Origin of the sequence: Tardiphaga sp. 768_D3_N2_1, assembly GCF_052076105.1 — a bacterium.
In the GTDB taxonomy this organism is placed as follows: Bacteria; Pseudomonadota; Alphaproteobacteria; order Rhizobiales; family Xanthobacteraceae; genus Tardiphaga.
The window spans coordinates 1,766,205-1,823,016 of sequence record NZ_CP197245.1 but is presented as its reverse complement, the minus strand read 5'-3'; the positions used below and the strand labels follow the sequence as shown (position 1 = coordinate 1,823,016).

General features: G+C 61.3%; 54 protein-coding genes and 1 tRNA gene (1 of these 55 running past the window's edge). 20 read left to right on the top strand and 35 right to left on the bottom strand.

The features are described from left to right. Positions 1-105 precede the first annotated feature (105 nt). Positions 106-972 (top strand): AraC family transcriptional regulator, encoded by an 867-nt coding sequence (locus AB8A27_RS08275; RefSeq protein WP_441241501.1) that lies wholly within the window; start codon positions 106-108, stop codon positions 970-972. A 41-nt stretch (positions 973-1,013) separates the two neighbouring features. Here AB8A27_RS08275 and AB8A27_RS08270 read toward each other — a convergent pair whose 3' ends face one another. Continuing rightward, positions 1,014-3,080: a UGSC family (seleno)protein gene (locus tag AB8A27_RS08270; RefSeq protein ID WP_441241500.1), complete on the bottom strand. Its 2,067-nt coding sequence runs from the start codon at positions 3,078-3,080 to the stop codon at positions 1,014-1,016. Here AB8A27_RS08270 and AB8A27_RS08265 point away from each other — a divergent pair. After that, positions 3,040-4,236 (top strand): MFS transporter, encoded by a 1,197-nt coding sequence (locus AB8A27_RS08265; protein WP_441241499.1) that lies wholly within the window; start codon positions 3,040-3,042, stop codon positions 4,234-4,236. The two genes, AB8A27_RS08270 and AB8A27_RS08265, sit on opposite strands and share 41 nt — an antisense overlap. Before the next feature lie 42 nt (positions 4,237-4,278). On the opposite strand, the gene AB8A27_RS08260 is transcribed toward AB8A27_RS08265, so the two are convergent. Next, positions 4,279-4,755: a MarR family winged helix-turn-helix transcriptional regulator gene (locus AB8A27_RS08260; protein WP_441241498.1), complete on the bottom strand. Its 477-nt coding sequence runs from the start codon at positions 4,753-4,755 to the stop codon at positions 4,279-4,281. Positions 4,756-4,943: 188 nt separating this feature from the next. Between AB8A27_RS08260 and AB8A27_RS08255 the strand changes: the two genes are divergently transcribed. The 4 genes from AB8A27_RS08255 (at position 4,944) to AB8A27_RS08240 (ending at position 9,026) form a co-directional block, all read left to right on the top strand. Next, positions 4,944-6,881 carry an FAD-binding monooxygenase gene (locus AB8A27_RS08255; RefSeq protein WP_441241497.1) on the top strand — a complete coding sequence of 646 codons (1,938 nt, stop codon included), beginning with the start codon at positions 4,944-4,946 and terminating at the stop codon, positions 6,879-6,881. Between the two features lie 106 nt (positions 6,882-6,987). After that, entirely contained in the window at positions 6,988-7,110 is a 123-nt protein-coding gene (locus AB8A27_RS08250; protein WP_441241496.1) for a hypothetical protein, read from the top strand. Positions 7,111-7,365: 255 nt separating this feature from the next. Continuing rightward, the gene (locus tag AB8A27_RS08245) at positions 7,366-8,445 is read left to right on the top strand and encodes a phosphatase PAP2 family protein (RefSeq protein WP_441241495.1); all 1,080 of its coding nucleotides are present in this window, start codon (positions 7,366-7,368) and stop codon (positions 8,443-8,445) included. Between the two features lie 221 nt (positions 8,446-8,666). Continuing rightward, positions 8,667-9,026, top strand: coding sequence for a hypothetical protein (locus AB8A27_RS08240; protein WP_441241494.1), 360 nt, complete (start codon positions 8,667-8,669; stop codon positions 9,024-9,026). Between the two features lie 313 nt (positions 9,027-9,339). Here AB8A27_RS08240 and AB8A27_RS08235 read toward each other — a convergent pair. Both AB8A27_RS08235 and AB8A27_RS08230 read right to left on the bottom strand, forming a co-directional pair. Beyond that, positions 9,340-9,424: transfer RNA gene (locus AB8A27_RS08235), tRNA-Leu, on the bottom strand. 103 nt (positions 9,425-9,527) lie between these two features. Further along, positions 9,528-9,770 carry a FliM/FliN family flagellar motor switch protein gene (locus AB8A27_RS08230; RefSeq protein WP_068730739.1) on the bottom strand — a complete coding sequence of 81 codons (243 nt, stop codon included), beginning with the start codon at positions 9,768-9,770 and terminating at the stop codon, positions 9,528-9,530. 80 nt (positions 9,771-9,850) lie between these two features. On the opposite strand from AB8A27_RS08230, the gene lipB reads away from it, so the two are divergent. The 3 genes from lipB (at position 9,851) to AB8A27_RS08215 (ending at position 11,644) form a co-directional block, all read left to right on the top strand. After that, complete coding sequence (gene lipB / locus AB8A27_RS08225) at positions 9,851-10,579, top strand: lipoyl(octanoyl) transferase LipB (protein ID WP_441241493.1); 729 nt, start codon at positions 9,851-9,853, stop codon at positions 10,577-10,579. A gap of 116 nt (positions 10,580-10,695) precedes the next feature. Next, positions 10,696-11,310 carry a phosphotransferase gene (locus tag AB8A27_RS08220; protein ID WP_441241492.1) on the top strand — a complete coding sequence of 205 codons (615 nt, stop codon included), beginning with the start codon at positions 10,696-10,698 and terminating at the stop codon, positions 11,308-11,310. Beyond that, positions 11,192-11,644 (top strand): phosphotransferase family protein, encoded by a 453-nt coding sequence (locus AB8A27_RS08215; protein WP_441244856.1) that lies wholly within the window; start codon positions 11,192-11,194, stop codon positions 11,642-11,644. Before AB8A27_RS08220 ends, AB8A27_RS08215 begins: the two co-directional genes overlap by 119 nt. 61 nt (positions 11,645-11,705) lie before the next feature. On the opposite strand, the gene AB8A27_RS08210 is transcribed toward AB8A27_RS08215, so the two are convergent. The 5 genes from AB8A27_RS08210 to AB8A27_RS08190 all read right to left on the bottom strand — a co-directional run bounded on the left by AB8A27_RS08210 (position 11,706) and on the right by AB8A27_RS08190 (position 16,189). After that, entirely contained in the window at positions 11,706-11,918 is a 213-nt protein-coding gene (locus AB8A27_RS08210; protein WP_441244855.1) for an acylphosphatase, read from the bottom strand. 45 nt (positions 11,919-11,963) lie between these two features. After that, positions 11,964-12,707: an outer membrane protein gene (locus AB8A27_RS08205; protein ID WP_441241491.1), complete on the bottom strand. Its 744-nt coding sequence runs from the start codon at positions 12,705-12,707 to the stop codon at positions 11,964-11,966. 283 nt (positions 12,708-12,990) lie between these two features. Beyond that, a complete protein-coding gene (locus tag AB8A27_RS08200) occupies positions 12,991-13,290 on the bottom strand; it encodes an acylphosphatase (RefSeq protein ID WP_092151284.1) in 300 nt (99 codons plus the stop codon). A gap of 2 nt (positions 13,291-13,292) precedes the next feature. After that, a complete protein-coding gene (locus AB8A27_RS08195; RefSeq protein ID WP_441244854.1) occupies positions 13,293-14,114 on the bottom strand; it encodes an isocitrate lyase/PEP mutase family protein in 822 nt (273 codons plus the stop codon). A gap of 56 nt (positions 14,115-14,170) precedes the next feature. After that, positions 14,171-16,189 carry an acetyl-CoA carboxylase biotin carboxylase subunit gene (locus AB8A27_RS08190; protein WP_441241490.1) on the bottom strand — a complete coding sequence of 673 codons (2,019 nt, stop codon included), beginning with the start codon at positions 16,187-16,189 and terminating at the stop codon, positions 14,171-14,173. 156 nt (positions 16,190-16,345) lie between these two features. Here AB8A27_RS08190 and AB8A27_RS08185 point away from each other — a divergent pair, with 156 nt between their 5' ends. Beyond that, positions 16,346-18,175, top strand: coding sequence for an alkaline phosphatase family protein (locus AB8A27_RS08185; RefSeq protein ID WP_441241489.1), 1,830 nt, complete (start codon positions 16,346-16,348; stop codon positions 18,173-18,175). 70 nt (positions 18,176-18,245) lie between these two features. Here the strand turns inward: AB8A27_RS08185 and AB8A27_RS08180 are convergent, their stop codons facing one another. After that, positions 18,246-18,812: a hypothetical protein gene (locus AB8A27_RS08180; protein ID WP_441241488.1), complete on the bottom strand. Its 567-nt coding sequence runs from the start codon at positions 18,810-18,812 to the stop codon at positions 18,246-18,248. Positions 18,813-18,912: 100 nt separating this feature from the next. After that, the gene (locus tag AB8A27_RS08175) at positions 18,913-19,128 is read right to left on the bottom strand and encodes a hypothetical protein (RefSeq protein WP_441241487.1); all 216 of its coding nucleotides are present in this window, start codon (positions 19,126-19,128) and stop codon (positions 18,913-18,915) included. Between the two features lie 68 nt (positions 19,129-19,196). Between AB8A27_RS08175 and AB8A27_RS08170 the strand changes: the two genes are divergently transcribed. The 3 genes from AB8A27_RS08170 to AB8A27_RS08160 all read left to right on the top strand — a co-directional run bounded on the left by AB8A27_RS08170 (position 19,197) and on the right by AB8A27_RS08160 (position 22,082). Continuing rightward, on the top strand, positions 19,197-19,856 hold the full coding sequence (locus AB8A27_RS08170; protein ID WP_089267220.1) for a peroxiredoxin: 660 nt from the start codon (positions 19,197-19,199) through the stop codon (positions 19,854-19,856). 289 nt (positions 19,857-20,145) lie between these two features. After that, a complete protein-coding gene (locus tag AB8A27_RS08165) occupies positions 20,146-21,642 on the top strand; it encodes a cryptochrome/photolyase family protein (protein WP_441241486.1) in 1,497 nt (498 codons plus the stop codon). A gap of 74 nt (positions 21,643-21,716) precedes the next feature. After that, a complete protein-coding gene (locus AB8A27_RS08160) occupies positions 21,717-22,082 on the top strand; it encodes a hypothetical protein (RefSeq protein WP_441241485.1) in 366 nt (121 codons plus the stop codon). A 245-nt stretch (positions 22,083-22,327) separates the two neighbouring features. On the opposite strand, the gene AB8A27_RS08155 is transcribed toward AB8A27_RS08160, so the two are convergent. Then, complete coding sequence (locus AB8A27_RS08155; RefSeq protein WP_441241484.1) at positions 22,328-23,215, bottom strand: DMT family transporter; 888 nt, start codon at positions 23,213-23,215, stop codon at positions 22,328-22,330. Positions 23,216-23,317: 102 nt separating this feature from the next. Here AB8A27_RS08155 and AB8A27_RS08150 point away from each other — a divergent pair, with 102 nt between their 5' ends. Continuing rightward, entirely contained in the window at positions 23,318-24,445 is a 1,128-nt protein-coding gene (locus AB8A27_RS08150; protein ID WP_092151296.1) for an S-(hydroxymethyl)glutathione dehydrogenase/class III alcohol dehydrogenase, read from the top strand. Between the two features lie 95 nt (positions 24,446-24,540). Here AB8A27_RS08150 and AB8A27_RS08145 read toward each other — a convergent pair whose 3' ends face one another. The 13 genes from AB8A27_RS08145 to AB8A27_RS08085 all read right to left on the bottom strand — a co-directional run bounded on the left by AB8A27_RS08145 (position 24,541) and on the right by AB8A27_RS08085 (position 39,292). After that, positions 24,541-24,909: a Zn-ribbon domain-containing OB-fold protein gene (locus AB8A27_RS08145; RefSeq protein WP_441241483.1), complete on the bottom strand. Its 369-nt coding sequence runs from the start codon at positions 24,907-24,909 to the stop codon at positions 24,541-24,543. Continuing rightward, positions 24,906-26,042, bottom strand: a complete 1,137-nt coding sequence (locus AB8A27_RS08140; RefSeq protein ID WP_441241482.1) for a thiolase family protein — start codon at positions 26,040-26,042, stop codon at positions 24,906-24,908. Before AB8A27_RS08140 ends, AB8A27_RS08145 begins: the two co-directional genes overlap by 4 nt. A gap of 166 nt (positions 26,043-26,208) precedes the next feature. Then, positions 26,209-27,375: an acyl-CoA dehydrogenase family protein gene (locus AB8A27_RS08135; RefSeq protein ID WP_441241481.1), complete on the bottom strand. Its 1,167-nt coding sequence runs from the start codon at positions 27,373-27,375 to the stop codon at positions 26,209-26,211. 3 nt (positions 27,376-27,378) lie between these two features. Further along, positions 27,379-28,602 carry a CaiB/BaiF CoA transferase family protein gene (locus tag AB8A27_RS08130; protein WP_441241480.1) on the bottom strand — a complete coding sequence of 408 codons (1,224 nt, stop codon included), beginning with the start codon at positions 28,600-28,602 and terminating at the stop codon, positions 27,379-27,381. A 251-nt stretch (positions 28,603-28,853) separates the two neighbouring features. Continuing rightward, positions 28,854-30,392 carry an AMP-binding protein gene (locus AB8A27_RS08125; RefSeq protein WP_441241479.1) on the bottom strand — a complete coding sequence of 513 codons (1,539 nt, stop codon included), beginning with the start codon at positions 30,390-30,392 and terminating at the stop codon, positions 28,854-28,856. Between the two features lie 15 nt (positions 30,393-30,407). Next, the gene (locus AB8A27_RS08120; protein ID WP_441241478.1) at positions 30,408-31,577 is read right to left on the bottom strand and encodes an acetyl-CoA acetyltransferase; all 1,170 of its coding nucleotides are present in this window, start codon (positions 31,575-31,577) and stop codon (positions 30,408-30,410) included. A 195-nt stretch (positions 31,578-31,772) separates the two neighbouring features. Next, a complete protein-coding gene (locus AB8A27_RS08115; protein WP_441241477.1) occupies positions 31,773-32,996 on the bottom strand; it encodes a CaiB/BaiF CoA transferase family protein in 1,224 nt (407 codons plus the stop codon). A 218-nt stretch (positions 32,997-33,214) separates the two neighbouring features. Beyond that, complete coding sequence (denD, locus tag AB8A27_RS08110; protein ID WP_441241476.1) at positions 33,215-34,201, bottom strand: D-erythronate dehydrogenase; 987 nt, start codon at positions 34,199-34,201, stop codon at positions 33,215-33,217. A 173-nt stretch (positions 34,202-34,374) separates the two neighbouring features. Further along, complete coding sequence (locus tag AB8A27_RS08105) at positions 34,375-35,292, bottom strand: carbohydrate ABC transporter permease (protein ID WP_092151314.1); 918 nt, start codon at positions 35,290-35,292, stop codon at positions 34,375-34,377. Further along, on the bottom strand, positions 35,285-36,244 hold the full coding sequence (locus AB8A27_RS08100) for a carbohydrate ABC transporter permease (RefSeq protein ID WP_441241475.1): 960 nt from the start codon (positions 36,242-36,244) through the stop codon (positions 35,285-35,287). The genes AB8A27_RS08105 and AB8A27_RS08100 overlap by 8 nt, the downstream gene beginning before the upstream one ends. Before the next feature lie 70 nt (positions 36,245-36,314). Next, complete coding sequence (locus AB8A27_RS08095; RefSeq protein WP_441241474.1) at positions 36,315-36,728, bottom strand: RidA family protein; 414 nt, start codon at positions 36,726-36,728, stop codon at positions 36,315-36,317. A gap of 98 nt (positions 36,729-36,826) precedes the next feature. Continuing rightward, on the bottom strand, positions 36,827-38,152 hold the full coding sequence (locus AB8A27_RS08090; protein WP_441241473.1) for an ABC transporter substrate-binding protein: 1,326 nt from the start codon (positions 38,150-38,152) through the stop codon (positions 36,827-36,829). A gap of 72 nt (positions 38,153-38,224) precedes the next feature. Beyond that, positions 38,225-39,292, bottom strand: coding sequence for an ABC transporter ATP-binding protein (locus AB8A27_RS08085; RefSeq protein WP_092151322.1), 1,068 nt, complete (start codon positions 39,290-39,292; stop codon positions 38,225-38,227). Between the two features lie 231 nt (positions 39,293-39,523). Between AB8A27_RS08085 and AB8A27_RS08080 the strand changes: the two genes are divergently transcribed. The 3 genes from AB8A27_RS08080 to AB8A27_RS08070 all read left to right on the top strand — a co-directional run bounded on the left by AB8A27_RS08080 (position 39,524) and on the right by AB8A27_RS08070 (position 43,033). Then, the gene (locus AB8A27_RS08080; protein WP_441241472.1) at positions 39,524-41,365 is read left to right on the top strand and encodes an IlvD/Edd family dehydratase; all 1,842 of its coding nucleotides are present in this window, start codon (positions 39,524-39,526) and stop codon (positions 41,363-41,365) included. 170 nt (positions 41,366-41,535) lie between these two features. Beyond that, positions 41,536-42,270 (top strand): SDR family oxidoreductase, encoded by a 735-nt coding sequence (locus AB8A27_RS08075; protein ID WP_441241471.1) that lies wholly within the window; start codon positions 41,536-41,538, stop codon positions 42,268-42,270. Positions 42,271-42,286: 16 nt separating this feature from the next. Further along, entirely contained in the window at positions 42,287-43,033 is a 747-nt protein-coding gene (locus tag AB8A27_RS08070) for an SDR family NAD(P)-dependent oxidoreductase (RefSeq protein WP_441241470.1), read from the top strand. Between the two features lie 13 nt (positions 43,034-43,046). Here the strand turns inward: AB8A27_RS08070 and AB8A27_RS08065 are convergent, their stop codons facing one another. From AB8A27_RS08065 to AB8A27_RS08040, 6 genes are all read right to left on the bottom strand, one after another. Beyond that, positions 43,047-43,835, bottom strand: coding sequence for an energy transducer TonB family protein (locus AB8A27_RS08065; RefSeq protein WP_092151330.1), 789 nt, complete (start codon positions 43,833-43,835; stop codon positions 43,047-43,049). A gap of 15 nt (positions 43,836-43,850) precedes the next feature. Then, positions 43,851-44,333: a TonB system transport protein ExbD gene (exbD, locus tag AB8A27_RS08060; RefSeq protein WP_441241469.1), complete on the bottom strand. Its 483-nt coding sequence runs from the start codon at positions 44,331-44,333 to the stop codon at positions 43,851-43,853. A gap of 2 nt (positions 44,334-44,335) precedes the next feature. Continuing rightward, positions 44,336-45,265: a tonB-system energizer ExbB gene (gene exbB / locus AB8A27_RS08055; RefSeq protein WP_441241468.1), complete on the bottom strand. Its 930-nt coding sequence runs from the start codon at positions 45,263-45,265 to the stop codon at positions 44,336-44,338. Between the two features lie 2 nt (positions 45,266-45,267). After that, the gene (locus tag AB8A27_RS08050) at positions 45,268-45,957 is read right to left on the bottom strand and encodes a Fe2+-dependent dioxygenase (RefSeq protein ID WP_441241467.1); all 690 of its coding nucleotides are present in this window, start codon (positions 45,955-45,957) and stop codon (positions 45,268-45,270) included. A gap of 12 nt (positions 45,958-45,969) precedes the next feature. Beyond that, the gene (locus AB8A27_RS08045) at positions 45,970-48,348 is read right to left on the bottom strand and encodes a TonB-dependent receptor (RefSeq protein ID WP_441241466.1); all 2,379 of its coding nucleotides are present in this window, start codon (positions 48,346-48,348) and stop codon (positions 45,970-45,972) included. A 233-nt stretch (positions 48,349-48,581) separates the two neighbouring features. Beyond that, positions 48,582-48,821, bottom strand: a complete 240-nt coding sequence (locus AB8A27_RS08040; protein ID WP_092151341.1) for a hypothetical protein — start codon at positions 48,819-48,821, stop codon at positions 48,582-48,584. Between the two features lie 338 nt (positions 48,822-49,159). Here AB8A27_RS08040 and AB8A27_RS08035 point away from each other — a divergent pair, with 338 nt between their 5' ends. Both AB8A27_RS08035 and AB8A27_RS08030 read left to right on the top strand, forming a co-directional pair. Beyond that, entirely contained in the window at positions 49,160-50,326 is a 1,167-nt protein-coding gene (locus AB8A27_RS08035; protein ID WP_441241465.1) for an efflux RND transporter periplasmic adaptor subunit, read from the top strand. Positions 50,327-50,328: 2 nt separating this feature from the next. Next, the gene (locus tag AB8A27_RS08030; RefSeq protein ID WP_441241464.1) at positions 50,329-53,472 is read left to right on the top strand and encodes a multidrug efflux RND transporter permease subunit; all 3,144 of its coding nucleotides are present in this window, start codon (positions 50,329-50,331) and stop codon (positions 53,470-53,472) included. Positions 53,473-53,484: 12 nt separating this feature from the next. On the opposite strand, the gene AB8A27_RS08025 is transcribed toward AB8A27_RS08030, so the two are convergent. Next, positions 53,485-54,210, bottom strand: a complete 726-nt coding sequence (locus tag AB8A27_RS08025) for a spermidine synthase (RefSeq protein WP_441241463.1) — start codon at positions 54,208-54,210, stop codon at positions 53,485-53,487. Positions 54,211-54,464: 254 nt separating this feature from the next. Here AB8A27_RS08025 and AB8A27_RS08020 point away from each other — a divergent pair, with 254 nt between their 5' ends. Then, positions 54,465-54,593, top strand: a complete 129-nt coding sequence (locus tag AB8A27_RS08020) for a hypothetical protein (protein ID WP_441241462.1) — start codon at positions 54,465-54,467, stop codon at positions 54,591-54,593. Here AB8A27_RS08020 and AB8A27_RS08015 read toward each other — a convergent pair. The 3 genes from AB8A27_RS08015 to AB8A27_RS08005 all read right to left on the bottom strand — a co-directional run. Beyond that, positions 54,569-54,895 carry a PilZ domain-containing protein gene (locus AB8A27_RS08015; RefSeq protein ID WP_441241461.1) on the bottom strand — a complete coding sequence of 109 codons (327 nt, stop codon included), beginning with the start codon at positions 54,893-54,895 and terminating at the stop codon, positions 54,569-54,571. The two genes, AB8A27_RS08020 and AB8A27_RS08015, sit on opposite strands and share 25 nt — an antisense overlap. A gap of 8 nt (positions 54,896-54,903) precedes the next feature. After that, positions 54,904-55,785 (bottom strand): CheR family methyltransferase, encoded by an 882-nt coding sequence (locus tag AB8A27_RS08010; RefSeq protein WP_441241460.1) that lies wholly within the window; start codon positions 55,783-55,785, stop codon positions 54,904-54,906. A gap of 312 nt (positions 55,786-56,097) precedes the next feature. Continuing rightward, a protein-coding gene (locus tag AB8A27_RS08005) for a methyl-accepting chemotaxis protein (protein WP_441241459.1) crosses the window boundary here: on the bottom strand, positions 56,098-56,812 show its 3' portion. Its footprint extends 977 nt past the window's final position; only the last 715 of its 1,692 coding nucleotides appear in the window; its start codon lies off the right edge, out of view; its stop codon occupies positions 56,098-56,100.

The window sequence follows — 56,812 nt, the reverse complement described above, 5'->3', positions numbered from 1 at the left end:
AGAGGCAGAGCGTGAAAGCTTGAACGTTATTGGATATTTCGCACGCGTAGGCCGGCGCAGCGCAAAGCGCTTGCGTCCCGCCGCGCCGCCCTCCTAAGCTCAAGCATGGCAATTGAAGAGTCTCTTCCCCGTGGCCTGAAACTGCACAATCTGGGTGGGATAGAGGTCGTCGCAGGACGATATCGCGACCATGTCCTGCCCCGGCACAGCCACGACGGATTGATGCTGTCGCTCTTGAGCGACGGCGTACAGGCGCTGCATTGCCGGGGCGTGACTCATTTCGCCGATGCGGGGAAAATTCTGGCGGTGCCTCCGCATGAAGTGCATGCAGCCGAACCCGGCGTCGAAGGTGGATGGTACTATCACACGATCACCATTCCATCGGACGTGCTCGAACGGCATCACCCTCAGGGCGCACGCTTTCTCTGCGAGACCGCAATATGCGATGATGAAATGAAGCGCGCTCTGCAGACGCTGTTCCGCAGCTTCAATGGAGCGCCCGTACTTCAGCAGGAAGAAGCGTTACTTGATGTGCTGGAGCATTTTCTGACCCGGCACACCCGCCTTCCGCAGAGGGCATCTCACAAGCCGATCGAACTGCGGGCGGTCGAGACCTGCAAAGCATATCTGGCCGCCTATCTGCACCGGAACGTCACGCTCACCGAGCTTGCGCAACTTGCGCGGATCGACCGCTTTCTGCTGGTCAGGTGCTTCACGGCTATCGTCGGAATACCCCCGCATGCCTGGCACATGCAGCAGCGCCTTCACAAGAGTTTCGAAATGCTGTCCAAGGGGCAAAGCGTGGCAGACGTCGCCGCTGCAACGGGGTTTGCGGATCAGGCCCATTTGACACGCGCCTTCAAGCGGGTGACCGGGATCACGCCCGGCCGGCTCAGGAAGGACCATCTCGCCTTTCAGTCGCAGCCGGCGACCAGCCGTCCGCGCATCACATGGCCGCTTCCCGGCCTGTAACGAGTGACGCGGTCGCAGAGGAAGGACCGCCCGGCCACCGGTCACGCAAGCCGTATTTCCCGGCTGGTCGGAAAGCCGTGCAGTCCGTTGCTGCCGAAGACCATCGCGTTGGAGCGGTACGGATCGCCCGACACGACGATCAGGATATGGTCCGCGCGCTCGACCACGGGCACCAGCCGGTTCGGATCGTCGCTTTCCGCGAAATGCGCGGCAGCAAGCCCGTCTGCGTGAAGTCGCCACAACGTTCGGCGTCCCGGAACGCAGTTGGAGTATTTGCCGATATAAGCTTCGAACTTCCAGGCGGGAATCCGGGCATGGCGATAAAGCCGCTCGCGCAGATCTTCGATATTGCTTCCGGCCTTCGCCAGCGTCTTGGCGACCATCGGACTGATCGCCACGAGCGGGCGGAGGGTGCCCGGCGCAAGGCCGGCCGTGAAACATAGCTCCCAACAGCTTTGACGGATCAAACCGTCAGCAAGATAGATCGCGATGTCTTCGGGATCGCGGCCGTAGATGGAGCCGACAACGGTGTCACCCGTGAATCTTCCGACCGTTACAACACTGGAGCCCTTTGCGAAGCCCTGGCGCCCTGCGAATGTCGTCCAGCCCAGCTTTGCGACTGCCGGCTCGTGCTCCGCGAGAACCACGCGGGCGGAATGGCCGAACGTGCATTTGTCACCCTCTCCCGGCCGCAGCCCGACAACATTGCGCAGGAAGAGACGCAGGAAGCGTCCCACCGTGGTGTTGGCCCTGTTCCCTTCACGCATCGCGCCGTTTTCGCAATTGAACCCGAGCGCTTCAATGACCGGACCACTGAGCACGATCAGCGGATCGCCGCCCGTCGTGTCGCCGCTGTGCTCGACCCCGTAGGCAGGGCTGGCCATGATCTCGGCGATGGCGACCAGGACCGGCATATAGTCTGGCGCACACCCAGCCATGACGCCATTGACCGCCACATTCCAGATCGTCACGCCGGATCCGGATGGCTGAACGCAGCCAATCAGCCTGTCCGGCGGATAGGGCGTAAACTTCAAGAACTCTGCCACCGCCTCACGTGTCGGCGGAACGACCGGCAAGCCGTCAGACCAGCCTTCGACCCGATAGATTTCGTTGATCTCGTTGAAGTCGCCCGTCGCCACAATCTCGGTCGGCGAATAGATCCTGGCCGCTTTTCCCTGCGGCGCCGGATGTGTCGTCAGACACTTCACTACGGCATGCGCCGTATGGGACAACACCATGTCGCGCAATTCGGCATTGCTCAGGCTGTCGACATATCCTGGCATCTCCACCACGGGCAGCCAGGCGCAACCAAGACCCGGAGAGACTGCACGGGCCTGTCCGGCAAAACCCTCGCACACCAGAGAGGCCGTTGGAATGCCGGCCTTCTCGATCGCGGCACTGGCGCGCATGACCGCCGGCGTGCAGGCGCCGCAGCAGCCGATGCCGGAAATCACCACATCCACGCCGTGTTCAGCGAGCTTGCCCGGCAGTTCGGCGAGCACCTTGCGATCATTGCCACCAAGTGTATTTCCGAACTTCTCGTAGCTCACGAAGGTTGCGTCCGGAAAGGCTTCGCCCAGAGCTTCCTCCAGAAGCGCAAAGATCTCGTCGCCGCGAAAGAGATAGTCCCAGACGAAAGCAATCCGGCGGCCTGCAAGGGTCGCGGGGCGGTTCGCCGGATAAAATATCTCGATCGAAGGCGCCCCTTCCGGCGAGACCGTTCGATAAGGCGTCGCTGTCATCATCCGATGCTTCCCTGCACTGACCTGTTGCAAGGACTCTGCTCGGAGCGGGCGCGCGAAGATTGAATGATGTTGGATAAGTTTCGTGATCCTGCGGGACCGTGACGCGCTTCGATGCGCGGCCTGACGGAGATCGGACCCGCGTCCAGGTACAAATCCGTTGGCGCGGCACGGCCGGCCGGTGCATCGCGACCTTGACAGCGGAACCAGGTTCGACGTAACCAGCCGCTTGCAGGGCATCTCCCAGCCGTAAGCGTTAACGTCACTCAACGTGCTCAGCTCCGGACAGCCCCAACATGGCTGGCCGCCCCGAAAGCACGTCGACATGAACCAGAACGCTCCCCTCAAATCCAAAACTGCGTCCAAGCCCGCGCCTCTCAGCCGCGACGACCGCAAGAGCCTGATCAAGCAGGTCGCGATCGTCTTCTTCGGATTCCTCTCGGTCGGCCTGCCGCTGCCGCCGATCTCGCTCTACATGCACGACCAGCTCGGTTTCTCGGCCGGCGTGATCGGCTTCGCCATCGGCATCCAGTCGGTGGTGACGGTGCTCACCCGGCACCGCGCCGGCACCATGAGCGATCACCACGGCGCGCGCTACGTGATCCGGCTTGGCTTGCCGCTGGCGGCGCTGGCCGGCCTGTTCTATCTGCTCGCGGCCGTTGCGCCGTTGCCAAGCGAAGGCAAGCTTGCGCTGCTGCTGATTGGCCGCGTCGCGCTCGGCTTCGGCGAGAGCCTGTTCATCACCGGCGCCATGAGCTGGTGCATCGGCCGGCTTGGCCCGCATCGCACCGGCTTCATCATGTCGTGGCAGGGCATCGCGATGTATTCGGCGATCGGATTGGGCGCGCCGATCGGCCTTGCCGTCTACGCCTCCATCGGCTTCGCCGGCGTCGGCGTGCTGGCCGCCATCTCGCCGCTGATCGCATTGGCGGTCGCCTATTCGATCCCGGACGTGCCGGTGTCCGGCAATACCGAACGCACGCCGTTCTACAAGGTGATCGGACTGATCTGGCGCTCCGGCACGGTCCTGTTTCTGGCCACCATTCCCTTCGCGGGGATCACCGGCTTTCTCGCGCTAACCTATGTCGAACGCGGCTGGTCCGGCGCAGGCATCGCGCTCGCCGCCTTCTCGACCGGCTTCATTGTCGTGCGCCTGGTCGGCAGTCATTTGCCCGACCGGTTCGGCGGCGCGCGCGTCGCGATGGCATCGCTGGCCATCGAGGCGCTGGGTCAGGCGCTGATCTGGCTATCCACGAGCCCGATGCTCGCGCTGCTCGGCGCACTCGTCACCGGCATCGGCTTCTCGCTGATCTTCCCCTCGATGGGCGTCGAGGCCACGCGCCGCGTGCCGATCGAACAGCGCGGCCGCGCGGTGGCGAATTTCATCGCCTTCTTCGATCTGGCGATCGGGCTGACAGCACCGGCAGTTGGATATGCGGCGGGCGTGTTCGGCTATGGCGCGACATTCGTGATCGGTGCTGTCGCGGCGATCTGCGCGCTGGTGCTTGCGGCGAGCGGGTGAGCCAAGCACGCCACGCACCTCACTCGTGTTTTGTTGTGACTGTTACTTCGCAGCGGCGGACACTGCCTCGCGCAACGGCGCCCGGCTCAATTCGTTGCCAGCCTTGATAACTTTATGCAGAAGCCGCAGGAATTCAGCGGACTCCTTGCTTGTCAGGCCTCGCATCATGATCCGTTGCGCTGCCTCAACCACGGGCTCGATACCGCCGAGAATCCGCCGCCCCTCGTCGGTGACGAGCAATTCTCGCACCCGCCTGTCCCGGTCATTGGCCCGACGCTGAAGCAAGCCCTTCTGCACCAGCCTGTCGACCACGCCCGTGATGGTCGTTCGGTCATAGGCAATCAGCCCGGCAAGCGTCACTTGATCAATGGCAGGGTGCGCTTCGACAACCGTGAGCGCCGCATATTGAACGGGCGTTAAATCGTAGCCGGCCGCTTCGACCTCTGCATGAAAGATCGCCACGGCGATCTGCTGGAAACGGCGCGCGAGATGCCCCGGCTTTTCGTTGTTGTCCGCCACCCGATCCTCCTCGCGTTACACCTGCTTGACTAGCATACTGATCATCAGCATACTGATCAAGTACTGCGAGCCCACCGTACGGATCGGGCGCACGACCGCACAAGCCCTGATAGCGCGCGACGGGGGTAACGAGGTTCGCCTTGGCGATGATTGGCCAGGAACGGAGCCCGCCAAGACAAGGAGACGTCATGCAGTTCCATCTGAATGGCTTTGCGCCCGGCGATCCCGAGATTGCCGATCCAACGATGCGTCATCCGGCGCCTGGCGCTTCGGGAGCGCTGCCAGATCAAGTCGACGTCCTCATCATCGGTTGCGGGCCAGCAGGCCTGACACTGGCTGCGCAGTTGTCTGCTTTCCCCGACATCAAGACTTGCATCATTGACCAGAAGCCCGGCCCACTTCTGCGCGGTCAGGCAGACGGCATCGCCTGCCGAACGATGGAAATGTTCGAAGCCTTTGGCTTCAGTGAGCGCGTGCTCAAGGAAGCCTGCTGGATCAACGAGACGACGTTCTGGACGCCCGACGAGAAGCTGCCCGCCAATATCGTCCGGAGCGGCCGCGTCCAGGACACCGAAGACGGGTTGTCGGAATTCCCCCACGTCGTCCTGAACCAGGCACGCGTGCATGACTTCTATCTCGACGTCATGCGGAAGTCTCCCGCGGCATTGGAGCCACACTATGCGCGGCGCCTCCTGGGTCTCGACATCGCGCCGTCGGTTGCGCGCGATGACGCTCATCCACATCGCGTGACAGCCAGGATCGAGCGACTTGACCCCACTCACGGAAATCAGATCGAAACCATCAAGGCCCGCTATGTCGTTGGCTGCGATGGGGCACGCAGTACGGTGCGCAGCTCCATCGGGCGCACGCTTGTCGGCGACTCCGCCAATCACGCCTGGGGCGTCATGGACGTGCTGGCCGTCACCGATTTCCCGGATATCCGCTTCAAGTCCTTGATCCGCTCCGCCACCGGCGGCAGCATGATTATTATCCCGCGCGAGGGTGGATACCTCTTTCGCCTCTACATCGAGATGGACAAACTCGACGTCGGAGAGCGCGTCGCCAATCGCAATATCACGCCCGACCATCTCGTTGCGGCGGCTCAGCGGATTTTCAATCCGTACAGATTCGACGTGAAGGAGATTTCATGGTGGTCGGTCTACGAGATCGGCCAGCGCCTTTGCGACAAGTTCGACGATGTTCAGGAGTTGGATACAAGGAGCGAGCCATGCGTCTTCATCGCCGGGGACGCTTGCCACACCCACAGTCCGAAAGCGGGCCAGGGCATGAACGTCTCCATGCAGGATGGCTTCAATCTGGGCTGGAAGTTGGCCTCCGTCCTGCGCAAGACATGCGCGCCCGCGCTCTTGCATAGCTATTCAGCCGAACGTCAGGCAATCGCGAAAGAACTGATCGATTTCGACCGCGAGTGGGCTCAGGTCCTGAGCTCGGCTTCAAAATCGACCGCAAACGGAAGCACTCCCAAAAACGATCAGGCCGAGACGCAGGATTACTTCGTCAAGCATGGACGCTATACGGCAGGAACGGCAGTTCTCTATCGGCCATCGCCGATCACCGGTGAGAGCACCTATCAGCACCTCGCCGCTGGCCTGACGATCGGCATGCGGTTTCATTCTGCACCTGTCATTCGCGTGACGGATGCAAAGCCGCTACATCTTGGCCACACAATCAAGGCGGATGGGCGCTGGCGACTTTTCGCCTTCGCGGGATCGCAAGATCCGGCCTCACCCAAGTCCGGCATTCACTCTCTCTGCGAATTTCTGACTGAGGCTGAGCAATCGCCGATCAGGAAATATACTTCGGCCGACGACGATATCGACTCCGTGATCGACGTCCGCGCCATTTTCCAGCAAAGCCATGATGAGCTGGCCATCAATGTGATGCCACCCCTGCTTCTTCCGAAAAAGGGACGCTTCGGACTTGTCGATTATGAAAAGATATTCTGCTCCGATACGCGGAGCGACATATTCACCTTGCGTAATATCGATCGCAAACACGGATGCGTGGTGATCGTCAGGCCCGATCAATATGTCGCGCACGTCCTTCCACTGGACGGTTACAAATCGCTCGCGGCATTCTTTGATGGTTTTTTGATACAGCGGTAGGCGCGTAACCGACGTCGCTGAACGCCAGCGTGTAGAGCCGACAACCTCGTTTTCCGAGAAGGCCAAATAAGTCCGCGCGCTGCTGGAAAGCTGGCTTTGCAGCGGCGTGGCGGTCGGGCTGACAGCACCGGCAGTTGGATATGCCGCGGGCGTGTTCGGCTATGGCGCGACATTCGTGATCGGTGCTGTCGCGGCGATCTGCGCGCTGGTGCTGGCGGCGAGCGGCTGAAACCAGGCGCGCCTCCGCCTCGCTCAAATGATGCCTGCGCCGCCGCACGGTTCATCGGAACATGATCCAACGGCCGGCCACTGCCTAGATCGGTTCGGGCGCCATCAACTCGATCAAATTGAAGCTAATTTTCTCGCTCATTTGAAACCCTGAGGGCCAAAAGGCGAGCCGCGTTGCGCAAAATAATACCACCTATAAGCGAGCGACTGTTACTTCGAATGTTCAGTGTTGCTGAATGTTTCGGAGACAGATGCGGTGAACGCACGCGGTGCTCATAGCCTTAACTCGTCGCTTCGCTTCCTGATCACCATCACCGCTCACGTCGCAATTCTGGCGCGAGGCGGAGCAACGGCCAGCTGCTACATGAAGCTGGCGTGGTCCGTCATCTGCAGCTTGGCGATCGTCGATCTGGTATGGATCGCCATAACGGACCTTCGGTTGGCTCCGTCCAGTTGGATAGCACTCGTGCGGGTGATCTCATTCAGCCTGTTTGCCGCACTCCTGTGCGAACTGATTTCCCAAAGACTCCAAGGCAAAAACGATCCGATCGGGCGACTGCTCAAGCTCGTCGCAGATTGCCTGGGGACGGTCACCGTGGCGATGGTCGCCTTCGCGCTATTGGCCGCCGCCGTCATCATCTTCTGCTGCCTCGCAACTAGCGCTGCGTTACCGTTGCAAGATCTGCGGCTCGCCGCCCTGGATGCAAGTCTCGGCTTTGATTGGAGGTCATTCCTCACTTTGACCAACAGAAGCGACTTGATCAGTAGCGTCCTTCTCGTCGCCTATCAAAATACAGGCGGTGTCGTGTTCGCCACTATGCTTTGGCTCTGCCTTTCAAAGCGCCTGGAAAGACTCGCGGAATTCCTCGCCATGCTGTGCCTGACGGCTATCGGCACCGCTGCGGGAATGTTGATCTTGCCGGCCGCGGGTGCCTACTCCCTGCACCAACCGGCACTGGACACATTCGGCAATTTCGGCACCGATGCCGGCATGTGGCATCATGAGCTGCTCATGCAATTCCGATCCGCGCATCCGCCTCTGATCGATTTCGACACTCCCAACGTCAACTGCCTGGTGACCTTTCCTTCTGGTCACACAATTCTCGGCCTAGTCACGACTTACGCCCTGCGAGACCGACTCTATACTTTTTTGCCCGCCCTGCTGATCAACGGCGTCATGATCATTTCGACATTGCCGGTGGGAGGACACTATCTGGCAGACCTGATCGCAAGCGGTGCCGTGACCGCCTTGTCGATCACGCTCATCCGTTCGATGAAGAGGGTTCATTCCGGAACGTCTCGATCTGGCGATACCGCGCTAGCTGGCGCGATCTAGCGCCTGTCGGAGCGAAGTCGGGGTTCGCGGCTGACCGCCGCCCGCAGTTTGCCGCGAGATACGCGGCGGCGATGCGGCACGATCAGGATGGTCCGAAAATGACCCACAAGACGAGCGTGACGAAGCCTGCGAGCGTCGCCGCGACAACGGCCGCCAGCATCTCATTGTCGAACGCTTTCTGGTTCCACTTTGGCATGCGCATCCGCCAATCCGAGGCCGGAATGATCGTTCCCAATGCCGTCATTTGCGAGGAACAATATTCTTTGGCTTCTGTTCTCCGTGCGCACTGCAATGACAGAGAGGAAATTCCAGTGAAGAAGATCTTGATCGCAGCCGCAGTCGCCGGTTTCACCGCAACCTCCGCCTTTGCGCAGTCAGGCGCAAACCCGAGCGCGCCGCAGCCGGGTTCGACAGGTGCAGGCGTGAATCAGCCGGGAACCACCAGCACCGGCACCGCCGTAGATCGTCCCGACACCATGAGAAAAGATGGCATGTCCGGCACATCAGGCATGAGCACCACCAAGATGAAGAAGGACGGCATGGCCAAGGATGGAATGGCCAAGGACCACATGAAGAAATAGGCTGTCGGATATCAGGGCGCCGCGTTGCTGACAGCAGTGCGGCGTTTTCTGTTGGTGCGGATCACAACTGAAATGTGGATCCGTGCCAGCGCTGGCCGCTGGCAAGTTTTGCGGGCGATTCCGCTGGAATGCCCCCTCACCCGATTGCCGTTGAGACAGGCGGGGTGCTCCCGGGTCAGGCCGATAAACGCATCGACCGAGTCGAATCGACACCACGAGTGCAGGCGCGAAGCCGGCAGGCATCGTTCGCTCCCTCACACAGCACCAGCGTGAGGAAAACCGCGAATAATCCAGCAATTTCAAGGATGAGGTGTGGTGCGCTCGGAGGGACTCGAACCCCCACCCTGTTACGGACTGCCACCTCAAGGCAGCGCGTCTACCAATTCCGCCACGAGCGCTAAAGAAATCCGGCGAAGGGCAAATCGCCCGGCCGGATCAACCGGCGCCGATGTAACAAACCAATGATGGGGAGACAAGGCCTCTTGGCCTCTTCCGGACAACCTATCTGTGGTCAGGCGACCGGGGCAGCATCTGCTTGACCTCGACCGCGATCCGGTTGCGATCGACCATCACCACACCACTGGCCACGGGCAGGTTATTGGCGAGGATTTTGACCTCGTCCTGCTCTGTGGCATCCAGTTCGATGATGGCGCCGCGGCTCAGCCGCATCACCTGATGGACGGGCATCGACGTCGTGCCGAGGACCACCATGATATCGACGGTAATTTTATCGAGGGTTGGCACGTCGGCCCCAAATTCCCAGATGCAGGATCGCACAGATGCAAGATTGCAGTGCTGCGAGATCAACATGTTATGGTTAGCCAATGGTTAATGACCGCCAAACCCTCGATTTGACAGTGTTTTCCCAGTCCAAACCGGGACCGGCTGTGGAATGGCGGGTGTCCGATGCCCCGATTCCCTATCCCGAGGCCGTGGCCGAGATGGAGGCCCGGGCGGCGGCCATTGCCAATGGCACCGCACCAGAACTGGTCTGGCTGCTGGAACACCCTCCGCTCTACACCTCCGGCACGTCAGGCAAGGCAGATGACCTGCTGGATGCCCGATATCCGGTGTTCGAAACCGGCCGCGGCGGCCAGGTGACCTATCACGGCCCCGGCCAGCGGGTGGCCTATGTGATGCTCGACCTGAAGGCGCGCCGACCCGACGTGCGCGCCTATGTGGCGGCGCTGGAAGACCTGATCATCCGGACGCTGGCCGCTTTCAATGTGAGGGGTGAGCGGCGCGAGGACCGGGTTGGCGTCTGGGTGGCGCGGCCCGACAAGGGCACAGGGTACGAGGACAAGATCGCGGCCATCGGCGTGCGGCTGAAGCGCTGGGTCTCGTTCCACGGCATCGCCATCAATGTGGAACCGGATCTGGCGCATTTCGACGCCATCGTGCCCTGCGGCGTGGTCGATCCGCGCTATGGCGTCACCAGCCTGGTCGATCTCGGCCTGCCGGTGACCATGACGGATGTGGACGTGGCGTTGCGGCAGGCCTTTGGCGAGGTGTTCGGCGAGGCGCTCGACGCCGAGACTGCGGTCGCCATCTAGGACGGCTTCACCTCCACAACGATGACCATCGTGAAGGCGCAGCAAATGCCGCGAGGCTATTTGTCGATGAGCTTCCAAACGTGCCAACGTGGCGATCTCCGCACGGATGCTCGCCGATGAATATCAGACCCAAGCTGCAGATATCGCTGCCGACGGCGCAGTTGATCATGGACAAGGTGGCGCCGGGCCGGACCGTTGCGGCAGTCGTCCACCTGCATGGCGGGGAGATCGCCGCGGTCTACGAAATCGCTTTCGCCGACGCAGAACATCGGCCGATGGTGCTGAAGGTCTATCCCGACTCCCTGCACTGGAAGATGCAAAAGGAGGTGACCGTTGTCGGTCTCATCGCGGATCGGCTGAGCGTCACGGCACCACGTATTCTCTTCGCGGATGACACCAAACAACTGCTTGGTCTCAATTTTCTCGTCATGGCCAAGCTCGACGGTTCGATTCCTGGGCCCGCTGGAGAGCACCTTGAGTTCGGAGCAGCTGCATTCCGCCTACGTGCAGATTGGCCAGTTGCTGCGCGAGTTCCACCGCATTCCCATGGAAGCGTTCGGCTATATCGGGCCGAAAGGCATATGGACTGCCCATTCGACAAATCGCGTCTACCTGACCGGCCAATTCGAGCGGAAGCTCGCGCAATTCGCGGAAAGAGGCGGATCGGCGGACATTGCACAAAGGGTTGCAGGATACGCCGCAGACCGCGAACAACTACTCGCTGCCTGTAGCGGTGCGGTGCTTTGCCATAACGACCTTCATGCAGGAAATCTTCTTGTCACGATCGAAGAAGCCATGCGGCTCTCCGGCGTTCTGGATTTCGAGGGTGCTCTGGCGGGTGACCCGCTGATGGATGTCGCCAAGACGCTCTTCTATCTCGGCGATGACACGAGACGTGCTGTTCTGCAGGGCTACGGCAACATGGCGAGAGATTGCTGGTCCGAAACGCTCGAACTGTATCATCTGTATTTCGTGCTCGAGCTCTGGTGCTGGATGGCGGAGATTGGAAACACGCAACTGCTCGATAAACTCTCCGCTGATTTGGCACGATACAGCGCGTCATAGCGCACCGCCCGCTTCTCGAAGGCAGCCGACGACAGGCCCCTCACCTCTGACGCGCGCCCTGCTACAGGGTCGGCAGCGTCGCAAAGCCTGCAATATTCCCGCGTAATGCGAGCATGTCCGGGCCGGCATCGTTCACATCGACCGCATCCACACGCGACGAGATCGGCCCACGCCAGCATTCGGCGATCATCCGGTCGACGATCTCGGCAGATCCGGCGAACACGGCCTCGACGCTGCCATCGCGGCGATTGCGTAGCAATCCAGATAAATAAATAGCCCGGCCAAAGCCGGGCTTAGTCTTCTGAAGATAGTATGGGGATTAGTACACCCAACTGCCAAACTTATAATTCAAGCCGACGCGGACGCTATCGGCTCTGAGCGACTGCTCAAAGTTGTAGACCGTTGCGCCGCCGAGCCCCGAACTTGTGGCCCTTCCAAAATCGTAGTGAGCGTATTCGAAGCGAGCAGTCCAATTGTTGGTGAAGGCCCATTCTACGCCGGCACCGGCCGTCCAACCGTCACGACGACTGCTGGTAACGTTGGTCAGCACAAGGCCCGTAGGGTCCGTGTCGGTGTAAGTCGTTTTCACGTCGGTCGCCGCATAGCCGCCCTTGCCGTAAATGAGCCAGTTGCCGCCAACAACAACACCGACGCGCCCCGTTACTGCAACATAGGCACCTTCACCCACGCTGGCGACGCTATCAGCCGGTGTGCGGACGCCGACATAGGGCGGATATTGCCGAGATCCTTTCAAGCCGAGATAACCACCTTCGACCTCAAGGCCGAACACGTAGATGCTGCTCTGCCAATTATAGCCAATGTGGCCATTCCCGGTGAACCCGTCGGGGCCATAGCTAAAGTCTGGCGCGCCATTATACGAATTAACGTCGTGAACGTTGCTGCGGCCCCAGATGTATCCGACGTCACCGCCGACATAGAAACCAGACCAGCTAAACGGCGCGACGACGGGCACAGGTGCCTTTGTATAAACCGGCAGGTCGGCGGCTTGAGCCGATAGTGCGGCAAACACAATCGCGGAAGTGGCAAGTAAAATGCTCTTCATTGCAATTTCTCCCCAAGTTGCGAACCGCTGGAAAGTCTGCGCTCGAAGTACGAGAACGTCTGTAACTCGAGCGCAACACGCGCGACCATTCTGAGCTGCATCAACGCGACGACGCGCGTTCTTTTTTCATAATGAAATCTGAGAATAGGTATCTAGTTGTTGGTAGCGGTATATGCATCCGCACCACATCGTTCGCTCCTCACAGTCTGGCCGCTGCTCCGGGCTTTCTCGGACAGAACGGTGGTCGTCACCGAGTGATGTGCGGCAACCTTTTCATTGAGGATCAAAGCGTCGGTAACGTTGCGAAGCCCTTGCCTGCCCCGCGTAGCTTGAGCATGTCAGCGCTGGCATCGGTCACATCGACCGCATCCACACGCGACGAGATCGGCCCACGCCAACATTCGGCGATCATCCGGTCGACGATCTCGGCAGATCCAGCGAACACAGCCTCGACGCTGCCATCGCGGCGGTTACGTACCCAGCCCTGCAAGCCCAGCGAGGTTGCGGTGTGCTCCGTCCAGTAGCGATAGCCAACGCCCTGCACCCGGCCGAGGATCATCACGTGACGGATCACGTCGCTCATCGCTATTTCTTGAGCCCCGAATCTTTCAAACCAAGGAAATCGATGCCGCGCTGTTTTACCACGGCGCCGCGGGTGACGCTTTCCATCAACTCGCTTGAGGCAAGATTCTTCAGCTCCTTCGGCCCCGCACCTGCGCGCACTGCTTTGAGAGTCGCATGAACGGCGGCCGTCGCTGCGGAGATCGGCGCATGACCCTGAATGGCGATGCGCACACGCTGGGCGCTGAGGAAATCCCAATCCATGTCATCGGTGGGACTGCCCAGCACGATCGGTAACGTGGTCGCGGCTGACGCCGCCTGCAGCTCGGCGCGGCTCTTGAGACCGGTAAACATCAGCGCATCGACGCCAGCACCTTCATAGGATTTCGCACGCGCGATCGCATCGTCGACAGAGGTGATCGATGCCGCGCCGGTGCGCCCGACGATGACGAGCGCCGGATCCTGTCGCGCGCCAAGCGCGGCCTTGATCTTGCCGAGCCCCTCTTCCGGCGAGATCAACTGCGCTTTGGCTTCGCCGAAGGTTGCGGGCAGTAGCGTATCCTCAATCGTCAAGCCGGCAGCGCCGGCGGCTTCGAGCTCTTCCACCGTGCGGCGGACATTGAGCGCATTGCCATAGCCGTGATCGGCATCGACCAGCACCGGCAGCGAGCCGGCGCGCGACATCCGCCGCATCTGCTCGGTGAGTTCGGTGAGCGTGATCAGCGCGATGTCGGGATCGCCGAGAATGGCGAGCGATGCCGCGGAGCCGCCGAACATGCCGACCTCGAAGCCGAGGTCCTCGGCGATGCGTACTGAGATCGCGTCATAGACCGATCCCGGACGCATGCAGCGATCGCCGGACAGGATCGCCCGGAGGCCGTAACGGCGTTGCCGGAACGTCGTCACGCGAATTCAAGAATGAGCGCATCCACCGCCAGCGTTGCGCCGGCGGCGGCATGGATTTTCTTGACGGTGCCGTCGCGTTCGGCACGCAGCACGTTCTGCATCTTCATCGCCTCCACCACGGCAAGGGTCTCGCCGGCCTTGACGTCCTGACCTTCGGTCACGGCAATCGACACCACGAGGCCCGGCATCGGGCATAGCAGCTTCTTGCCGGTATCAGCCTTGACGCCAACCGGCATCAGGCGCGCCGCCGCAGCCTCGGTCTCGGTGAAGACATTGACCGCAACCTCAAAGCCCTGATGGGCGATGCGGATACCGGAGGCCTGAGGGCGCACCTGCATGGCGATGCTGTGACCATCGATGGTGCCTTCCCAGACCGGCACGCCGGGCTTCCAGGACGACGCGAGCTTATGCGGCGTACCGGTCTTGCCGTCGGCGCCGACGAAAGCCACGGTCACGACATCGCCGTCACGGGCGACATCGAGCGCGATCTCCTCGCGCTCAAGCCACACCGCACGGCGGCCGGCACGCGTCACCGCACGACCGATCAACTGGCCCGAAATCTGCCGCTTGCGCTCGCCGTAAACGGCATCGACGGCTGCACCCACGGCCGCGATACGGCGCGCCACTTCGCCTTCCGGCGTCCTCGCGGCGAAGCCGCCCGGAAACTCCTCGGCGATGAAGCCGGTGGAGAGATTGCCCTCGCGCCAGCGCGGATGGTTCATCAGCGCCGACAGGAACGGAATGTTGTGCCGGATGCCGTCGACATAAAACGCGTCGAGCGCCTGCGACTGCGCCTCGATGGCAGCGGCGCGCGACGGCGCGTGTGTGACGAGCTTGGCGATCATCGGATCGTAATAGATCGAGATCTCGCCGCCTTCCTCCACACCGGTGTCGTTACGCACGGTCACCCCGCCCTCGACATGGCTTTCCGCCGGTGGGCGATACTTCACGAGGCGGCCAATCGACGGCAGGAAGTTGCGGAACGGATCTTCCGCATAGACGCGGGATTCCACAGCCCAGCCGGTCAGCGTGACGTCCTTCTGCGCAAGCGCCAGCTTCTCGCCAGCGGCAACGCGGATCATCTGCTCGACGAGATCGACACCGGTGACGAGCTCGGTCACCGGATGCTCGACCTGCAGACGGGTGTTCATTTCCAGGAAGTAGAAGCTCTTGTCCTGGCCGGCGACGAATTCCACGGTGCCGGCAGAGTCGTAATTCACGGCCTTGGCGAGCGCCACGGCCTGCTCGCCCATCTTGCGGCGGGTGGTCTCGTCGAGCAGCGGGCTTGGGGCTTCCTCGATGACCTTCTGGTTGCGGCGCTGGATCGAGCATTCACGCTCGCCGAGATAGATCACGTTGCCATGCTTGTCCCCGAGCACCTGGATTTCGATGTGGCGGGGATCGACGATGAATTTCTCGATGAAGACGCGGTCGTCACCGAACGAGGCCTTTGCCTCGGCCTTGGCGAGGTTGAAGCCTTCGGCGACTTCCGCGGTCGAATGCGCGATGCGCATGCCCTTGCCGCCGCCACCGGCGGACGCCTTGATCATCACGGGATAGCCGATCTCGTCGGCGATCTTCACCGCATGCTTGTCGTCCTCGATGACGCCGAGATGGCCAGGCACTGTGGAAACTTTGGCTGCGGCTGCCGCCTTCTTGGATTCGATCTTGTCGCCCATGGCGGCGATGGCGCCGGGATTGGGGCCGATGAAGACGATGCCGGCAGCTTCCAGCGCGCGCGGAAACGCTTCGCGCTCGGACAGGAAACCGTAACCGGGATGCACAGCCTCGGCGCCGGTCTGTTTGCAGGCTTCGACGATCTTCTCGATCAGGAGATAGCTCTCGGCGGCGGCCGGAGGTCCGATGAACACGGCCTCATCGGCCATCTCGACATGGAGCGCGTCGCGATCCGCTTCGGAGTAAACGGCGACGGTCTTGATACCCATCTTGCGGGCGGACTTGATGACCCGGCAGGCGATCTCGCCGCGATTGGCGATCAGAATTTTTTTGAACATGAGCTGTCTTACTTGCAACCTTGAGGCGGGATCGGAAAGATGGGGTCGACGGTACAATGTGGCATGGCGCCGCAGTCGTAACAATTCTGTCGCGGACAAAAACTAGAGAAGACGTCTGGACCGGATCGGCCGAGTTCTTTCGAAGCGAGGTTTTTCATGCGCTGCGCCACCATCCTCTCCCTCAGTCTTACTCTTATATCCGCAACAACGGCTTTCGCCCAAAACAGCCCTCCCCGCAACCTCATTTTGTTCGTACCTGATGGGCTCCGGGCGCTGAAAGTGACGCCGGAAACGGCACCTGCGATGTCCGCAGTGCGGGATAAAGGCGTCAATTTCCAGAACTCGCATTCGCTGTTTCCGACCTTCACCATGGCCAATGCGTCGGGCATGGCCTCGGGCCATTATCTCGGCGATACCGGGGTATTCTCGAACTCGATCTATACCGGCCGCCCCACCCCGGTGCAGAACAACAGCCCGATCCCCTTCATCGAACATGATCAGGTGCTCGGCGATCTCGACGAGCAGTTCAATGGCGATTACCTCAATGAGGAAACGCTGCTGAAGGCCGCGCGCAAAGCGGGCTTTTCGACGGCCGCGATCGGCAAGGTCGGCCCGACCCTGATGTTCGATCACACCGAGCGCACCGGCAAGGAGACCATCACCATCGACGACCAGACCGGCGGCGTCGACAAGGCAGGCAAGCTGCTCGGCATTCCCCTGTCGGATGAGATTAAGGACGCTTTGGCGAAGGCTGGCCTCGCGGTGGAAACCCCGGGCCGCGGCGAGAACGGCAAGGCTGGCGACGCCAAGACGCCGGGAACGGTCGAGGCGAATATCAAGCAGCAGGCCTATATGGCCGACGTCGCGAGTAAAGTGGTTCTGCCGATGTTCAAGGCACGCAACAAGCCGTTCGTGCTGGTGTTCTGGTCGCGCGATCCCGATGGCACCCAGCACAACCAGGGCGACAGCCTCAACAAGGTGACGCCCGGTATCAATGGTCCCTCCTCGCTCGCCTCGATCAGGAATGCCGATGATAATCTGGCGCAGCTCCGCAAGGCGCTCGACGATCTCGGTCTCGCCGCTTCGACCAACATCATGATCTCGGCGGATCACGGCTTCTCGACCATCTCCAAGGAGAGCAAGACCTCGGCGACCATCAAGGGCAGCTATGCCGACACGCCGGAAGGTTTCCTGCCGCTGGGCTTCCTGGCCATCGATCTCGCCAAGTCGCTCGACCTGCCGCTGTTCGATCCCAATGACGGGTTCAAGACCGTCACCGACAACGCCTATCCGAAGGCCGGCAATGCGTTCATCGGCAAGGATAAAGACAAGCCCGAGCTGATCATCGCCACCAATGGCGGCTCCGACCTGATCTATCTGCCGACCGCCGACAAGGACCTCGCCGGCCGCACCGTGAAGGCGCTGCTGAAGCAGGATTACATCAGCGGCATCTTCGTCGACGATACGCTCGGCTCCTTCCCGGGCGCGCTGCCGCTGTCGGCGATCAACCTGTCGGGCAAGGCCGTCACACCGCATCCCGCCATCGTCGTTTCATTCCGCTCCTATTCGGAGGGCTGCGAAGAGCCGGCGGCGTGCCAGGTCGAGGTTGCCGACACCGTATTGCGGCAGGGCCAGGGCATGCATGGCTCGTTCGGGCGCGGCGATACCCACAACTTCATGGCGGCGATCGGACCGGACTTCAAAGCCGGCTTCGTCGATCCCCTGCCGGTCAGCAATGCCGATACCGGTATTACCGCCGCGCATCTGCTTGGCCTGAAGCGCGACGCCAAAGGCAGCCTGATCGGCCGCGTGATGAGTGAAGCGACGACGACGGGCGACACGCCGAACGCGATCTCCGAGGTGTTGCGCTCGGCGCCCGACGATCAGGGTCTGGTCACGGTGCTGCAACTGCAGAAGGTCGGCGAGCACAAGTATTTCGACGTCGCCGGTTTCCCGGGCCGGACTGTCGGCCTCGACGGGAAGTAAGCGACAGCCCCAACAAAAAACGGCGGAGCCACGCTCCGCCGTTGTCCTATTCTGACGATCTGCGACCGGCTTACATGCCGATGTCGAACACGTTCGGTAGCTGCAGCGTTGCAGCGCCGACTACGGTCGTGACCAGCGTCATGATGGTGGCGTTGCTGACGCGCTTGGCGCGCATCTGCGTGGCGATCCATTCGAGCACCTCGATATTCACACCGACGGCCTTGGTCGGAGCCCAGGTCTCGATGGCCACATCGGGCGACAGCGCCACGGTGCGCGACGGCACCGGCAGGCCCGACGCGGATGCCGCGTGATGCACGACTGCCTTGGCGAACAGGTCGTCGAAACGACCATCATCGCTGCGCTCGGCTGCGGCTTCGTTGATCGCAAACAGTGCCTCGGCCTCGTCGCGGCTGACCGGCTGGCTGGCCAGTGCCGACGCCCCAAGGATGCGCTCACACCAGGCGGCGTCATCGGCATCGAGTGCACGGGAGAAATGGATACGGCCGCGGGTGGTCGGACCTTCGCCGGTGATGACGCCGTCGCGCACGACGGCGAGGGCCTGCGCCGCAGCGCGATGATCGTGGATGGAGGAGGTTTCGATGGCGCCGATTACGTCGGCAGCGGCAGCGGATGACATTTCAAGCTCTTCTGTTTGCAGCATATTTCTCAACATAGCCCAGCAATTCCATGGGCGACTTAACACTCGGTTAAGAGATGGACAGGAGTTTTTCTTATCCCTAACCGTTGCAGTTCAGTCGCGCCGGAGCGTTGCTGGGTTCGATCTGATGTGGCGATGCGGTCAGGCGGGATTGCGCCGGACGGGAGGCAACATCACGGCATCCGATAACATCATGTTGCGTGGGTATTTTGCCGCAGCCGCCTTGCGTGAAACTGAATGCCAGCGCGCGCTGAATTTGAAGAAAGTTCTTGTCCTTTTTGCCGGACAGTTCCATTTACCAGCGTGCGCCTTTATAATTGGCCCACAAAATTCATCTGTAATCAGAATGACATGAGGTCCATCATGACGCTCCAGATCAACGCCGTCGCCCCCGATTTCGAGGCCGAAACAACGGCCGGCCGCATCAAGTTTCACGACTGGATCGGGGATAGCTGGGCTCTTTTGTTCTCGCACCCGAAGGACTTCACCCCCGTCTGCACCACCGAGCTCGGTGCGCTCGCCAAGCTGCAGCCGGAGTTCGACAAGCGCGGCGTCAAGCTGATCGGTCTCAGCGTCGACCCCGTGCACAAGCACGCGCTGTGGGTCGACGATATTAACGAAACCCAGGGCGCCCGCCCGACCTTCCCGATGATCGGCGACACCGACCTCAAGGTCTCGAAGCTCTACAACATGCTCCCGGCCGACGTGGCGGGCGATGCCGACAGCCGCACCGCGGCGGACAATGCCACCGTGCGCAACGTCTTCATCATCGGGCCGGACAAGAAGATCAAACTGGTGCTGGTCTATCCGATGACCACCGGCCGCAACTTCCAGGAAATCCTGCGCGTGATCGATTCACTGCAGATGACCGCCAAGCATCGCGTCGCCACCCCAGCCGACTGGAAGCATGGCGAGGACGTCATCATCGCCGGCTCCGTCACCAACGACGAAGCCAAGACGATCTATCCGAACGGCTGGAAAGAGCCGAAGCCCTATATCCGCATCGTGCCGCAGCCGAAGTAACGCTGCGACTGATTTGCAAGAACGAGAGAGGCGCCGCGAGAGATCGCGGCGCCTCTTCTGTTTTGCGGATGTGGGCAGCAACACGCAATCGCATCGGGTGAGCCACTGATCCAGCGACGGCATGACAACGAACGTCGTCGGGTAGCGAATCGCATATCGCTTCAAAATCGCTGCCAGTACCAATTCGGTAATAAATATCCTGATACTACGCGCGAATGTGCGCAAGGTTGCAAACCCTCGCGGTATTCGAGGCCGGATCGATCACCCGACATCCGCGTTGGATGAAGTGATGACCGATCAATCTTCGACCTCAACACCGGTGCAAGCACCTATCGTCGTCTGGTTTCGCGACGACCTGCGTCTGTCCGATCACCCTGCCCTTCATGCCGCAGCCAGGCGCAATGTGCCGGTGATCTGTCTCTACATCCTCGATGAGCAGAGCAAGGCACTGAGACCACCGCAGGCGCGGCCGATGGGCGGCGCGACGAGGTGGTGGCTGGCGCAGTCGCTGCGCGCGCTCAGCGCGAGCCTCGACGCCATCGGCGGCACACTGGTGCTGCGCAAGGGCGCTGCGGCCGACGTCATCGTCGATGTGGTGCGCACAGTCGATGCCAGCCACGTCTTCTGGAACGAGATCGCGCAGGCGCCGCATCTCGCCGTCGCCGATGGCGTCACCGAAGCGCTCGCCGATCTCGATATTGGCACGCAGAGCTTTCCGGGCGATCTCCTGGCGCATCCCGCGACAATCCGCGCCAAGGAGACCGCTACCCAGGAGAGCCGCGGCCTGCGTGTGTTCACACCGTTCTGGCGGCGCGTCCAGGCAATGGGCGGACCGGCGAAGCCTCAACCGGCGCCGAAGAAGCTACTGCCCGCGCCGAAGCTGAAGAGCGATAAGCTCGCCGACTGGGCGCTCGAACCGTCGAAGCCTGACTGGGCCGGCGGCCTGCGCGAGACGTGGACGCCTGGCGAAGCCGCCGCGCAGAAACATCTCAAGCGTTTCCTCAGGGAGATCGCGGGCTATAGCAGCGATCGTGATCGGCCCGACCGCGAGATCACATCGCGCCTCTCGCCGCATCTTCGCTTCGGCGAGATCAGTCCGCGTCAGATCTGGACCGCGGCGCATTTCGCAGCTGCAGAACATCCGAAACACAGCAGCGACATCGCAAAGTTCATGAGCGAAGTCGGCTGGCGCGAGTTCTGCCGCCATCTGCTGTTCGATGTTCCCGATTTGGCCACGCGCAATCTGCAATCATCCTTCGATGAGTTCCCGTGGAAGACCGATCGCAAGGCGTTGCACGCGTGGCAACGCGGTCTGACCGGCTATCCGATCGTCGATGCGGGCATGCGCGAGCTCTGGCACACCGGTGTGATGCACAATCGCGTACGCATGGTGGTCGCATCCTTCCTCGTCAAACATCTGCTCATCGACTGGCGCGAGGGCGAGAGGTGGTTCTGGGATACGCTTGTCGATGCCGATGCGGGCAGCAATCCCGCCAACTGGCAGTGGGTCGCAGGCTCCGGTGCGGATGCAGCACCCTACTTCCGCGTCTTCAATCCGATCCTGCAGGGCGAGAAGTTCGATCCCGGTGGTGTCTATGTCAGGCGCTGGGTGCCCGAACTGAGCGAACTATCCACAAAACAGATTCACCAGCCTTGGACGGCTTCACCGCTCGAACTCAAAAACGCGGGAATCACTTTAGGCAAAGACTATCCGTCGCCAATCGTCGATCATAAAGTCGGTCGCGAGCGCGCATTAAAGGCGTACACAACGATACGAAATAGTTGACTGTCGATAGCACACTCTTCAACACGCGCCCGAATCGGACTAACGTGAAAAAGTCGACAATGTTGGGGGATACTATGAACGACGACACTCCAGTCCTGGAGCAAGTGGCGGATGCGCTGAGCAGCGCAACCGACGCGACTAAGGAAGTCGCCACCTCGGTGGCGAAGAAGGTCAAGAAGGCCGCAAAGAAAGTCGCAAAGAAAGTGACCCCGGCTAAGAAGACGAAGAAGTCCACCAAGAAATCTTCTGCGAAGAAATCTTCAAAGAAGAAAACCCAGAAAGCGAGACCAATGGCTAAGAAAGCAACGAAGAAGACCGTCAAGAAAGCTGCCAAGAAGACCGTGAAGAAGGCAGCTGCCAAGAAGACCGTGAAGAAGGCCGCCAAGAAGGCCGCTCCGAAGAAGGCCAAGAAGGCCAAGAAGGCTGCCAAGAAGAAGTAAGCTTCTTCGCAGATGTGAAAGCCTCCGGGTCCAAGCCCGGAGGCTTTTTCATGTCTGGAGTTAGCGAAGGAAATGCATCAGCCTCGGCTGTCGTCCCCGCGCAGGCGGGGACCCATACACGCCGTCGAACAGGTCAAAGCGCTGTCGTTGTGGCTATGCCGTTCTAACTTCGCCGACCGTGGTTATGGGTCCCCGCCTGCGCGGGGACGACATGGGATGGTTCTGTGCTTGGCGCCAGTCAGCAATCACGCCCTGGCGCGGTTGACCAGCAACACCGCAGCGCCGCAGGCAATCATGCCGATGATGGCGACGGCATCGAGCTTCTCGCCGAACAGGACGAAGGCCATCAGCGCCGTCACGGCCGGCACCAGATAGAACAGGCTTGCCACCTGGCTCGAGGGCTGACGCCGCAGCAGCCAGTAGAGCAGCCCGACGGTACCGATCGACAGCACCACCGCGAGCCACACCACCGACAGCACAAACTCCGCCGACCAGTGGATCACATTGGTCTCGAACAGCCATGCGCCGATACCGAACAGCACCAAAGCTGCGAGTTGCTGAATGAAGCTGCCGGCGCGCCAGTCGATGCCGCCGCAATAGCGCTTCTGATAGAGCGTGCCGACGGTGATCGTGATCAGCGAAACGCCGGACGCAAACCATCCCCAGCCCGCCTCGCCCGTCATCGGGCGTCCGTACAGGATCAGCAACACGCCGGCGAGGCCAAGTCCTAGTCCGCCCCACTGCAGCGGCGTGACGCGCTCGCCGAGAAAGCGGCTCGCCAGAATGGAGGTGAGGATTGGCTGCAGGCCCGGGATCAGCGCCGACAGACCGACCGGGACCTTGTGCGCCACCGCAAACACCGTCCCGGCAAGATAAAGACCCTGCACCAGCAGCCCGGCGACGATGCTGTGGCCGATGCCCGCGCGATCCGGCCATGCCGGTCGCGCCCACGCAACGATCACCGCCATGATCGCAACGGCCAGCATCATCCGCACAGTGAGATAGGTCAGCGGCTCGGCGCCGTTCAGCACATATTTCGTGCCGATGAAGCCGGTGCACCACAGCAGCACGAAGACGACGGGCGCGGCACCGCCGATCAGGGTTTCAAGATCGCTTTTCTGAACCTGTTTCATGGGCTGCTCAGTGCCCGATCATGTGCTAAGCGGCAATGGCTGTTTGCGCGGGCCTGCCCGCCTGACATCACACCACCGAGACCATTATCGAAGGAATTTGCCATGGACGTTCGCGCCGCCGTTGCCATCAGTGCCGGCAAGCCGCTGGAGATCACCACCGTTCAGCTCGAAGGCCCGCGCGACGGCGAAGTGCTGATCGAGATCAAGGCCACCGGCATCTGCCACACCGACGAGTTCACTTTGTCCGGCGCCGATCCCGAAGGTCTGTTTCCGGCGATCCTCGGCCATGAAGGCGCCGGCGTTGTCGTCGATGTCGGCCGCGGCGTCACTTCCGTGAAGAAGGGTGACCATGTCATCCCGCTCTATACGCCGGAGTGCCGCCAGTGCCCGTCATGCCTGTCGCGCAAGACCAATCTCTGCACGTCCATTCGCGCGACGCAGGGCCAGGGCCTGATGCCTGACGGCACCTCGCGCTTCTCGCTCGAGGGCAAGCCCATCCATCATTATATGGGTACGTCGACCTTCGCCAATTACACGGTGCTCCCTGAGATCGCGGTCGCGAAGATCCGCGAGGACGCGCCGTTCGACAAGGTCTGCTATATCGGCTGCGGCGTCACCACCGGCATCGGCGCGGTATTCAACACCGCCAAGGTCGAGCAAGGCGCCAAGGCCATCGTGTTCGGTCTCGGCGGCATCGGCCTCAACGTGCTGCAGGGCCTGCGCCTCGCCGGTGCCGACATGATCATTGGCGTCGACATCAACAATGACCGCAAGGCCTGGGGCGAGCGCTTCGGCATGACGCATTTCGTCAATCCGAAGGAGCTGGGCAAGGATCTGGTCCCTCACCTCGTCGACATGACCAAGCAGGGTGCCGACCAGATCGGCGGCGCCGATTACACCTTCGATTGCACCGGCAATGTCACCGTGATGCGTCAGGCGCTGGAAGCCTGCCACCGCGGCTGGGGCCAGTCCATCGTGATCGGCGTAGCGCCGGCTGGCGCGGAAATCTCCACGCGTCCGTTCCAGCTCGTGACCGGCCGCGTCTGGAAGGGTTCCGCTTTCGGCGGCGCCCGCGGCCGTACCGACGTGCCGAAGATCGTCGACTGGTACATGCAGGGTAAGATCCAGATCGACCCGATGATCACCCACGTGATGCCGCTCGCGGACATCAACAAGGGGTTCGATCTGATGAAGCGTGGGGAGAGTATCCGCGGCGTGGTGACGTTCTAGGCTACAAGCGCCTAGGCCGTAGGATGGGTTTTGCGAAGACGCTCACCCCATCCTACGGCACGGCGTTTTGGGTCACTCCCCCTTGAACACCACGTTTATGTCGAAGACCTTTCGAAGAACGGCACGAGGCGGCCGGTGAATTGCCGGTAGCCGGCTTTTACCTTGTCGCCGATGACGAGATCGTTGGCGCCGTGGGCCATCATGCGAAAGCCTTCGTCGGTATCGATCAGAACGATATTATAGGGCACATGCTCGCGCGCTTCCGGCGTCCCGGCACGCAGCACGAGGGACGTCGCATAGACGGTGCCCTCACCGCTGGCAGTCTTGTCGTCGAGATCGGGCGACCCGCAGGCCGCGCAAAAACTGCGGCGGAAATACTGGATCGATTTGCAGGCACGGCAGGACTGATAGCTGATCGCCTCAGTCCCGGTGGTCCAGTCGGCGACAGGCTTGAGCTCGCTCATTTGACGCGCTCCAGGAACATGCTGACGTGAGAAGAAAGCACGCCGCCGTCGCCATGCAGCAGCGCGACGGAAGCATCCTTGACCTGACGGTTCCCGGCCCTGCCCGTCATCTGCAGATGCGCCTCGACCAGATGCGCCATCGCACCGCCGACGCCGCAATGGCCGTAAGAAAGCAGACCGCCATGGGTGTTGAGCGGCATCGCACCATGCTGGCCGAAATGGCCGGCGCGCACGCGTGCCGCTGCCTCGCCGCGGCCGGCAAGGCCGAGGTCTTCCAGCAGCATCGCCAGTGTGATGGTGAAGCTGTCATAGACCGCGGCGTAACGGACGTCGGAGATTTCAATACCCGTCGCCTTCTTGGCGCGCGCGATGGCGATTTCGGCGCCGAGTTCGGACAGCGCCGGTGCCGCGGTGATGTGCTGATGGGTGTGCGCCTGCGCAGCGCCGCGAACGCGAATCTTGGTCGGGCTGGTCGGCTCATAGCTGACGACGAAAGCCGCGCCGCCATCGGAAACCGGACAGCAATCGAGCAGTTTGAGCGGCGTCGCGATGGTCTTCGAGGCCATCACGTCGGCGACGGTGATCGGCTCGTGAAATTGCGCGCCGGGATGCGTCAGCGCATGCTGGCGCATCAGCACGGCGAATTCGGCGAGGTCTTCCTGCGTCACGCCATATTCGTGCATGTAGCGGTTGGCAACGAGGCCGTAATAGGCCGGGATGGTCGGCCCGAGCGGCACTTCATAGGTGGGATGGCCGACCTGCGCCAGCGCCTGGATCGAGGCGTCGCGGCTCTGGCCGGTGAGCCGGTTCTCACCGCCGACCACGAGGACGTTTTTGGCAACACCGCCCTCCACCAACTGATGCGCCAGCATCGCCATCGCCATGCCGGTGGCGCCGCCGACCTGGATGGCATGGGCGTAAGATGGCGTGATGCCGAAATGCTCGGCGAAGACGGTGGCGAGCATAATATGCGGCATGGTGGTGGAATAGCCGCAGAGGAAGCCATCGATATCACCGCGCTTGAGGCCGGCGTCCGCCAGCGCGAGCTCCGCTGCACGGGACATCAGATCGATGGTCGATGAGCCCTCGTGCTTGCCGTACGGGAGAAGACCGACGCCGGTGATGTAGCTCATGCGCGGCTCCAAACTCGATTGTCGTCCCCGCGAAGGCGGGGACCCATAGCCTTGGGAGGCGAAGTTAGAACCCGGCCGCAACCACAGCGCCTCACTACAAACTCGGAGGTTATGGGTCCCCGCCTTCGCGGGGACGACTGCCGGAGCGTGTTGGCGCGATCACGCATCAATACGACTTCGGCAGACCGAGCGCCTTCTCGGCGATGAAGCTCAGGATCAGCTCGCGGCTGATCGGGGCGATGCGCGGGATCAGCGATTCCCTGAGGTAGCGCTCGACGTGATATTCCTTGGCATAACCGAAGCCGCCATGGGTCATCACCGCCTGCTCGCAAGCGTGATAGCCGGCTTCGCCTGCGAGATACTTCGCCGAATTCGCAGCGGGGCCACAGGGCAGTCCCTGATCATATTGCCAGCCGGCCGACAGCACCATCAGCCAGGCGGCTTCGAGTTCCATCCAATTCTTGGCGAGCGGATGCTGGATCGCCTGGTTCTGGCCGATCGGGCGGTTGAACACGTTGCGCACCTTGGCGTAGTCGGCCGCGCGCTTCAGCGCGACCTTGCCGAGCCCCACTGCTTCCGCCGCGATCAGGATGCGTTCGGGATTCATGCCATGCAGGATATATTCGAAGCCGTGTCCCTCCTCGCCGATCCGGTCTTCGACGGGGATTTCGAAATCGGCAAAGAACAGCTCGTTGGAGTCCACCGCCTTGCGGCCGAGCTTCTCGATCTCATGCACGGTGATCTTCGAGCGATCGAAATCCGTATAGAACAGGCTCAGCCCGTGGGTCGGGCTCTTCACGTCGTCCAGCGGCGTGGTGCGCGCCAGCAGCAGGATCTTCTCGGCAACCTGCGCGGTGGAGATCCATACTTTCTGACCATTGACGATATAGCGATCGCCCTTGCGGACGGCGCGGGTCTTGAGCTGTGTGGTGTTGAGGCCGGTATTCGGCTCGGTCACCGCGAAGCAGGATTTCTCGGTGCCGTCCACGATCGGCGGCAGCATGCGCGCACACTGTTCGGGCGTGCCGAACACGACGACCGGGTTGAGGCCGAACACATTCATATGCACGGCCGAAGCACCGGACATGCCAGCGCCGGATTCCGAAATCGCCCGCATCATGATCGCGGCATCGGTGATGCCCAGGCCTGAACCGCCATATTCCTCGGGGATGCAGATGCCGAGATAGCCGGCATCGGCAATCGCCTTGTGGAATTCGATGGGGAAGCCGCCCTCCTTGTCCTTCTTCAGCCAATAGGCATCGTCGAAGCGCGAACAGATCTTCTCTATCGTGTCGCGGATGGATTCCTGGTTGGCGTCGAGGGCGAAATCCATGCGTTACAGCTCCGATGTATCGGGGATAGCAGCCTGTTTGAGCACGCCGTCCGTGTGCATTTTCTCGATCTGCTCGGCAGTGTAGCCGATCTCAGCCAGCACTTCGGCATTCTGCTCGCCGAGATGCGAGGCGAGACGCGACAGATCGACCGGCGTCTTCGACCAGGTCGCGGCGACCTTCATGTTGCGCACCGCGCCTTCGGTCGGATGTTCGACCTGCTGGAAGAAGTCCGTCGCCAGCATATGCGGATCCTGCATCATGCTTTCCAGCGTATGCATCGGCGTCGACGGCACGTCAGCCTCATCGAGCAGCTTGGCCCATTCCGCCGTCGTCTTCGTCTTGAAGATGCGCGACAGTTCGGCATTCACCGTGTCGATATGCTGGATGCGCTGCGGGAAGGTCGCAAAGCGCGGATCGTCGAACAGCTCCTCGCGGCCGACATGCTTCAGAAAGCTCTTCCACTGCTTGTCGTTATAGACCATGGCGCAGATATAGCCGTCGGAGGTCTGGTAGGGCCGACGGTCCGGCGACAGATGACGGCCATAGCCGCCCTTGTCGAGCGGAGGATCGAAGGTGAGCCCGCCCATGTGGTCGCCCATCATGAAGCCCGCCATGGTTTCGAACATCGGAATATCGACGCGCTGCCCCTCGCCGGTACGGTCACGATGCACCACACTGGCGAGGATGGCGCCCAGCGCATTCAGGCCGACGATGCGATCGACCAGCGCATTCGGCACATAGCGCGGCACGCCATCGGGGCTGATCCGCGCATTCAAGGCCGCCAGCGCGGTGGCGCCCTGGATCAGGTCGTCATAAGCGGGCTTGGCGGCATAGGGGCCGGCCTGGCTGAAACCGAACACGCCGGCATAGATCAGGCGCGGATTGATCTTCGACACCACGTCATAGCCGAGATTGAGCCGCACCATCGCCGCCGGGCGGACGTTGTAGACCAGCACGTCAGCCGTCGCGACCAGCTTCAGCAGCGCTTCGCGGCCCTCTTCCTTCTTCAGGTCGATACAGACGCAGCGCTTGTTGCGATTGGTGTTGAGGAAAATGGGCCCCATGCCGGGATTGCGCATCGGCCCGATCGCGCGGACCACGTCGCCATCGGGGGACTCCACCTTGATCACATCGGCGCCGTAGTCACCCAGCGTCTGGGTGCAGTAAGGCCCCATCATCACCGAAGTCATATCGATGATCCTGATCCCGTGAAGTGGTCCCGCCAAAGCCGTTTGCTCCCGAAAAGCGTGTGGTCAGGCGCCAGTAGCGCCCCTGTTGGCTTCGTCTTAGCGGGATGGGTTCGGCAGGCGCAAGGGCGCCAGACGCGGAGCCGTATGCGTGGGAAGCCGGTACGCGTCAAAGTGGTAATGTGTGGTGTCAGTAGGATGGGTAGAGCGTCTTCGCGAAACCCATCACCCGGATCACCGGGCGGTTGATGGGTTTCGCTTCGGCGCGGTGCGCCTGCGCTCTACCCATCCTACGACGAATGCTTCATCATCTCCCGCAGCTCGGTCTTCAGCACCTTGCCGTAATTGTTCTTCGGCAGCGCATCCAGATAGACGTAGCGTTTGGGGCGCTTGAAGCGGGCAATATTGGCGAGGCAATGCGCGTCGAGCGCGGCATCGTCAGCCGCGGCGCCCGGCTCCAGTACCACGCAGGCAACCACGACCTCGCCCCAGTCCGGCTCAGGCACGCCAATCGCCGAGACTTCCCGTACGGCGGGATGTGTCAGCAGCGCCTCCTCGACTTCCCGCGGATAGATATTGGTACCACCGGAAATGATGACGTCCTTGGAACGGTCGGACAGCGTGAGAAAGCCGTCCTCGTCGAGCCGGCCGACATCGCCGGTGCGCAGCCAGCCGCCCTTCAGCGTCTCGGCATTGGCCTTGTCGTTGTTCCAGTAGCCGAGCATCACTGCCGGCCCCTTGGCCTCGACCTCACCGGTTTCGCCAACCGGCAAAGGCTTGCCGTCGGCATCGGTGATCCGCACTTCCATGACGCTCTGCGCCGGCCCGACCGATGCCAACCGTTCGAGATAACGCGGGTGATCGACATCGGCATGGAAGGCGCGCGGCAGCGAGGTGATCGTCATCGGCGATTCACCCTGGCCATAGATCTGCACGAAGCGCTGCCCCATCGTGGCGATGGCGTCGCGAATATCGGCCAGATACATCGGCCCGCCGCCATAGACGATGGTGCGGATGCCCTCACCCGTCTCGCCGCGTTTCTTCGCCGCATCGACGAGCCGGCGCACCATGGTGGGTGCTGCAAACATCGCGACATCGCCGAGTTGCTTGCCGAGATCGAGCACTTCGTCGGGCTCGAAGCCCTGGCTCTCGGGCACGACGTGCCGCGCGGCCATGCGGACATGGATGAAATTATAGAGACCGGCGCCATGGGAGATCGGCGCAGCATAGAGGATGGCATCGCGCTGATGCACCTGATCGACATCGGCGAGATAGCACATGGACATGGCCACCAGATTGCCGTGGCTGAGCATCACGCCTTTCGGTCGACCGGTGGTGCCGGAGGTGTAGAACAGCCAGGCGAGATCGTTGTCTTCGCGCGGCAACGGCACCAGTGACGTCGGCTCGCCATGCTGCAATTCGCGATAGGTCTCGCTGTCGATCGAGAGCATCTGCATGCCGGTCGGCAGATCTTCCTCGACCTGAACGAGCGCGCTACGGCTGTCGTCGTCGACAAAGGCCAACCTCACGCCGGCATTGTCGCAAATCCATGCGGCCTCGCGGCCATGCAGCTTGGCATTGATCGGGATCGCGACAGCGCCGATCCACCACACCGCATAGATGCATTCGAGATATTCGGTGCAGTTTGACGCGAACAGCGCGACGCGGTCGCCAGGTTGAATGCCGTAATCGCGCATCAATCCCGCGCCGATCGCTGCGGCACGGCGCGCGAATGTAGCGTAATCAGCCTGGACCGCGGTGCCGGTCAGCAGCGCCGGCGCCTGCGGATGCAGACGCGCCGACGATGCCAACCATTGTGCAACATTCATGGCGCAGGGCCCGCGTTACTTCGCGGGCTCGAGGATCGAAACGTAATTCGCCACCGCCGCGCCACCCATATTGAAGATGCCGGCGAGTTTAGCATTCTTGATCTGCATGCCCTCGGGTGCCTGATCGAGCAATTGCATCGCGCTCAGCACATGCATGGACACGCCGGTGGCGCCGATGGGATGGCCCTTGGCCTTGAGGCCGCCGGATGGATTGACCGGCAGCTTGCCGTCCTTCTGGGTCCAGCCTTCCTTGATGGCGCGCGCACCCTGCCCGCGCGGCGTTAGGCCCATGGCTTCGTATTCGATCAGTTCAGCGACCGTGAAGCAGTCATGGGTCTCGACAAAAGAGAGATCGCCGAGCTCGACGCCGGCCGACTTCAGCGCCTTCTGCCACGCCACGGTGCAGCCTTCGAATTCGAGGATGTCGCGCTTGGACATCGGCAGGAAGTCCTGCGCATGACCGGTGGCCTTGATGTTGACCGCCTTGCCCATGGTCTTGGCGGTCTCGGAATCGGTCAGCACCAATGCCGCGGCGCCATCCGACACCAGCGAGCAGTCGGTACGCTTCAAGGGACCGGCGACGAACGGGTTCTTGTCGCTTTCGGAGCGACAGAATTCAAAGCCGACATCCTTGCGCATCTGCGCATAGGGATTGTGGACGCCGTTGGCGTGGTTCTTGGCGGCAATCATCGCGAGCGCGTCGGACTGGTCGCCATATTTCTGGAAGTATTTTTGCGCGATGCCGCCGAACACGCCGGCGAAGCCCGCAGGGGTCTCGCCGTCTTCCGGCAGATAGGACGCGCGGAGCAGGTTCTTGCCGATCTCCGGCCCTGGCGTTTTGGTCATCTGTTCTACACCGACGACGAGGACGATCTTGGCCGTGCCGGCCGCGATCGACTTGATGCCCTGATGCACGGCAGCGGAGCCGGTGGCGCAGGCATTCTCGACGCGGGTGGCGGGCTTGAAGCGCAGCGCGGGATCGGCCTGCAGCACCAGCGACGCGGTAAAGTCCTGCGGCGAGAAGCCGGCGTTGAAATGACCGAGCACGATTTCATCGACGTCCGATGCGGAGATGCCGGCATCGGCCATGGCCTCGGTCGCGACGCGAACCACCATGCTCTCGACGGTCTCCGCGTCGAATTTTCCGAAAGGCATATGCGCCCAACCAACGATGCTGGCAGTCATGGTCGTTCTCCCGGTTTCAATTTCGCAATTGCGATAGATATAGCGCGGCTTCAGCCCTGTGACAGGCTTTTCATCGTCCGCACGCACATGGCGGTTATGCCCGCCCAGTCCCCAGCCCGAACGGACGCCGCCGCCGGGCAGATCCAGGAACCGCCAACTGCGAGGACCATGGGGCTCGCTGGTGGCCTGACTGGTCTAGATGATGCCCATCTTCCTAAGCGCGTCGATCTTTCCGCCATCGTAGCCGATGGTGGACAGGATCTCGTCGGTGTTGGCGCCAAGAAGCGGCGGCGCGCGATAGTCGGTGATCGGCGTGCCTACGAAAGTCAGCGGATTTCGCACCAGCGACAGCGCCGCCTCGAACGGATGTTCCACCTTCACGCGCATGCCGCGAGCCTGAACATGCGGGTCCGAAAAAACCTGATCGAAATCGTTGATCGGGCCGGACGGCACGCCAACGGCCTCCAGACGTTCCAGCCAGTAGGCGACCGGCTGTTTCAGGAACAGACCGGCGTAGATGGCCATGATCTCCTTGCCATGGGCGACGCGATCATTGTTCTTCAGAAAGCGCGGATCTTTCGCGAGGTCCGGCTCGCCGAGCACTTCGCATGTCCGCTGAAACTGGCCGTCATTGCCATTGACGATCATGATCTCGCCATCGGTACAACGGAAGACGCCGGCAGGCATGCCGCCATTGCCCCAGGTGCCGCGGCGCGGCGGGACTTTGCCATGGATGAGATAGGGTTGAAGCCAGTGCGACAGCGAGGCGATCACCGTATCGAAGAGACAGGCATCGACATGCTGTCCTTCCCCGCCATTGGCATCGCGGTGATAGAGCGCCGAGATGACGCCGATGGAGGCGTTGAGGCCGGTCATATAGTCCACGATCGAGGGACCGACCTTCATCGGGCCCTCGCCCGGCTCGCCGTCGAGATGGCCGGTGACGCTCATGAGACCGCCCATCGCCTGCAGGATCGCATCGTAGCCGGCACGCGTGGCATAGGGACCTGTTTGTCCGAAGCCCGTCACGGAGCAATAGATGATGCGCGGGTTGATGGCTTTGATCGCATCGTAGTCGAGGCCATACCGCTTAAGGTCGCCTACTTTGTAGTTTTCCAACAACACGTCGGCCGTCTTGACGAGTTCGCGAATGATCTCCTGGCCTTCAGGCTTGGCCACATTGACCGTGACTGACTTCTTGTTCCGATTGGCGCAGAGATAGAACCCATTGTCGTGCCGGCCACCGTCCGGATCGTTCAGATAAGGAGGGCCGAAAGCGCGGGAATCGTCGCCGGTTCCAGGGCGTTCGATCTTGATGACCTCAGCGCCGAGATCCCCGAGCATCTGACCGGCGATCGGGCCGGCGAGCACCCGCGTCATATCGATAACCTTGATGCCCGAAAGCGGCAGAGCCGGCATACATTCCTCCTGCTATATTGTTCGTCGCGTCGGCCACGGTGAACGTGTGAAGCGAGCGCTTACAGGAAAATCAGCCCGCGTGCACTGCTTTGTGAGCATGAGGGCTATCCCTTTCCAGCGGGCTGGAACGGTGAGCTTCGCAGCGGGCTTGGCGTGCTTGGCGAGCGCTCCCCGCCCGTCGAAGCGAAGCGTCGCGAGGCGGGAGAGCGTTCAAGACTTCAATCGACGAATTTGCCGCCGAGTTCATCCTCGATATGAATGCGGATGATGTCGTCGAAGGTTTTCTCGGCTGTGGTGAAGCCGAGCTTCAGCGCGCGCGCAGTGTCGAAATCGCGCGGCCAGCCCGACACGATGCCAGTGATGACCGGATCGGTCTCGCGCTTGATACGGGCGACGACGTTCTTGCCGGCGACGCGCTCCAGCGCAGCGATCTGCTCGCCGACGGTGACCGACATGCCGGGCATGCTGAGATTGCGCCGTGGCCCCATGACTTCGAGGTCCATGGTGCCGGCGTGGACGAGAAAGCCCACGGCAGAGCGTGGTGATGCGTGCCAGTGGCGGACATCCTCGGACACCGGCAGGATGGCTTCCTTGCCGGCCAGCGGCTCGCGGATGATGTTGGAGAAGAAACCGGATGCAGCCTTGTTCGGCGCGCCCGGACGGACGCAGATGGTCGGCAGGCGGATGCCGATGCCGTCCAGGAGGCCCTTGCGGGTATAGTCGGCGATCAGCATTTCGCAGATCGACTTCTGGGTGCCATAGGAGGTCAGCGGCGTGTGAATGAACTCGTCGCCGATCTTGTCGGGGAACGGCGCGCCGAACACCGCGATGGACGAGGTGAAGACCAGGCGTGGCTTGTAGCCGCCGCCGATGGAGCGGATGGCGTCGATCAGGTAACGCGTGCCGTCGAGATTGATGCGATAGCCCTTGTCGAAATCGGCCTCCGCCTCCCCTGACACGATGGCGGCGAGATGGAATATCACCTCCGGTTTGTGGGCGACCAGCGGCGCAGCGGTCCTAGGATCAGCGAAGTCCGACGTCACCAATTCGATCGGAATCGACGCACCCGCGGGCTTCGCCGGCGCCACCACGTCCTGCAGGGTCATGCGGGTGATGTCGCGATTGCCGAGACGGCCGTCTTTCAGCAGACGTTCGGTGAGCTTGCGGCCAACCATGCCGGCGGCGCCGAGGATGAGGATATGCAAGGGAGGTTTCCTTTTCTTGATCTTGGTTCTTGGCGGTCATTCCGGGGCGTGCAGCGCGCTTGCGATGCGCGAACCCGGAATCCCGGAGTGTTTGTCCGGAGTACTTATTGTGACGAGGTTCCGGTTTCGCGATCGCCAAGCGGCGCTCGCGCCCCGGAACGACGGAGTTGTGGCTACTCCTTCACCGCGCCCGTCATCGCCGACACGTAATGCTCGACGAAGAACGCATACAGGATCACCAGAGGCAGCGAGCCAACCAGCGCGCCGGCCATCAGCGAGCCCCATTTGTAGATGTCGCCGTCAACGAACTCGTTGACGATGGCCACCGGCACGGTCTTGTTCTGGGTCGATTGCAGGAAGGTGAGCGCATAGATGAACTCGTTCCAGCACAGCGTGAACGAGAAGATGAAGGCCGAGATCAGGCCCGGCACCGCCAGCGGGATGACGATCTTGACCAGGATCTGCCAGCGCGAGGCGCCGTCGATCAGCGCGCACTCTTCGAGCTCGAACGGGATGGTCTTGAAATAGCCCATCAGGAGCCAGGTCGAGAACGGGATCAGCAGCGTCGGATAGACCAGGATCAGCGACAGCGGCGAGTCGAACAGGCCGTAAGCCTGGATAACCGACGCCAGCGGGATGAACAGGATCGACGGTGGCACGAGATAGGCCATGAAGATCAGCGCACCGACCGTCTCGGCGCCTCGGAAGCGCAGCCGCACGATGGCATAGGCGGCGAGTACACTGGCGACGATCGACAGGAATGTCGAAGCCGCCGCCACATACATCGTGTTCCAGAGCCACTGCGGATAATTGGTTTCGAACAGCAGCTTTTGAATGTGCTTGAAAGTCGGTTTGATCACCCAGAACGGATTGAACCGTTCCATGTCGATCAATTGTTCGTCGGGTTTGATCGAGGTGAGCGCCATCCAGTAGAACGGGAACAGCAGGATCACCACGATGATGAACAGCGGGATGTAGAGGGTGACGATGCGGCGTGGCACCGACTCCAGATAGGCCATGCCCTCGCTGTGATCGTCTTTTTCGACGGTCGGCGCGACGGCTGTGCGGTGATCGACGGCGTGATCAGTCATTGTCAGTGCCTTGCTGCCACTTGCGGCGTTGCATGCCGAACCAGGAAATGGCGATGGCTGCCAGAAGGAACGGGATCATGGCGGTGGCGATGGCTGCGCCCTCGCCAAGGCGACCCGAGAGAATGCCGCGCTGATAGCTCAGCGTCGCCATCAGATGCGTCGCATTCACCGGACCACCGCGGGTCAGCGCCCAGATCAACTGGAAGTCAGTAAACGTGAACAGCACCGAGAAGGTCATGACGACCGCGATGATCGGCGTCAGCAGCGGATAGGTGATAAAGCGGAAGCGCTGCCACGACGTGGCGCCATCCAGTGTCGCCGCTTCATAGAGCGATGGTGACACGGTCTGCAGACCGGCCAGCAGTGTGATCGCCACGAACGGCACGCCGCGCCAGATATTGGCGAAGATCACGCTGGCACGTGCCCAGTTGCTGTCGCCCAGAAAGTTAATATTGTGGTCGATCAGGCCCAGCTTGATCAGCGACCACGAGATGATCGAGAACTGCGAGTCGTAGATCCACCAGAAGGCGATGGCCGAGAGTACCGTTGGCACGATGAACGGGATCAGCACCGCGGCGCGGATCAGAGCCTTGAACGGCATGTGGCGGTTCAATAGCAGCGCGAGATAGAGGCCGACGGCGAATTTGATGGCTGACGCCACGAGCGTATAGAGCAGCGTGTTGAACACCGAGAGCCAGAAGATGCTGTCGTCACGCAGCCATTCGTAGTTCTCGAGGCCGACAAACACGCCACCGCGGCCGATGCGATCGTCGGTGAAGCTCATCCAGACGCCGAGGAACAGCGGGTAAGCGAGAAACAGCAGCAGGAATGCCGCGGCCGGCAGCATGAACCACAATGCGAGCCAGTTGCGATTGACCCGCAGCCGGTCCCAGGCCGAGGACTTGGGGATCACTTTCCCCACTCCCGGCATCGATGTCTGGATCGTGGTCATCGCAAGGCAACTCCAGTCGGATATCGGCGGTGTTCGAATGTCGTGCAGTCAGTCATGCATCACTATCCGGTTACGGCAGGATCGCTTCGCCCTCGATCTCGATACGTGCGTGCGGATCGATCAGGGCGGAAACCTGAACCAGTGTCATTGCTGGAAAATGCTTGCCGAGCGTCGCGCCCCAGGCTTCGCCGATGGCGGCGCCGGACGTCTTGAACGCGTTGATGTCGGTGACATAGGCGCGCAGCATCACGATCTGCCTGGGCTCGCCGCCCGCCGCCTTCAGCACGGTGACGAGATTCTCCATTGCGTAGCGCCACTGCGTCCCGAAGTCGGATCCTTCGGCGACCTCGCCCTGCCCGTTCTGCTTGCCGAGCTGGCCAGAGATGCGGACGCTCCGCGTGCCCCCGGCCACCACCGCATGCGCAAAACCGCGCGGCCGCGTCCAGCCTTCCGGGAGAACAGTCTTGTAGTCGATCTCAGGCATTCGCATTCCCATCGTTCAGGCAGCCTTTTGTGAAACGAGATTCACGGCTGCTCCGGAGAGTTGCCGGCGCGGGTCGCTCCGCGCCGGCAAGGTCGTCCTTAGCCGCGGAAGATCCGCTTCGCCGCGCGCTCGGCAGACGACATCGCGGTCTTCACGTCCTCGCGGCCCGTGCAGTAATTGGCGTACATGTCGACGACCACGAAGTCGGCGATCGCCGCCGCCGCGTTCTCGCTCATCTGCGCTTCGCCGGCCGGGGTCGTTGCCGTCGAAGCCACGTCGCGATATGGCGTGTTCTTCGGATCGGCGGTCCAGATCGGATTCTTCTCGAAAGCAAGCTGGAACGGCGACAGGTAGCCCTGGGCCGACTCGACCCACGGATTGAACTGCTCGGGCTCCATCAGGAAGGCGGTGAACGCCTTGCAGGCCTGCGGGAATTTGGTGAAGGAGAAGATCAGGATCGGGAAGCCCAGATGGAGCTCGCGCCGCTTGCCATCCAGACCGACGGGCAAATGCGCGTGGTTCATATCTTCGGCGATCGCCGGGGCTTCCTTCTTCGCCGTCACATAGATCGAGATACCGTTGGTGGTCAGATGCAGCTGGCCTGCGAGAAACGCCTTGTTGTTCGACGAGTCGTTCCACGAGGCGGTACCGGGAATGAAGTTGTCATAAAGGCCCTTCACATATTCCAGCGACTTCGCAGTCTCCGGAGAATTGATCGTGACCTTGTTGCCCTTGTCGATCAGCTTGCCGCCATGGGCCCACAGCGCCCAGTGCACCCAGCCATTGGCGTCGCCCGACGCGTGGCCGAGCGCCATGCCGGCCGGCGTACCGTTCTTGTTCATGCCTTTCACGAGATCGGCGAAGCCGCCCAGATCGTTCGGGAACGTCTTGTGCCCGGCCTTTTCCGCAGCAGCGACACGGTAGTTCACGAGGCCACCGGTCGCAGCGACCGGAACGCCGATCCACTTGCCGTTATACATGCCGTATTGCTTGCCGGACTCGGCCCAGCCGCCATTCTTCTTGCCGAGATAGTCGGCGACATCGGTGACGTCCATGCACTTGGTCGGGAACAGGAACGGCAGCGAGTACAGACCCCAGACCATGTCGAGGCCCTGCCCGGTATTCGCCGCGACCGAGGCTTTCGGCTGAATGTCGTCGTAGGATTCGTTGGAGACGGTGATGGTGACGCCGGTCGCCTTCTGAAAGGCGTCGACGATCTTCATGAAGGCCACATCTTCGGCTTCGACGAAGCGCTTCCAGCGCAGCAGGTTGATCTTGGCGCCGGGTTCCGGCTTCCACTGCGAGGCCTGCGCCCACGCTTTTGCATAGCCCAGCAACTGGTCCGCGGACATGGTCGCCGCGGCAGCCAGCGTGATCGCGCCGCCCTTGAGCAGAGATCGGCGATCCGGTGTAAATCCAGTCATCTTTCGTCTTCTCCCTGTAATATTGGTTCGTTGATCGACCAATGTTTTGAAATTGATGTCTGCAAAAGCGCGTCAGTTGACGCGCTTGCCGGTCTCCTTGTCGAACAGATGCGCCGAATTCGCGCGCGGCCTGAGATGGATCTTGTCGCCTGGCGCGACCGGACGCCGGTCGCGGAAGATTGCGATGATGTCCTGGGTGCCGATGCGTGCGACGACCTGTGTCTCCGACCCCATCGGCTCGACCACCACGACCTCGGCCTCGATACCGTCATCGGCGAATTCGAGATGCTCAGGACGGATGCCGTAAGTCACCGACTTATCGTTGGCCGCAGCCGGCGCCGCCGTGATCGGCAGCTTCGCGCCGTTGGCAGTCTCGACCCAGGGCTGGCCACCATTCACCTTCAGCGTGCCTTCGAGGAAATTCATCGCAGGCGAACCAATAAAGCCGGCAACGAACTTGTTCTCGGGATGATCGTAGAGCTCCAATGGCGCGCCCATCTGCTCGACGATGCCATCCTGCATCACCACGATCTTGTCGGCCATGGTCATGGCTTCGATCTGGTCATGGGTCACATAGACCGTCGTCGTCTTCAGGCGCTGATGCAGCTCCTTGATCTCGGCCCGCATCGCGACGCGCAGCTTGGCATCGAGATTCGACAGCGGCTCATCGAACAGGAAGACCTGCGGATCGCGCACGATGGCGCGGCCCATGGCGACGCGCTGGCGCTGACCACCCGACAATTGTCGCGGAAAGCGATCGAGCAAGCGCCTCAAATCGAGAATATCGGCGGCGCGATTGACCTTCTGATCGATCTCGCTCTTGTCGGCACCGCGCAGCTTGAGCGAAAAGCCCATATTCTGGGCAACCGTCATATGCGGATAAAGCGCATAGTTCTGGAACACCATGGCGATGTCGCGCTCTTTCGGCTGGACGTCATTGACCACGCGGTCGCCGATCGAAATCGTGCCGGAGGTGATCTTCTCCAGGCCAGCCAACATGCGCAGCAATGTGGATTTTCCGCAGCCGGATGGCCCGACCAGAACCACGAATTGGCCATCCTCGATGGGGACCGATACGCCGTGGAGAACCTCAAAACCGCCAAAAGACTTACGCACGTCGTGAATCTGCACGGACGCCATACATTTCCCTCCCAAATGTCCCATTTTCGAGACTGCGTTCTCCGATTGCCGGAGCCGCCTGTTCTTACTTGTCTGACATCCTACCAGCTTTTTCGGCGGTGTGTCGTTGGATCATAGTCGTAGAAAAACTTCGCAGATGCAAACATTGCGAAGCAGCCAATGCCGTGCAAACATTCGTGACCAATCAAAAGAGACGACGCACCAGAATGTAAAGTGTGCGCTGCGGGAGAAATGATGACCAAGCCGACTTCGTCCACGCCGACTGCGGGGACCTCGCCTGTAAAGGCAACCAAGCGCAAACTTCGTTCGAGCGAATGGTTCAACGATCCCCACAATCCCGGAATGACTGCACTCTATCTTGAGCGCTATCTGAACTACGGCCTGACGCGTCACGAATTGCAGTCCGGCAAGCCGATCATTGGCATTGCGCAGACTGGCAACGACCTGTCGCCCTGCAATCGCCATCATCTCGAACTTGCCAAGCGCGTGCGCGAAGGCATTACCGCCGCCGGTGGTCTGGTGATGGAATTCCCGGTACACCCGATTCAGGAGACCGGGAAGCGGCCGACTGCGGCGCTTGATCGCAACCTCGCTTATCTCGGCCTTGTGGAAATCCTGTTCGGCTATCCACTCGATGGCGTCGTCCTTACGACCGGCTGCGACAAGACAACGCCGGCCTGCCTGATGGCTGCGGCTACCGTCAATTTGCCCGCCATCGTCCTGTCGGGCGGACCGATGCTGAATGGCTGGCACGAAGGCCAGCGCACCGGCTCCGGCACCGTGGTGTGGAAATCGCGCGAACGGCTGGCCGCCGGCGAGATCGACTACGAAGAATTCATGACGCTGGTGGCGTCCTCCGCTCCATCGGTCGGCCATTGCAATACCATGGGCACGGCCTCGACGATGAATTCGTTGGCGGAAGCATTGGGCATGTCCCTGCCCGGCTGCGCCGCGATTCCCGCGCCTTATCGCGAACGCGGTCAGATCGCCTATGAGACCGGCCAGCGCATCGTCGACATGGTGTGGGAGGATCTCAAGCCGTCGGACATCCTGACCCGCAAGGCATTCGAGAACTGCATCGTGGTCAATTCGGCCATCGGAGGCTCCACCAACGCGCCGATCCATATCAACGCACTCGCACGCCATATCGGCGTCGAACTCGATATCGACGACTGGCAGAAATTCGGCCACGACGTGCCGCTGCTGGTCAATATGCAGCCGGCCGGCTTCTATCTCGGCGAAGAATATCATCGCGCCGGTGGTGTGCCTTCGGTGGTGCGCGAGCTGATGAAGCACAAGCGCATCCACGAGGACGCGATCACCGTGAACGGCAAGACCATGGGCGAGAACTGCGCCGCGGCTCCGGCGCCGGACAAGGACGTCATCTGGACCTATGACAAGCCGCTGGTTCCCGATGCCGGCTTCCTCGTGTTGCGCGGCAATCTATTCGATTCCGCGATCATGAAGACCTCGGTGATCTCCAAGGAATTCCGCGATCGCTATCTGGTCAACCCGAAGGATCCCAATGCCTTCGAAGGCCGCGCCATCGTATTCGAGGGGCCGGAGGATTATCACGACCGCATCGACGATGCCTCGCTCGATATCGATGAGCACTGCATCCTGTTCGTGCGCGGCACCGGGCCGATCGGCTATCCCGGCGGCGCGGAAGTCGTGAACATGCAGCCGCCGGCGGCGCTGATCAAACGCGGCATTTTATCGCTGCCTTGCATCGGCGATGGCCGGCAGTCGGGCACGTCCGGTTCGCCGTCGATCCTCAACGCAACGCCTGAAGCGGCAGCCAATGGCGGGCTCGCGATCCTCCGAACCGGCGACAAGGTGCGCATCGATCTCAACAAGGGCTCGGCAAATATCCTGATCTCCGACGAGGAGTTCAGCAAGCGACGCACTGAACTGATGGCCAATGGCGGCTTCAAATACCCGGCCAACCAGACACCATGGCAGGAGCTCTATCGCAACACCGTCGGCCAGCAGGCCACCGGCGCATGTCTCGAACTGGCAACGCGCTATCGCGATATCGCGGGCACGGTCGGGACGGCGCGGCATAATCACTAGCAGACTTACACGCCGTCATGCCCGGGCTTGTCCCGGGCATCCACGCCTTCCTTGCTTGGCGGCCCAAGACGTGGATGGCCGGGACATCCAGCGAAGTACTGGCTTCGCGCTGCCCGGCCATGACGAACTAGATACGGCAATCAAGAAATTAGAATTCAGGGAGAACTCTCATGTCTGACCGCCTGAAAGGCAAACGTGCCTTCGTCACCGCCGGCGCCGTCGGTATCGGCCGGGCCTGCGCACTGGCCTTTGCACGCGAAGGCGCAACGGTCATCGCCACCGATATCGACGACAAGGGCGTGGCGCTCTTGACCAAGGACGGCGTGGCGGAGACGGCGCGGCTCGACGTGCGCGATACGGCTGCCGTCGAAGCCATGGCGAAGAAGGTCGGCGATATCGACATCCTGCTCAACGCCGCCGGCTTCGTGCATCACGGCGCAGCACTGGAATGCTCCGATTCCGACTGGGATTTCTCGTTCGACCTCAACGTCAAATCGATGCACCGGACCATCCGTGCATTCCTGCCCGGCATGCTTGCGCGCGGCCATGGGTCGATCGTCAACATTTCTTCCGCCGCCGGTGTCTTCAAGGCAGCGCCGAACCGCTACGTCTATGGCGCAACCAAGGCCGCCGTCGCCGCCCTCACCCGGGCCGTGGCCGTCGACTACATCACCAAAGGCATTCGCTGCAACGCGATCTGCCCCGGCACGATCGAAACGCCATCGATGCTCGACCGCGCCGCGGCTGCAGGCCCGAATGGCCGCGAGCTATTCGTCAGCCGGCAGCCGATGGGCCGCCTCGGGACCGCCGAAGAAATCGCATCCCTCGCCGTCTATCTCGCCAGCGACGAGAGCGCCTTCACCACCGGCGTCGCGCATATCATCGACGGCGGATGGACGCTGTAACCGAGGACATTGCATCATGAACAAGATCGATCTGAACGGCCGCTACGCCGTGGTCACGGGCGGCGCCCAGGGCTTTGGCCGCGCGATCACTGAACGCTTCGTCGCTTCCGGTGCGAAGGTGGCAATCTGGGATCAGGACATTGACCTGGCCGTAAAAACGGCGAGCGAAATTGGCGATGACGTGATTGCCCTCAAAGTCGACGTCACCGACGTGGCTTCAATTGATGAAGCGCGCGAGGCGACGCTTCAAGAGTTCGGCAAGATCGATATCCTGGTCAACAATGCCGGCATCACCGGATTTAACAAGCCGGTGTGGGAGATCGATTACGACGACTGGCGCAAGGTGATGCGCATCAATCTCGACGGCCCGTTCCTGTGCTGCAAGGCTATCGTGCCAGTGATGCTGAAGCAGAATTACGGCCGCATCGTCAACATCGCCTCGATCGCCGGCAAGGAAGGCAATCCGAACGCCTCGCACTATTCGGCATCGAAGGCCGGTCTGATCGCGCTGACCAAGTCGCTCGGCAAGGAACTCGCCGGCCACGAGATCAACGTCAACGCCATCACGCCTGCTGCCGCGAAGACGGCGATCTTTGACCAGATGACGGAACAGCACATCAACTTCATGCTGTCGAAGATTCCGAAAGGACGTTTCGTGCTGGTACAGGAACTGGCCGCGATGGCCGCCTGGCTGGCCTCGGAAGACTGCGCCTTCTCGACTGGCGCTGTGTTCGATATCTCGGGCGGACGGGCGACCTACTAAGTCGCCCTTCCCGTCAGCCCTTGCCCTTGACGCGGAAGATCACGGGCACGGTGAAACTGAGGCCGTCGTCGGCAATCAATGGCGGCGGCGCCGGCAGCGGGTCGGAGCGGCGGACCATGGCGACCGCGGCCTCGTCGAATGCGGCGTCGCCGGAGCCTTTCACGACCCGCACGGCCAGGACCTTGCCGACGCGGTCGATCTCGAAATTCACAGTTACTTCGGCTGTCTTCTGCTGGCGCTCCTGCGGATAGCGCTTGTTCTTTTCGAGATAGGCGCTGAGCTGCTTCGACCAGATGGTTGACAGGCGTTTCTTGTCGGTGCCGATGCCGCCCTGCTGCGCCTGCGCTTTCTCGCCCGTCTTGGAATCATCAAGCTTCTGCTGCGCGGCAGCTTCCGACGCGACGGATTCCTGCGACGCCTGCTGCTGCTTCTGAGCTTTTTCAGGTGTCTCTTCTTCCGGCTTGGTCGCCTTGCTCTCGGTCACGACCTGATCGGGTTCTTCGCTCTCGTGCGGCGTCTCCTTGGGGAGATCACTCTGCTTTTCGACAGCCTTCTGCTCCTGAACGGCCGGAGATGCAGTCGAGGCTTCCGAATCCGGGCCCTGCGGAAGATCGGTGGGCTCGACATCGGGCGACACCATTTCCATCCCGACTTCAATGGCATTGGCGCCGAGGCCGTCGTCGTCCTCTTCCTGCTGCATCTCGAACACGGCCGCAGCGATGCCACCGACATGCAGCAGCACCGCGACAAGCGCCGCGATCAGCCACAGTCGCCAGGACGACTTTCCATCAAGCTCGGACATAGCGTTTCCGTAACGTCAGGGCTTCGGTGCATCGGGTGCAGCGGCCGGCACCGGCGATGCCGCAGCGGCATCCGGAACACCTTCCAGTGCAACAAGCTTGGTCTTTTGATAGCCACCGGCACGCAGCCGTTCCATCACATCGAAGAACTCGCCATAGGGCACGCCGCGATCGACGCGCAGGAAGATCGGACGATCCTTGTTGCCGTCGCCCATCGCATCGAGCTGACGCACCAGATCGACACGCTTGACCATGTTCTCGCCGATCGCGACCGCGAGATCCGGCTTGATGCTCACATAGGTCGGCTTGTCCGGCTTCTTCTGCGGCGTCACTGTGGAGGACGGCAGATTGATCGGCAGGTCCACCGTCGACAGCGGCGCGGCCACCATGAAGATGATCAGCAGAACCAGAATGACGTCGATGAAGGGCGTGACATTGATTTCGTGATTTTCACCGAAATCATCATCGTCGTCGGAGCTCTCGGAAAGCGACATACCCATGGTTATTCAGCCGCTGCGCGTGCGTGTGAACTCGAATGCGTGCGATCGAGATCGCGTGACAGCAGACGGCCGGCGGCCCCCTGCGCACGGCCGACGATTTCCATATAGGCCTTCGTCACGCGCGAGAAGTGATTGTAGATGATGACCGCCGGGATCGCCGCGACGAGGCCGATGGCGGTCGCCAGCAGTGCTTCGGCGATACCGGGCGCAACGACGGCGAGATTCGTGGTCTGCGATTTCGAGATGCCGATGAAACTGTTCATGATGCCCCAGACGGTGCCGAACAGTCCGACGAACGGCGACGTTGCGCCAATGGTCGCGAGGATGCCCATGCCGGTGCGCACCTTGCGGCCCTCAGCGCGCACGATTTCGGCGAAGCTCGACGCGGCGCGCTCCTTGATGCCTTCATCGCTGGAAATGCCGGCGGACATCCGCCCTTCCCGCATCGCCGCCGCCAACAGGCGCGACAGGATCGTCCCACGCTCGCCGAGCGCCATCTGCGCTTCGGACAGCGAACGCGCTTCACCGATCTTGCGGAGCGCGGCCTTGAGGCGACGCATGGCCCAGCTCAGCTCCATCATCTTGAAGATGCCGACCGTCCAGGTGACGAGCGATGCGAAAGCCAGACCCACCATCACCGCCTTGACGATGATGTCGGCACCCATGAACATTTTCCAGGGCGACAGATCGTGCTCACCGGTCGCGACCATCGGCCGGGGCGCGGCCTCTGCCACCGGGCTGGCAAGAGCTGTCGAAGCGGCCGGGCTCACCGCTGGGCTGCTCGGTTGAGCAGCTACCGGGGCCGGCGTCGCTACGGGAGCCGCCTGAGTAACTGCTGGCGCCACGGGCTTTGCAGCCTGCTGCGCAATGATTGGCGAAGCAAACGCGACCACTGCCAGCACAGCCAGCGACTTAAGAACAGTTCTAAACAAGCTTATACCTCGGCCCAGTAGCGGATGAGATTATGATAGATGCCCGTCAATTTGACCGTTTCTGGGTCGTCTCTTCCGAGACGTTCAACTAGGCTCTGAATCGCGCTGTCGAGATCGAAGATCATGCTGCGCGCATGAGCATCACGTATCATGCTCTGTAGCCAGAAAAAAGACGCTACGCGCATACCTGCCCTTAGAGGCGTTACAAGGTGCAAACTGGAAGCAGGATAAAGTACGAGGTGGCCGGCCGGCAGCTTCACCTCGTGTGAGCCGTAATTGTCTTCAATGACAAGCTCACCGCCCTCATATTCCTCGGGCTCGGAGAGGAACAAGGTCACCGACAGGTCGGTGCGGATACGCATGCCGGTGAGATGATCGCCGCGCACCGCATTGTCGACATGCACGCCAAAGTGATGTCCGTCCGATGCGACGTAACGATTGAACAGCGGCGGGAATATCTGCAGCGGGATCGCGGCAGACAAGAAACGCGGGTTTGATGTCAGTGCCGAGATGATGCGATTGCCGAGCGCGCGGGCCACATCGCTGTCCGGCGGCAGTTGCTCGTTCCGTTTGACCAGTGCCGATTGCGCGCCGGCCGTCGAACGACCGTCCTCCCAACCGGCCGCGTCCATGATGCGGCGGAACTCCGCCACATCACTTTTGCTCAGAACGTCAGGGATGCAGATCAGCATAACAACAGACGATCACAGTGACCCCATCAGAGTAAACCAGACGGACCGCCCCGGCGCGATGAACGTGAACGGCGTATTGCTGCGATAGAACGCGTCGTAATAGACCGTATCGAAGATATTATTGACCGATACTTTCGCCTTCAGGTGCTTGTCGAACCTGTACTCTGTGAAGGCGTCAAACCGCCAGTGCGACGGCAACACGTTTCCGTTAACCGCACCGAAGGTGCCGCCGTAGATCTGCGAAGCATAGGTTGCTTGCCCGCCAATCTCCCATGGCTCGGTGATCTGATACTTGGTCAGCAAGTTGAAGGATTCGTGCGCGATGTTGGCGAGTTGCGCGCCGACCTGCGTCGGATCGATTGACTTCAGCACTCTGGATTCCATGAACACGGCACCGGCGAACATGCTCCAGCGCGGGGTGATCTTGCCGCCCATGCCAAGATCGACGCCTCGCACGCGATATTGCGCACCGGCGATGATGTCATTTCCGCTTGTCTCGCGAGCATTGCTCTTGACGGTCTCGAACAGCGCCGCGGTGACCAACAGGTGGCGATCGAACAGCTCCCACTTGGTGCCCACCTCCGACGACCGGTTTTCTTCGGGAGCCAAGGCCTGGAAAGTTGTATTGTTGACCACAAGTCCGCCATACGCCGTGCCAGTCGCATCGAGTTCCGCACCGACCGGATTGGACGATGTGGCGAAGGCGCCGTACAGGCTGCCATACGGGACCGGCTTCAGGACAGCGCCAAGGTTATAGTTGACCATGCCGGTCTTCACGCCCGTACTTGAAGTTCGGTTAGAGCCGTTGATCTCATAGTCGTCGTAGCGGATGCCTCCGTTGAGGATCACCACGTCCTGGAAGTTCGCCGTATGAATGGCGTAAGCCGCCTTGGTGTCGACATTGATATTGGTCGGATTGTTGGCGCGCTGGGGCGCATTGTTGAACGGGAACAGGTTGGGCGGATTGGCGATCGGCACGATGAGTTGCGTGCCGGTCAAAATGCCGTTCAGCTCCGACGTCAGACCCGTATAGTTATCGCGCATGACGCTTTCCTGCGAAATCTCGACGCCCGTCACCAGCGTGTTCTTGATTCCGTAGGTGTCAAACTTGAAAGTCGCATCTGTGACGTTGGCCACCACATCCGTAACCTGGTAGCGGCTCTGCGCGGAGAGCGTCGCTGTGGTTGCCGTGGCATTGCTGGGCAGTGTTCCAACGTAGTCGAGGATCGAGCGCTCCAGTCGGGTCTTGTTGGTGAGCGTGATATCGGGCGTGATCTTCAATTCGCCGATCACTGTACCGAAATCCTGTCGGGCCTTCTGAAAGTCTCGGTTGACGAAGCCGTAATAGGTTTCCCGCGGCACGTTAATGTCGGTAACAGGCGCACGAGCCGTGCGGTTATAGGGCACGCCGAAATCCGGCAGGCCGCTAAGGTCTGTGTGAACGTAGTTTGCTGTGACCTTGAAGGCGTCCGTCGGCGTCCATTTCAGAGCACCGAATGCTCCCCAGCGATCGTCGGTCACGTAGTTCCGGCCGGCCACTTCGGCATCCTGATAAAGTCCGCCGCTACGCAGGCTCAGGGTCGGGCTGACGACCTGATTGACGTCAAAGGTAATGCGCTTGGTCTGATCGGTGCCATAGGTCGTTTCGACCTTCTGGAAATTGCGGTCACCGGCCTGTTTGGTCACGATATTGATGGCGCCACCTGCCGTGCCGCGACCAGCAAAGGACGACGCCGGGCCACGCAGAATCTCGACCTGCTCGGTGAAGAAATTCTCGCGAATGCTGATGGCGGGATCGCGCACACCGTCGATAAAGATGTCGTTTCGTGCATCGAAGCCGCGGATAAAGAAGCGATCACCGAAAGCGTTGCCGCCCTCGCCAGTACCGAGCGTGACACCAGCCGTGGTGCGCGCGACTTCCTTCAGGCTCGTCGCATTCTTGTCTTCGAGGATTTCCTTGGTCAGCACCGTGACCGTGCGCGGCGTGTCGATCAGCTTTTCGGAGAACTTGGTTCCAGCGAGCCGGTCGCCTTTATAGGGCGCTGCAGCGTCGGCATAGGGATTGGCGTCTGCCGCAAGACCACCCGCATCCGGGTAGGGCACCGGCGCCACTTGCACTGGCTGGGTCCGACGCGCCGCGCGCCGTAGTGCAGTTCGCGCGCGTATCTGATCGGGTGTGGGCCGCACCGCAGGACGCGGCCGCGCGACTGGTGCATCGACCGTTACCGGCGGGAGTACCGATTGCTGGGCTTCCGCACCGCCGAACGAGGCGACAGCGATCATCCCGGCGACGGCAGAGGTCTTGCGGGCGGAATGATTGCTATCGGGTCGGTCGTTAAGGGCTGTCGTGACGCTTGAACGCAACGATACTGGAATCTTCGCAAAACCCATAAAATCTGCCCCTGCCGTCCCTTACGCAGCTAATTCTGCGCCAATTCGACGCAGCGGTAGCTTGGCACGAGCCGGAGGGTCAACACATTCGGGCGAAATGAAGACAATCACACGCTTGAATACATCCAGATAAAAACGATTCTAAACTGATGTTAAAACCATTCTAATCTTGCGGTCCTCGGCTGTGGAGGCAGCGCCACAGACCCGCGGGAAAGCGGCCTGTCGTAACTCTTTCAATCCGAGCTCGGCGGCTTCATCAGCGAGAACATCTCGTCGACGGTCTGAAGCGCTGACTGCCTCACCCGATCCGTGTTCTCCATCCCGGCGATGTTGATGCCACGCACGACGGCTTTGATCTCGTCCCGATAGTCGGTCAGGAAGCGCAGCGGATCCGGCGAGTCATTCGCAACCCGCGCGATCAATCCGGTAATCAAAATCTGACAGGCGATCATCCGCCCATTCAACTCATCCATATCCCGCTCCGGATCGATTACATTTGCAAGCCGCGATGTCGGCTTCGACGAGCCTATGGCGGATACGACGCGCAGTTACAACACCAGGTGCTTCTCACTGCACCGATGGATTGTCCAAGACGCCGCATAAAATAGAGCGCAGTGTCCCCGCGGAACGATGCGAGAAATCAGGCGTCACTAACGGCGAACATGAAGATTTGGCAATGAAGCACACGTTCAAGCGGTCGTGTGTTTACAGCATTTGAGTCGAGACCTAGCTGATCAGGAGCCGCCCAAGCGGGCGTGCATTGGACGCGCATGTCCGCGTCAGTGGCTGCCAAGAGATTGATGAGATCACCATGACAACGCTTACGCGCTTTCGATGGACTGGGGTGATCGTTCTGGCGCTGCTTGCGGCCGGCGGAACTATCGCATGGCGCCATTACGAGACTACCGGAGCACAGCAGGCGAATGCCGACAAACCGCGGGGCCCTGCCCCTGTCCCGGTGAAGATTGCATCTGTCGAAAAAGCTGATTTCCCCGTTTATCTCGGCGGTTTGGGCACTGTGCAGGGCTTCAATACCGTTGTCGTGCGGACCCGTGTCGATGGTCAGATCGACACGATCGCTTTCACCGAAGGACAGATCGTCAAGGAAGGTGACCTGCTCGCGCAGATCGATCCGCGGCCGTTCCAGGCGGCACTCGATCAGGCCAAGGCCAAGAAGGCGCAGGACGAAGCCAATCTCGCCAATGCCAATCTGGATTTGCAGCGCTTCACCAAACTCGGCGAATTCGCGACACGGCAACAAACAGACACACAACGCTCTACCGTGCAGCAGCTGAATGCGCAGATCGCTGCCGATGATGCCGCGATCTCGAATGCGCAGACCCAGCTCGCTTACACCACTATCAAGGCGCCGATCTCCGGCCGCGTCGGCTTTCGTCAGGTCGACCAGGGCAACATCGTCAATGCCGCGACCCAGACCGGTATCGTCACGATCGCGCAGATCGAACCGATTGCGGTGATCTTCACTGCGCCTGAACAGAACCTGGTCGACATCAACCAGTCACTCATGGAACATCCGCTCAAGGTGATCGCATTGACGACTGACGGAAAGCGCGTGCTGTCGGAAGGCACGCTCGCGGTCATCAATAATCAGGTGGATACGACCAGCGGCACCATCCGGCTGAAGGCGGTATTCGACAACAAGGACCACGTGCTGTGGCCCGGCCTGTCGGTCTCGACGCGGCTACTGGTGACCACGCTGAAAGATTCGACCGTCATTCCCGACGATGCCGTTCAGCATGGCGCCGACGGGCTCTATGCCTTTGCGGTCGGCGCCGACAACAAGGCCGAGCTGAAGAAGATCAAGGTTGGCCCGTCCATGGACGGCCGCACCGTGGTCGAGAACGGGCTGAGCGCCGGCGAGCGTGTGATCGTCGCCGGGCAATATAAAGTGCAGCCGGGCGCGCTGGTGGCGACATCGGTCGCAACATCCGCAGCCACTCCGGCGAAAGGCGAATAGCCATGAACGGAGGAATTTCAGCACCGTTCATTCGCTTTCCCATTGCGACCTCATTGCTGATGGCCGGCATCCTGTTCGTCGGCCTGGTCTCCTACCCCCTGCTTCCCGTCGCGCCTTTGCCGCAGGTCGACTTCCCGACCATCCAGGTGGCCGCCACCCTGCCCGGCGCCAGTCCTGAGACCATGGCTTCCTCGGTGGCACAACCGCTGGAACGACAGCTCGCGCAGATCCCCGGCGTCGCGCAGATGACGTCGACGAGTTCGCTCGGCACAACCGCGGTCACGATCCAGTTCGATCTCAACCGTTCGATCGACGGCGCCGCCAACGACGTGCAAGCCGCGATCAATGCCGCCGGCGGACAACTGCCGAAGACACTTCCGAGCCCACCCACCTATCGCAAGGTCAACCCGGCGGACTCGCCGATCATGCTGCTGTCGGCGACATCGGACACGCTGCCCATTACAACGGTCAGCGACAGTGTCGATGCGCAACTGGCGCAGCAGATCAGCCAGATCTCCGGTGTCGCCCAGGTTACGATCGGCGGCCAGCAAAAACCGGCGATCCGCATCCAGATCGATCCCGCCAAGCTGGTGGCCAAGGGGCTGCAGCTCGAAGACATCCGCAGCCAGATCGCGATCACCACTGTCGACAGCCCGAAAGGCAATATCGACGGCGCGACCCGCAGCTACACGATCTACGCCAACGACCAGTTGCCGGAATCGAAAGACTGGAACGATGTCATCATCGCCTTTCGCAATGGCGGCCCGCTGCGGGTCAGGGATATCGGCCAGGCGGTGACCGGTCCTGAAGACGCCAAGCAGGCGGCCTGGGCCAATGGCAAGCCCGGCGTGTTTCTGGTGATTTTCAAGCAACCCGGCGCCAACGTCATCGACACCGTCGACAAGATCAAGGCCGAGCTGCCGCGTCTGGTCGCCGCGATCCCGCCGACCGTGAAGATCGAGGTCCTCAGCGATCGGACGCAGACCATCCGCGCCGCCGTGCAGGATGTGCAGTTCACGCTGCTGCTGACCATCGGGCTTGTCGTGATGGTAATCTTCATCTTCCTGCGCAGTGTCTGGGCGACGGTGATTCCCAGCGTCACCGTGCCGCTGGCGCTGCTCGGCGCCTGCGCGCTGATGTGGGTGTTCGGTTATACACTCGACAACCTGTCGCTGATGGCGCTGACCATCTCGGTCGGCTTTGTGGTCGACGACGCCATCGTGATGCTGGAAAACATCACACGCTATATCGAGGAAGGCGAGACACCGATGGCCGCTGCGCTGAAAGGCGCCGGTGAGATCGGCTTCACCATCGTCTCGATATCAGTCTCGCTGGTCGCGGTGCTCATCCCGCTGCTGCTGATGGGTGGCATCATCGGCCGCCTGTTCCGCGAATTCGCCGTCACGCTGACCATGACGATCTTCGTCTCGCTGGTCGTGTCGCTGACCCTGACCCCGATGATGGCCTCGCGCTTCCTGCGCGAAGAGAAGCACGCCAAACATGGCCGGCTCTATCAGCTCAGCGAGAATGCCTTCGATGCTCTGCTGCGCGCCTATGAGCGCGGCCTCGACCTGGTGCTGCGCTGGCGGCTGACCACGCTGATGGTGTTCTTCGCTACGCTCGTCCTGTCGGTCTATCTGTTCATGATCATCCCGAAAGGCTTCTTCCCGCAGCAGGACACCGGCCTGATCACGGCCTCCTCCGAGGCATCGCAGGATATTTCCTTCGCCGACATGAAGATCCATCAGGAAGAACTCGGCAAGATCGTGCAGGCCGATCCCGACGTCGCCAGCGTGGCCATGTCGATCGGCGGCAGCGGCGGCGCGCTTAATACCGGGCGCATGTTCATCACACTGAAACCGCGTGACGAACGCTCGGCCAGCGCGCAACAGATCATTACGCGCTTGCGTCCAAAACTGGAAAAGGTTCAGGGCGCACGACTGTTCATGCAGGCCGCGCAGGATATCCGTCTCGGCGGCCGCGCCACCCGCACCCAGTTCGAATACACGCTGCAGGACGCTAATCTGTCCGAGCTGAACGAATGGGCCCCGAAGATTCTGGCCAAGATGCAGACGCTGCCGGGTCTGCGCGACGTCGCCACCGACCAGCAGACCAAGGGCACGACGCTGACGCTAACCATCGATCGCGACAACGCCTCGCGCTTCGGCATTCAGCCGCAACTGATCGACGATACTCTGTATGACTCGTTCGGCCAGCGTCAGGTCGCGCAGTATTTCACCCAACTCAACAGCTACCACGTCATTCTAGAAATCCTGCCTGAGCTGCAAGGAAAACTGGATTCGCTCGACAAGATCTACATCAAGTCACCGACGACCGGCGACATGGTGCCTTTGTCGGCCTTTGCCAAATGGACCACGGTGCCAGTGCGGCCGCTGTCGATCAGCCATCAAGGCCAATTCCCGGCGATCACCATCAGCTTCAACCTGGCGCAGGGTGTCGCTCTTGGTCAGGCCACGGATGCCGTTCAAAGCGCAATGCAGGAAATGGGCGCGCCATCGACTCTGCGTGGCACCTTCCAGGGTACGGCGCAGGCGTTCCAGCAATCGCTGGCAACGGTACCGCTGCTGATCCTCGCGGCACTGGTGGTGGTCTATCTGATCCTCGGCATTCTCTATGAGAGCTACATCCACCCTCTGACGATCCTGTCCACCCTGCCCTCTGCCGGCGTCGGCGCGCTGGCGATCCTGATGGCGTTCGGTTTCGATTTCAGTCTGATCGCGCTGATCGGCATCGTGCTGCTGATCGGCATCGTCAAGAAGAACGGCATCATGCTGGTGGACTTCGCAATTGCTGCCGAGCGCGACGAACATCTCGAGCCGGAGGAAGCCATCCGCAAGGCCGCTATCCTGCGTTTCCGCCCGATCATGATGACGACCATGGCGGCGCTGCTCGGTGGCGTGCCGTTGATGCTTGGCACTGGCACCGGTTCAGAAATCCGCCAACCGCTCGGCTATGCGATGGTCGGCGGCCTCATCGTCAGCCAGGCTCTGACGCTGTTCACCACGCCAGTGGTCTATGTCTATCTCGACAAGCTCTCGAACATCATGTCGGGCTGGGGACGATCAAAGCGCGGCGACGCTAACCGGTCGGATAAGCAGATGCTGGCGAAACAGGCCGCCGAATAGCGCAACGGAGCTTTACGCGGCCTCTTCGATCTTCGTTCCGACATAGACGGTATTGGAGACTTCCTCGTCGGCGTTCAGATTGTCGAAGGCCACGACATGCGCGCTCACCGCACCGAACACACTTTCCATCACTGCTGCGAAGGCAGCGTCCGGCGGGTCGTTCGACCACAGCGCAAACACGCCGCCCGGCTTGAGATGCTCCGATAGACGCTGCAGTCCGGCCGCCGTATAGAGCACGGCATGGCTTGGATGCAGAAGATTGTCCGGCGCGTGGTCGATATCGACCAGTATCGCATCGAAGCGACGACCGGATGCATCGGGATCGAGGTGACCACCCGCCGAGGTCGCCATCTTGAAGAAATCGCCATGGACCAGACGGCAGCGCCCGTCCGCCGACAATTCGCGGCCGATCGGGATCAGGCCGGCCTGGTGCCATTCGATCACTTCGGGCAGTGCATCAATGACGACCAGCGACCCCACCCTCTCATGTGCGAGAACCGCCTGCGCCGTGTAGCCCAGACCGAGACCGCCAACGACAACATCCAGCCCGCTACCGGTTAGCGACGCCAGGCCGATATCCGCCAGCGCGATCTCGGCAGCCGTGAATGCGCTCGACATCAGAAATTCGTCGCCGAGCTTGATCTCGAAGATATCGGTATCGGTCCCCGGCTTCCGCCTACGTCGCAGGGTCAGGACACCCATCGGCGTCGGGCGATAATCCAGTTCTTCGAACATCATGCTCATATCCAACCATGCACACGGTGCGTGCAATGCGGCAACAACGAAATACCCCAAGTGTGCAAATCTGGACAGACACCTCCCGCCAAACAGCTAAACACCTAGCGTCGTCGATGATTCGTTGCGCCGCGGTTGCGTGTTGCGTGGAGTGTGACTGCAGGCTCACTCCAGCGCGCGGGGGCGCCGCCGTGAAACGCATTCTGCGTCGTCGACGACGACCCGCTCGTGTCCATGTCCATCAGGCTGACACTGGAATGCGAGGACTTCGAAACCGTCTCGGCGATGGTGGCGAGAGCGGTCTATTGGTGCTGGATACCGGCTGCGATGTGACGATCGCCGATATCATCATGCCGCATGATCAGGCGTCAGCCATATCGCCGTGATCGCTCTTCGCCGGCGACTTCTTCTTGTTACCCCTGGTGTTCAGGAAGCGAATGTCGATCTGCGCACCATTCACCTTGACCAGCTCGCAGCGGCGATAGGCAAGACCGGTCGATGAGAGCAGCAGGAAGAACTCCTTCAGATTAAGGCCCTCGATGGAGCTCTCCAGGATCAGCTCGGCATCATGACTCGACACAGCCTTCAGCACGCAACTGCGCCGCCACGTGCCGTCGATAGCCATGATCCAGACATTGTAGCCGCGCCCGAAAGTGACGCGCCCGTTTGTTACAGCTTCTTCTGCCATGACCGCTCCTACGCACGCATACTGCCGGAAGATGTCTTCAGTCCGGCACCCATGCCGGGCACGATCGATGGCGACGCCTGCACACCCACCGGCAGATAGACGCCGCGGCGATTGGGACAAACCTGATAGCGGTCGGTGAGCCCGATCACCGTCTCGGCTGCCCCCAGGAACAGATAGCCGTCAGCCTCGCTGGCTTTTGCAAGCCTGTCGAAGATGTCGGTCTTGGTCGCCTGATCGAAATAGATCAGCACGTTGCGGCAGAAGATGACGTCGAACTTGCCGAGATGCGCGTAGTCCTGCAGCAGGTTGAACTGCTTGAACTGAACCATCGCACGGATGTCGGCATTGAGCTGCCACGTCGTGCCGGTCTGCTTGAAGTATTTCACCAATAGCTGGATCGGCAGGCCGCGCTGTACCTCGAACTGGGTGTAGACGCCGGTGCGCGATTTTTCGAGCACTTCGGGCGACAGATCCGTGGCCACGATCTCGACGCGCCACCCCGTCAACGCGGCGCCGAATTCCTTCATGATCATGGCGAGCGAATACGGCTCCTGCCCGGTCGAGCCGGCGGCGCACCAGATCCGCAGGCTGCGCTTGCCAGCGCGCGCCTTGATCAGGTCGGGGATGACCGTGTTCTGAAAATGCTCGAATGGGGTCTTGTCGCGAAAGAAGAAGGTCTCGTTGGTGGTCATGGCTTCGACCACATCCGAGATCATCGGCTCGGAGCCGGCTTTCATCTTCTGAACGAGTTCGCTGATCTCGGCGACACCGGCCTTACGCGCCAGCGGCATCAATCTGCTTTCGAGCAGGTACTTCTTGTCGGCCGATAACACCAGTCCGGAACGATCCTTCAGGATCTTCTGCAGATACTCATAATCGATAGGGGTCATGGTCTCTTTCTAAGACGCAACGCCGGTCCAAATAACTTGCAGCGACGACGGTATTCCGCTGCGTGCAAAAAGCACGTGTTACACGATTACAGTAAATGACTAAAAGATCGCCAAGACGCCGCAGATCGTTGCGTGAGATTTGCTACGCCGGGCACAAAGTTGAGAAGCGTGGCAACATAATCGCCACCGCGCGGTAGCCTGCAACCTGCGCAAAAGGATAGTTCAGCAAGCGAATGTCGGGAGGCGGCGCAACTAACAATGAAAAAAGCCGGCGCTTTCGCGCCGGCTTCAATGTCTCGATATCTCGTCGCGTCAGGCTGCGCGCACGGCGTTGAGGAACTTGCTGACCTCGACCTTCAGACGCGTGCTGTCCGAGGACAGCGACTGCGCGGCCGAAAGTACCTGCGTGGAGGCCGAGCCGGTCTCGCTGGCGCCACGCTGCACGTCGGTGATGTTCGACGAGACTTGCATGGTGCCCTGCGCTGCCTGCTGCACATTGCGGGAGATTTCCTGGGTCGCAGCGCCCTGCTCTTCCACCGCCGACGCAATCGTCGAAGCAATCTCGGACATCCGGCCGATGGTGTCTCCGATCTCCTTGATCGCACCAACCGATTCCTGCGTCGCCGCCTGGATGCCGGAGATCTGCGTCGAGATCTCACCGGTGGCTTTTGCCGTCTGCTCGGCCAGCGCCTTCACTTCCGATGCAACCACCGCGAAGCCGCGGCCGGCTTCACCGGCGCGCGCTGCTTCGATAGTTGCGTTGAGCGCCAGAAGGTTGGTCTGGCCGGCGATATTGTTGATCAGCTCTACGACGTCTCCGATGCGAGCGGCCGCACTGGCAAGCGCGCTGACGCGATCGTTGGTCAGGCGAGCCTGATCGACGGCCTGATTGGCGATGCTGGCGGATTCCTGCACCTGACGGCTGATTTCGTTCACCGACGAGGCCATCTCCTCAGTCGCCGAAGCAACCGACTGCACATTGGTCGAGGCTTCCTCCGAAGCGGCTGCCACGGTCGTTGTCAGTTCC

What these genes read in the sequence shown, in the direction of transcription:
- AB8A27_RS08275 (WP_441241501.1), top strand. Translation starts at nt 106, where the DNA reads ATGGCAATTGAAGAGTCTCTTCCCCGTGGCCTGAAACTGCACAATCTG.
- AB8A27_RS08265 (WP_441241499.1), top strand. Translation starts at nt 3,040, where the DNA reads ATGAACCAGAACGCTCCCCTCAAATCCAAAACTGCGTCCAAGCCCGCG.
- AB8A27_RS08255 (WP_441241497.1), top strand. Translation starts at nt 4,944, where the DNA reads ATGCAGTTCCATCTGAATGGCTTTGCGCCCGGCGATCCCGAGATTGCC.
- AB8A27_RS08240 (WP_441241494.1), top strand. Translation starts at nt 8,667, where the DNA reads ATGATCGTTCCCAATGCCGTCATTTGCGAGGAACAATATTCTTTGGCT.
- lipB (WP_441241493.1), top strand. Translation starts at nt 9,851, where the DNA reads ATGGTTAATGACCGCCAAACCCTCGATTTGACAGTGTTTTCCCAGTCC.
- AB8A27_RS08220 (WP_441241492.1), top strand. Translation starts at nt 10,696, where the DNA reads ATGAATATCAGACCCAAGCTGCAGATATCGCTGCCGACGGCGCAGTTG.
- AB8A27_RS08205 (WP_441241491.1), bottom strand. Translation starts at nt 12,707, where the DNA reads ATGAAGAGCATTTTACTTGCCACTTCCGCGATTGTGTTTGCCGCACTA.
- AB8A27_RS08200 (WP_092151284.1), bottom strand. Translation starts at nt 13,290, where the DNA reads ATGAGCGACGTGATCCGTCACGTGATGATCCTCGGCCGGGTGCAGGGC.
- AB8A27_RS08195 (WP_441244854.1), bottom strand. Translation starts at nt 14,114, where the DNA reads ATGCGTCCGGGATCGGTCTATGACGCGATCTCAGTACGCATCGCCGAG.
- AB8A27_RS08190 (WP_441241490.1), bottom strand. Translation starts at nt 16,189, where the DNA reads ATGTTCAAAAAAATTCTGATCGCCAATCGCGGCGAGATCGCCTGCCGG.
- AB8A27_RS08185 (WP_441241489.1), top strand. Translation starts at nt 16,346, where the DNA reads ATGCGCTGCGCCACCATCCTCTCCCTCAGTCTTACTCTTATATCCGCA.
- AB8A27_RS08180 (WP_441241488.1), bottom strand. Translation starts at nt 18,812, where the DNA reads ATGTCATCCGCTGCCGCTGCCGACGTAATCGGCGCCATCGAAACCTCC.
- AB8A27_RS08175 (WP_441241487.1), bottom strand. Translation starts at nt 19,128, where the DNA reads ATGGAACTGTCCGGCAAAAAGGACAAGAACTTTCTTCAAATTCAGCGC.
- AB8A27_RS08170 (WP_089267220.1), top strand. Translation starts at nt 19,197, where the DNA reads ATGACGCTCCAGATCAACGCCGTCGCCCCCGATTTCGAGGCCGAAACA.
- AB8A27_RS08165 (WP_441241486.1), top strand. Translation starts at nt 20,146, where the DNA reads ATGACCGATCAATCTTCGACCTCAACACCGGTGCAAGCACCTATCGTC.
- AB8A27_RS08160 (WP_441241485.1), top strand. Translation starts at nt 21,717, where the DNA reads ATGAACGACGACACTCCAGTCCTGGAGCAAGTGGCGGATGCGCTGAGC.
- AB8A27_RS08155 (WP_441241484.1), bottom strand. Translation starts at nt 23,215, where the DNA reads ATGAAACAGGTTCAGAAAAGCGATCTTGAAACCCTGATCGGCGGTGCC.
- AB8A27_RS08150 (WP_092151296.1), top strand. Translation starts at nt 23,318, where the DNA reads ATGGACGTTCGCGCCGCCGTTGCCATCAGTGCCGGCAAGCCGCTGGAG.
- AB8A27_RS08145 (WP_441241483.1), bottom strand. Translation starts at nt 24,909, where the DNA reads ATGAGCGAGCTCAAGCCTGTCGCCGACTGGACCACCGGGACTGAGGCG.
- AB8A27_RS08140 (WP_441241482.1), bottom strand. Translation starts at nt 26,042, where the DNA reads ATGAGCTACATCACCGGCGTCGGTCTTCTCCCGTACGGCAAGCACGAG.
- AB8A27_RS08135 (WP_441241481.1), bottom strand. Translation starts at nt 27,375, where the DNA reads ATGGATTTCGCCCTCGACGCCAACCAGGAATCCATCCGCGACACGATA.
- AB8A27_RS08125 (WP_441241479.1), bottom strand. Translation starts at nt 30,392, where the DNA reads ATGAATGTTGCACAATGGTTGGCATCGTCGGCGCGTCTGCATCCGCAG.
- AB8A27_RS08120 (WP_441241478.1), bottom strand. Translation starts at nt 31,577, where the DNA reads ATGACTGCCAGCATCGTTGGTTGGGCGCATATGCCTTTCGGAAAATTC.
- AB8A27_RS08115 (WP_441241477.1), bottom strand. Translation starts at nt 32,996, where the DNA reads ATGCCGGCTCTGCCGCTTTCGGGCATCAAGGTTATCGATATGACGCGG.
- AB8A27_RS08105 (WP_092151314.1), bottom strand. Translation starts at nt 35,292, where the DNA reads ATGACTGATCACGCCGTCGATCACCGCACAGCCGTCGCGCCGACCGTC.
- AB8A27_RS08100 (WP_441241475.1), bottom strand. Translation starts at nt 36,244, where the DNA reads ATGACCACGATCCAGACATCGATGCCGGGAGTGGGGAAAGTGATCCCC.
- AB8A27_RS08095 (WP_441241474.1), bottom strand. Translation starts at nt 36,728, where the DNA reads ATGCCTGAGATCGACTACAAGACTGTTCTCCCGGAAGGCTGGACGCGG.
- AB8A27_RS08090 (WP_441241473.1), bottom strand. Translation starts at nt 38,152, where the DNA reads ATGACTGGATTTACACCGGATCGCCGATCTCTGCTCAAGGGCGGCGCG.
- AB8A27_RS08085 (WP_092151322.1), bottom strand. Translation starts at nt 39,292, where the DNA reads ATGGCGTCCGTGCAGATTCACGACGTGCGTAAGTCTTTTGGCGGTTTT.
- AB8A27_RS08080 (WP_441241472.1), top strand. Translation starts at nt 39,524, where the DNA reads ATGATGACCAAGCCGACTTCGTCCACGCCGACTGCGGGGACCTCGCCT.
- AB8A27_RS08075 (WP_441241471.1), top strand. Translation starts at nt 41,536, where the DNA reads ATGTCTGACCGCCTGAAAGGCAAACGTGCCTTCGTCACCGCCGGCGCC.
- AB8A27_RS08070 (WP_441241470.1), top strand. Translation starts at nt 42,287, where the DNA reads ATGAACAAGATCGATCTGAACGGCCGCTACGCCGTGGTCACGGGCGGC.
- AB8A27_RS08065 (WP_092151330.1), bottom strand. Translation starts at nt 43,835, where the DNA reads ATGTCCGAGCTTGATGGAAAGTCGTCCTGGCGACTGTGGCTGATCGCG.
- exbD (WP_441241469.1), bottom strand. Translation starts at nt 44,333, where the DNA reads ATGGGTATGTCGCTTTCCGAGAGCTCCGACGACGATGATGATTTCGGT.
- AB8A27_RS08050 (WP_441241467.1), bottom strand. Translation starts at nt 45,957, where the DNA reads ATGCTGATCTGCATCCCTGACGTTCTGAGCAAAAGTGATGTGGCGGAG.
- AB8A27_RS08045 (WP_441241466.1), bottom strand. Translation starts at nt 48,348, where the DNA reads ATGGGTTTTGCGAAGATTCCAGTATCGTTGCGTTCAAGCGTCACGACA.
- AB8A27_RS08040 (WP_092151341.1), bottom strand. Translation starts at nt 48,821, where the DNA reads ATGGATGAGTTGAATGGGCGGATGATCGCCTGTCAGATTTTGATTACC.
- AB8A27_RS08035 (WP_441241465.1), top strand. Translation starts at nt 49,160, where the DNA reads ATGACAACGCTTACGCGCTTTCGATGGACTGGGGTGATCGTTCTGGCG.
- AB8A27_RS08030 (WP_441241464.1), top strand. Translation starts at nt 50,329, where the DNA reads ATGAACGGAGGAATTTCAGCACCGTTCATTCGCTTTCCCATTGCGACC.
- AB8A27_RS08025 (WP_441241463.1), bottom strand. Translation starts at nt 54,210, where the DNA reads ATGATGTTCGAAGAACTGGATTATCGCCCGACGCCGATGGGTGTCCTG.
- AB8A27_RS08020 (WP_441241462.1), top strand. Translation starts at nt 54,465, where the DNA reads ATGCGAGGACTTCGAAACCGTCTCGGCGATGGTGGCGAGAGCGGTCTA.
- AB8A27_RS08015 (WP_441241461.1), bottom strand. Translation starts at nt 54,895, where the DNA reads ATGGCAGAAGAAGCTGTAACAAACGGGCGCGTCACTTTCGGGCGCGGC.
- AB8A27_RS08010 (WP_441241460.1), bottom strand. Translation starts at nt 55,785, where the DNA reads ATGACCCCTATCGATTATGAGTATCTGCAGAAGATCCTGAAGGATCGT.